Raw genomic sequence first — 50,102 nt, forward strand, 5'->3', positions numbered from 1 at the left:
CCGCCCACCCCTGGCGGCGGACTCGGTCGACCAGCAGACGGCGACCATGAACATTGAGACGAGCGTTAGCGTGGGCCACGAGAACCTCCGGGTCGGGCGGGACTTCGACAATCCACACCTCACTCGGAGGTTCTCCTCCTCGTCAACGCCTACGCGTCACCAACCTCTCGGCCGAGTACATCTAGGAGCGGGCGAAGGGGGATCCCCCCGTCGTCGCTCGGCTCGCCCCCGGGTCGACCCACCGGGACGCCCCCGGGCGGTGCGTGACAGATGACATGGTCGGTGCCGCAGGGGTGCCCCCTAGGCTCGTCAGGGCCACCGAGGAGGGGACCACCCATGACGACCGATGTCGCCGCGAGCACGACCGAGCTGACGAAGACCTACGGCCGGGGAGACGCCACCGTCGTCGCCCTCGACCGCGTGAGCATCGAGGTGACCGCGGGGCAGTTCACCGCGATCATGGGCCCGTCCGGCTCGGGCAAGTCCACCCTCATGCACTGCCTCGCCGGGCTGGACTCGGTGACGTCGGGGCAGGTGCGGATCGGCGACGTCGAGATCACCGGGCTCGGCGACAAGGCCCTCACCCGGCTGCGGCGCGACAGCGTCGGCTTCGTCTTCCAGGCCTTCAACCTCGTGCCGACGCTCTCGGCCCGCGAGAACATCCTGCTGCCGATGACGATCGCCGGGCGCAAGCCCGACCAGGAGTGGTTCGACCACGTCGTGCGCACCGTCGGGCTCGAGGACCGTCTCGGCCACCGCCCCTCCGAGCTGTCCGGCGGTCAGCAGCAGCGCGTCGCGTGCGCGCGTGCGCTCGTCAGCCGGCCGCAGATCATCTTCGCCGACGAGCCGACCGGCAACCTCGACTCGACGAGCTCGGCCGAGGTCCTCGCCTTCCTGCGTCGCAGCGTCGACGACTTCGGGCAGACCATCGTCATGGTCACCCACGACCCCGTCGCCGCGAGCCACACCGACCGGGTGCTCATCCTCAGCGACGGCCGGGTCGTCGACGAGGTGTGGCAGCCGACGCGGGAGTCGGTGCTCGACGCGATGATGGCGCTGTCGGCGCGCACGGGGACCCAGGGATGATCCGCGCGGCCCTGACGTCGCTGCTCGCGCGCAAGCTGCGGCTGCTCCTCTCGGCCGTCGCCGTCGTCCTCGGCGTCGGCTTCGTCGCGGGCTCGCTGATCTTCACCGACACCCTCGGCCGGGCCTTCGAGGGCATCACCGAGGGCACCGTCGGCGACGTCGTCGTCGCCGCGTCCGACTCCGGCGAGGGCTTCTCGACCGCGACGATCAGCGCGGCCGAGGTGGCCCGCTTCGAGGACCTCGACGGGGTCGCCCGCGTCGACGGCAACGTCGAGGCCTTCGGGGTCTTCGTCGTGGGCGAGAACGGCAACGTCGTCGGCGGGCAGGGGGCGCCGGCGCTCGCCTTCAACCACAACGACGCGCCGAACCAGCTGGGTCGGCAGGTCGTCACCTACGACCAGGGCCGCCCGCCGCAGCGCGAGGGCGAGGTCGCCATCGACGCGCAGACCGCCGATCGCGCGGGGCTGAGCCTCGGCGACGACGTCGAGATGGTCACCGCCGGTCAGTACCCGCAGATCGACGCCAGGCTCGTCGGCATCCTCGAGTTCGGCGAAGGGGGAGTCGTCGGTGCCTCGATCTCGGTCTTCGACACCAAGAGCGCCCAGAAGTACTTCCTCGACGGCAAGGACGTCTACAGCTCGGTGTGGCTGACGACGACCGACGACGCCGCTCCCGCCGACGTCGCGAAGGAGGCCGCCGCGATCACCCCGAAGGGGTACACCGCCGAGACCGGCGCCGCCGTCGCCGAGCGGACGGCGACGCAGGTGCAGGAGGCGCTGGGCTTCATCACGACCTTCCTGCTCGTCTTCGCCGGGATCGCCCTGCTCGTCGGCTCCTTCATCATCGTCAACACCTTCTCGATCCTCGTCGCCCAGCGCGGGCGCGAGCTGGCCCTGCTCCGCGCCATCGGGGCGAGCCGCGGCCAGATCACCCGCTCGGTGATGATCGAGGCGCTCGTCGTCGGCCTCGTCGGGTCCACCGTAGGCCTCGTCGTCGGCGTGCTCCTCGCCCTGGGCATCCAGGGGCTCTTCTCGCTCCTCGGCCTCGACCTCAGCGGGTCCGGGCTGATCTTCGCGCCGCGCACGGTCGTCGCGGCCTACGCCGTCGGCGTCCTCGTGACGGTCCTCGCCGCCTACGTCCCGGCCCGCCGGGCGGGCTCGGTCGCGCCCGTCGAGGCGATGCGCGAGCAGACGAGCGAGTCGACCCGTACACGACCCGTGCGTCTGGCCCTCGAGGTCGCGGTGCTCGTGCTCGGTGTCGCCGCCTTCCTCGCCGGGCTCTTCGTCGTCGACACGGACGAGCTCGTCTGGGTGGGTCTGGGCACGGTCGGGATGCTCCTCGGTCTGGCCTTCCTCTCCCCGCTCGTCGGGCGCCCGCTCATCCGCGCGCTCGGCTGGGTCTACCGCCGGGTCTTCGGCCCGATCGGGCACATGGCGGAGCAGAACGCCATCCGCAACCCCGGCCGCACCGCGGCGACGGCCTCGGCCCTGATGATCGGGATGACCCTCGTCGCGCTCATGGGCGTGCTCGCCTCGAGCACGAAGGCCACGGTCGACCAGCAGATCGCCGACAGCTTCCGTGCCGACTACGTGCTCTCCAACGCCGTCAACCAGCCCTTCTCGCACACCCTCACCACCGAGGCGGCGGAGGTGCCGGGCGTCGCCGAGGTCTCGCCGGTGCGCTACGCGCCGCTCGAGGTCGACGGGGAGCGGCGCTTCGTCCAGGCCGTCGACCCGGCCACCGTCGAGCGCATCCAGACCATCGACATCCAGCGCGGCGACGCGGACCTGTCGGGCTCGACCGTGCTGATCTCGGCGACCCGGGCCGGAGACCTGCAGCCCGGCGACCCCGTGACGGTCAGCCTCGGCGGGCAGTCCCGCGAGCTCACGGTGTCGGGCATCTACGCCAACCCGGGCAGCCAGCCCGACGTCCTCGTCAGCCTCGACACCCTCTCCGCCCTCGGGGCGCCCGAGGCGGACAGCTCGACCTTCGTCTTCCTCGAGGACGGGGCCGACCGGGCGCAGGTCGTCAGCGGTCTCGAGCAGATCATCTCGGGCCAGCCCCTCGTCTCGCTCAAGGACCAGGCCGACTACGCCGCGGAGCAACGGGCGAGCATCGACCAGGTGCTCTTCCTCATCTACGGCCTGCTCGCCATGGCGATCGTCATCGCGGTCTTCGGGATCATCAACACGCTGAGCCTGTCGGTGCTCGAGCGCACCCGCGAGATCGGCCTGCTGCGCGCCGTCGGGCTCTCGCGCGGCCAGCTGCGCCGCATGGTGCGCCTCGAGTCGGTCGTCATCGCCCTGCTCGGCGCGATCCTCGGGATCGTGCTCGGCGTCGTCGCCGGGGTCGCGATCCAGCGCTCGCTCGTCGACGACGGCATCACCGAGCTGGCGATCCCGTGGGTGCAGATCGTCGTCTTCCTCGTCCTCGCCGCGATCATCGGCGTCCTCGCCGCCCTGTGGCCGGCGTGGCGCGCCTCGCGGATGGACGTGCTCCGGGCGATCGGCAGCGAGTAGCCGACGACCGGGCGGTCGAGCGCCCGTGAGGCAGCGGCGAAGGGGGACCGGTCCGGTCCCCCTTCGCCCCGGCTCAGCGTCGCCCGAAGGCGGCCTGGACCCCGGCCTCCGCGGCGTCGTAGGCCTCGCCCGCGTCGGCCAGGGCCCGGCCGATCTCCTCGAGGCTCTCCTTGACCTGCCGCTGCGTGGTGCGCCAGTCGGTGACGAGGTCCTGGAAGCGAGAGGACGCGGTGCCCGACCACTCGTCCTGCATCGCGACGAGCGTGCTCATCATCGAGGCGACCGAGCTCTCGACGTCGGCCGAGATCGAGGCGACGGTGCCCGACCCCGCGGCGAGGGTCGCGGTGCTCACGGCGAAGGTGCTGCTCATGGTGGCTCTCCTGTCGGTGTGCTGCGGGGCCGGTGCGACCCCTGCCCTCAGACGGTAGGAGCCGGCGGGCCCTGCGCCGCGGGGTTCTCCACAGCCCCCCGGGCGCGACGCGCCCGCTCCAGCGCGCTGGCGTAGCCGGCACCCATCGCGAGCAGCAGCACCCCGGCGACGATGAAGCTCAGCACGCGCGGCAGGCCGTCGAGCGCGGAGAGGTCGAAGAAGAGGAGCTTGACGACGGCCGTCGCCGCGAGACCGAGACCGGCGAGCACAGAGACGCCGGCGTCCTCGCTGCGGCCGAGGCCGCGCACGAGCAGACCGGCCGCCAGGGCCATCCACACGACGGTCGCCAGGGCGTGCCCGACGAGGAAGCCCGAGGCGGCGGGGTCGTCGCCGAGACCCGCGGCCCGGCCGAGGACGGACCCGCCGAGCACGAGGGGCAGAGGCAGGGCGAGCGCCGCGGCGCACACGGCGACCCGGGAGGCCTCCGGCGAGCCGGGCACGAGGGCGCGCAGGGCCAGGGCGACGAGGGCGAGGAGCACGACGACGCAGACCGCCTCGAGGACGTGCACCGCGTCGACCCGGTCGGCCTGGCTGCGAGAGACGAGCGCCGGCAGGTGCCGGGTCGCGGGGAGCAGGGCGAGCAGGGCGACGGGGAGGGCGACGACTCCGACCGAGGTAGAGCGCAGCCCGGCGGCGGCCGCCACCCAGCCGACGGCGACGACGAGCAGCGCGAGCGGCACGAAGGACTCGCCCGGTCCCCGAGTGGCCAGGAGGAGCAGCGCGAGCGCGGCGACGACGAGGCTCAGCTCGCGCAGCCGGGAGAGGGCCGGCACACCGGCGACGGGGCCGACCCATGCGGCGACGAGGTGGGCCGCGGCGAGCACGAGGAGCACGACGACGGCGACGGGCCGGTCCTCGGTGCCCCCGGCGAGCAGGGCGGGGAGCGCGGCGACGAGCGCGAGGGCGGCCAGAGGGGCGGGCAGGCCCGCTCGGGCGCCTAGACCGCGCACGAGCGGGGCGAGGGTCGTCGCGAGGACGAAGAGCGCGAGGACGAGCGCCATGAGCGTGCCCTCATGGCCGTCGTCCTGGGCGGCGACGGCGACGACCGCGTAGAGCGTCGTGGGGACGACACGCGCCACCTCGAGGACCGGCCAGCTGCGGCCCACCTGGGCCGGGTAGCTGGCGATCGTCAGGGTGAGCAGGAAGGCGCCGACGAGGAGCACCTCGGAGCCGCCGACGACCGGGGCGAGCACCGCGACCCCGACGACGACGAGCACGGCGAGCAGCTGGCTGCGCCAGGCCCGGGCGATGACGAGGCCGCCCGCGGCGAGCAGACCGGCGACGACGAGGCCGAGAGCGGCGGGCACCCAGTCGTAGATCCGCGTGACCGCGAGGACGTCGAGGTAGGCGGCGGCGACACCGGTCGCCGCGAGCCCGAGCGCGCCGACCGGGCTCTCCTGACGACGGCGCACGACCGCCGCGGCCCCGAGGAGAGCCGCCGAGAGGACCGCGCCGGACAGGACGCGGGCGAGCGGGCCGAAGATCCCGGCCTGGATCGCGATCGCGAGCAGGAAGGCGACGCCGATGAGCGTGATGCCCGCGCCGACGACGGCGAGCAGCCGGGCCACGACGCCGTCGCGCTGCCACCAGGGCTCGAGGGGCGCCGGGGCGAAGGGGGAGGCCGGCGGCGCGGGCGGGGCGGTGACCGGGCCGCGAGGGGGCGCGGCGGGCGCGGCTGCGGCGGGCGCCGGCGCGGCCCCTGCGACGGGGGCCCCCACCCGGACGGGCTCGGGGGCCTGCGGCGGCGCGGGGACCGCGCCGGCGGGCGTGGTGCGCGGGGCGGGGGCAGGGCCTGCGGGAGCCGTGGTGACGACCGGTCCGCTCGACGGGACCGGGGCGGCGACGGGGGGCGGGGCGCTCACCCCTTCGGCCCCGGCGTCGCGCTCGAGGGCGACGCGCACGCGGGCGAGGTGGTTGCCGACGCGGTACAGCTGGCTCATCGCCTCGGCGAACTCGTCCTCGAGCGTGCTCAGCTCGTCACGGTAGCCGGAGGTGCGGGGCGGGATGCTCATGCCCCCAGCGTGCCGCCACAACACGCCGGGGGCATGAGTCTGGCTACTCACAGCCTCGACCAGACGCCACACCTGGTCGAGGGGGTAGCACCCCTAGTCAGGAAGCCCGGGGCCGGCTGGCCCGTCGGGGAGGAGACGGTGGGATCCGTTGCCGGCACCCGTGCTTCCTGACTCCTAGTGGACACCCGTGGCCTTGGACGACCCTGCTCTCCACCTGGGAAAAGGCTGATCCTCTCGGGCCACGGGGTCCGGGTCTCAGCCCTCGGTGCGCTCGCCGAGGGTCACGTCGACCTGCGTGCTCTTGCCGTCGCGGATGACGGTCAGCTTCACCGTCGAGCCGACCGCCTCCTCGCGCACGTGGGCGACGAGAGATTCGGCGGAGGTCACCGGCGTGTCGCCGACCGCGACGACGAGGTCGCCGACCTCCAAGCCGGCCTTCGCGGCGCCGGAGCCCTGCGAGACCTGCTCGATCCTCGCGCCCGAGCGGGTCGCCGACCCGCTCTTCGCGGTGCCGTCGCTCGGGGTGACGCCGAGGAAGGCGTGCTGGGCGGAGCCGTCCGTGATGAGCTGGTTGGCGATCATCCGGGCCTGGTCGACGGGGATGGCGAAGCCGATGCCGATCGAGCCGGACTGGCCCCCCGAGCTGCTGCCCGTGCTCGCGATCGAGGAGTTGATGCCGACGAGGCGGCCCGACGCGTCGACGAGAGCGCCGCCGCTGTTGCCGGGGTTGATCGCGGCCGAGGTCTGCACGGCGTTGGTGACGACGGTCTCGCCCTGGCTCTGGCCCTGGGCGAAGGGGTCCTGGCTCGAGGAGTCGCTCGTCGAGACCGGGCGGTCGAGGGCGCTGACGACACCTGTGGTGACCGTGCCGGACAGGCCGAGCGGGTTGCCGATCGCCATGACTGGGTCGCCGACGGCGAGGGAGTCGCTCGCCCCGAAGGTGATGGGGGTCAGCTCCTTCGGCGGGTCGGTGATGGTGAGCACTGCGAGGTCGGTCGAGGGGTCCGTGCCGGCGATCGTCGCGGCGTAGGTGTTGCCGTCCGAGAGGGTGACGGTGATCTGCGAGCCCGCACCCTCCCCGGCTCCGGTCGCGACGTGGTTGTTCGTGAGGACGTGCCCCTTGTCGTCCATGACGACGCCGGAGCCCTGGCCCTCGCCCTGCGCGCTCTTGACGGTGATCGACACGACGCTCGGGCCGACGGCCGAGGCGACGGACTGCCAGTCGGGGGCGGACTTCTGCGCGTCGGTCACCGGGACGACGCTGCTCTGCGGCAGCTGCGAGGAGGCCGAGGTCGTCGTGCCCTCGTCGCCGTCGGCCAGGCTCGTCGCGGCGAAGGTGCCGCCGCTGGCCAGGGCCGCGGCGAGCACGGCCACCGCGGAGAGCTCGCCCACGCGGCGCAGCCCGCCGCGTCGGCGCGGCTGCTGGGGCGGGAGGGTGCCGACGGACGCCGGCGGGGGCGGGGGGTAGCCAGCGCCGCTCCGGGGGGTCTGGTGGGCGCCGAAGGGCTGCGTCTCATCAGGACGGGGGAGGGGGGAGGTGTCGTCGTGCATGGTGCTGCTCCTTCGGGTCGCGCGGTCCGCGTCGCGGATGCCTACGACTCCTATGAGACTCCTACGAGTCGTGACGGCCCTGGTGATGGGCTGTGAGGACTCTGTGCCTCGCGAGCCGGGCGGGCGGGCTACAAGACCCTGCCAGCAGCCCTTCGTCGTACCAGGAGCCTCTCGAGAGGGTCCTGGTACGGCGAAAGGCAGCCAGCAGGGTCTCGTAGCTGGTCGCGAGGTGGGCGAAGGGGGAGTCAGGCGGCCAGCGGGAGGGTGACGCGGAAGGTCGCGCCGCCACCGGGGGTCGGGCCGACCGAGACCTCTCCGTGGTGCTGCTCGACGAGCGCGGCGACGATCGCCAGGCCGAGGCCGGATCCCCCCTTCGCCCGCGACCGCGCCTTGTCCGCCCGGAAGAAGCGCTCGAAGACCCGTGCTGCGGTCTCGTCGTCCATGCCGACGCCGTGGTCGCGGACCTCGACGACCGCCCGGCCGTCCGCGGTGCCGACGGCGACCTCGATGGGCACCCCGGAGCCGGCGTGCATGAGGGCGTTGGAGAGCAGGTTGCCGACGACCTGGCGCAGCCCGGCGTCGTCGCCGCGCACGACGACGGGGGAGAGCTCGCCGGTCAGCCCGACGAGGTGAATCGGGCGCTCGGGGTCGCGGGCGCGGGCGTCGTGCGCGGCCTCGGCGCACAGGACGAGCAGGTCGACCTCCGTGTGCTCGAGGGGGCGCTCGTCGTCGAGCCGCGCGAGGGTCAGCAGGTCGTCGACGAGAACGCTCATCCGAGAGGCCTCGCCCTCGATGCGCTGCATCGACGTGTCCAGGGCGACCTCGTCGGCGATGGCGCCCTGGCGGTAGAGCTCGGCGTACCCGCGGACCGTGGCCAGGGGTGTGCGGAGCTCGTGCGAGGCGTCGGCGACGAACTGGCGCATGCGCGTCTCGGAGGCCTCCTGGGCGGAGAAGCTGCCCTCGATGCGACCGAGCATGACGTTGAGCGAGTCCGAGAGCGAGGCGACCTCGTCATGACTCGTGCGGACGGGGACGCGGCGGCTGAGGTCGCCGGCGGCGATGGCCGCGGCGACGTCCTCGATCTTGCGCAGCGGTCGCAGGGCGCGCTGGGTGGCGAACCAGCCGAGCACGCCGGAGATGATCGACACGACGACGCCGATGACGAAGGTGAGGGAGAGCAGCCGGGCGACGGTGTGCTGCTGCCCGCGAAGGGGGATCCCCACGGCGTAGGTCGTGCCCTGCGTGTCGACGGTGCCGGCGATGAAGCGCCACTCCGTCGTGCCGTCCGTCGAGGGCACGGTGAAGGGGCGGCCGGTGACGACCCGCGAGTCGTCGGGGGCGAGGTAGGGCAGCGCGGGCTGGCTCTGCTCCGCCGTCGGGTTGATCGCCTGGCGACGGTCCTCGTCGACGGGCATGTACGCGAAGGCGTAGGCGTTGGGCAGCGTCCGGTCGTCGTCGTTGTAGTAGATGAGCTGCCGGGCCACCGGGTCCTTGACCGAGCGCAGCTGCTGGTCGGTGCTCGCGAGGAGGTCGCGGCGCATGAGGTACGAGGTCGCGAAGCTCGACAGCGTGAGCGCTGCCATGAGCAGGACGAGGAGGATGACGACGAGCCGGTAGGTGAGCGGGATCGACTCGAGCCCGCGCACCACCCGCTCGCGGGTGCGCTCGCGGCGCGGGCCGACCGAGGCGGGTCGGCGCGGCGTGGGCTCCTCGTCTCCCGACGACGGGGTGAGGGTGTCCCCCTTCGCCGTGTGACGCAGGATCATCAGGCCTCCGGCGGCATCCGCAGGAGGTAGCCGAAGCCGCGCTTGGTGTGGATGAGCGGGGGCAGGCCCTCGGTGTCGATCTTGCGCCGCAGGTAGGAGATGTAGGACTCGACGATGCCCATCTCGCCGCGGAAGTCGTAGTCCCACACGTGGTCGAGGATCTGCGCCTTCGACAGCACGCGGTTGGGGTTGAGCATGAGGTAGCGCAGCAGCTTGAACTCCGTCGGCGAGACGTCGACGACCTTGCCGGCCCGGCGCACCTCGTGCGCGTCCTCGTCGAGCTCGAGGTCGGCGAAGCGCAGGACCGACTCGGCGTCGCCCTCCTCGAGGGTGCGGCGCAGGATGACGCGGATGCGCGCGACGACCTCCTCGAGGCTGAAGGGCTTCGTCACGTAGTCGTCGCCGCCGACGGTCAGGCCCTTGAGCTTGTCGTCGAGGCTGTCGCGCGCGGTGAGGAAGAGGACGGGCACGTGCTGACCACGGCCGCGCAGCCGGTTGGTCACCTCGAAGCCGTCGATGTCGGGGAGCATGACGTCGAGGACGACGAGATCGGGCTGCATCGTCGCGGCGAGGTCGAGCGCCGTGCGGCCGTCACCGGCCACCTCGACCTCGAAGCCGTTGAACTTCAGCGAGGTCGCGAGGAGCTCGCGGATGTTCGGCTCGTCCTCGACGACGAGCAGTCGCGCCTCGACCGGCGCCTGACTTGACGTGGGGCTCGGGACCATGCTCCCAGTGTGGGCGCGGATCCTGGGAGAGGCCTGTGCGCCGGGTGGGTGATCTGCGGGTGCGCCCGGCGCCAGACCTGCGAGGATGAGGTGACTCGCCCGGCCCAGGGGGGCCGGCAGGACGGAGCCAGTCATGGTGTGGATCGCCGGCGGCATCGCCGCAGTCATCGCCGTCATCGCGGTCGCGTACGACCGCACGCACAAGGGGGCGTCGATGCAGTCCGACCCCTCCAACGTCGCCAAGGACGCCGGCACCTCGCTGCGCTACCACAACAACAGCGGCGGCACCTCGCTCTGACGCAGACCTCGACAGCGAAGGGCGAAGGGGGATCCCCCCTTCGCCCTCTCGCATCACCTGGCCTCGTCAGCGGGGTGCGTCGCCCTCGTCGGGGACGTAGTCGGGGTTGGGGTGCTCGTCGGTCTCGTCGACGGTGGCACCCATGCCGCCGCCCTTGTTGACGTCCGGGGTCTCGGGGACGTTGTCGGCACCGCCGACGGAGGTCTCGGCGTTGAGGGCGCTCGAGCCGGCCTCGGAGACGGTGCCGCCCTCCTGGTCGTCGGGGCGGGAGTCGTCGTGTGTGCTCATGTCCTCAACGTAGTCGCAGATCAGGCGTCTGCGGCCGGGCCGAGAGGGTCAGCGCTCGAGCAGGTCCTCGGCGTCGATGATCCGGTAGGCGTAGCCCTGCTCGGCGAGGAAGCGCTGGCGGTGGGCGGCCATCTCGGCGTCGACGGTGTCCCGGGCGACGACGGTGTAGAAGTGCGCGGTGCGGCCGTCCTCCTTCGGGCGCAGGACGCGGCCCAGCCGCTGGGCCTCCTCCTGGCGTGAGCCGAAGGTGCCGCTGATCTGGATCGCGACGGTCGCCTCGGGCAGGTCGACGGAGAAGTTGGCCACCTTGCTCACGACGAGCAGGCGGGTGCGCCCCTCACGGAAGTCGGCGAAGAGCTGCTGGCGCTCCTTGACCGGGGTCTGGCCCGTGATGAGGTCGCAGCCCAGGCGCTCGACGACCTCGTCGAGCTGGTCGAGGTACTGACCGATGACGAGGGTCGGCTCGTCGGTGTGCTTCGCGACGAGTGCCTCGACGACGTCGAGCTTCGCCGGGGTCGTCGAGGCCATCCGGTAGCGGTCCTCGGGCTCCGAGGTCGCGTAGGCCATCCGCATGGACTCCGACATCGACACCCGCACCTCGACGCAGTCGGCGGGGGCGATGTAGCCCTGCGACTCGATGTCCTTCCACGGCGCGTCGAATCGCTTGGGGCCGATGAGGCTGAAGACGTCGCCCTCACGGCCGTCCTCGCGCACGAGCGTCGCCGTGAGACCGAGCCGGCGCCGCGCCTGCAGGTCGGCGGTCATCCGGAAGATCGGGGCCGGCAGCAGGTGCACCTCGTCGTAGACGACGAGGCCCCAGTCGCGGGCGTCGAGCAGCTCGAGGTGGGGGTAGACGCCCTTCCGCTTGAGGGTGAGCACCTGGTAGGTCGCGATGGTGACCGGGCGGATCTCCTTGCGCGCCCCGGAGTACTCGCCGATCTCGTCCTCGGTGAGCGAGGTCCGGGCGATGAGCTCGTCCTTCCACTGCCGGGCCGAGACGGTGTTCGTCACGAGGATGAGGGTCGTCGCGCTCGCCTTGGCCATCGACGCGGCGCCGACGAGCGTCTTGCCCGCCCCGCACGGCAGGACGACGACGCCGGACCCGCCGTCCCAGAAGCCGTCGACCGCCTGCTCCTGGTAGGGCCGCAGCGTCCAGCCGTCCTGCGCGAGCGAGATGGGGTGCGCCTCGCCGTCGACGTAGCCGGCCTCGTCCTCGGCCGGCCAGCCGACCTTGAGCAGCTCCTGCTTGAGCGTCCCCCGCTCGGAGGGGTGGACGAGGACGGTGTCCTCGTCGACGCGGTCGCCGAGGAGGGGCTTGATCTTCTTGTGCCGCAGGACCTCGGTGAGCACGGCGCGATCGGTCGTCACGAGGACGAGCTGTCCCTCGTCGTCCTTGCGCAGGGTGAGGCGCCCGTAGCGGTCCATCGTCTCGGCGATGTCGACGAGCAGGCCCTGCGGCACCGGGTAGCGCGAGTGGGTGACGAGCGCGTGGACGACCTGCTCGGCGTCGTGCCCGGCCGCCCGCGCGTTCCACAGCCCGAGCGGGGTGACCCGGTAGGTGTGGATGTGCTCGGGGCTGCGCTCCAGCTCGGCGAAGGGGGCGATGGCGCGTCGCGCCTGCGCCGCCGCCGGGTGGTCGACCTCGAGCAGGAGGGTCTTGTCGGACTGGACGATGAGCGCGCCGTCAGGCATCGAGCCCCGTTCGGGAGGGTGCGGGTGTGGGTGAGGTCCGGCGGTGCCGGCTCAGTAGGTGTCGTAGTCGTAGCCGCTGCTGCTGTCCTGGCTGATCGCCCAGGCGAAGAAGGAGGCCACGGCGATGATCGCGAGGACGGACAGGACGGCGAAGACGATCCAACCGATCTTCGTCAGCCTCGAGGCGGACGCAGGGTCGGAGGACTGCTTGACCAGACCCATGATGCCGAGGATCAGCGGGGCGATGCCGACGAGCGTGCAGTAGCACGACAGCGTGAGCAGCGCCGACAGGATCGTCAGCACGAGGGCCGAGACGTTGAGGTCGCTGCTGCCCCCGGCGGGCGGCGGGCCGTAGGGGTTCGGGGAGTACGGGGTCTGCCCGTACTGGGGCTGCTGGCCGTAGCCGGGCTGGCTCGCGCCGTACGGGCTCGGCTGCTGGCCCTGCGGGCCACCCGAGCTCTGGCCCCCGGGCTGCTGCGGGTCCTGGCCGGGCTGCTGCTGCGGGTAGGGGTCCATGCTCACGTGCGAGTCCTCGTCTGGCGTCGTCGGGAGGCGCGTCCCCCCGCTGGGTCGCCAGGGTACGCGGGCACGGCCTGCCCCACGACGGGGAGCGGTCCCCGGCCGCTCAGCGCAGGTGCTGCTCGACGAGCGCGAGCGTCGCGTCGTCGAAGGCCACGAGCGTCACCTCGTCGACGTCGGCGGTCGAGGCCGAGATGGTCTCGACCGCGCAGGCGACGGCGTCCCCCTTCGGCCACCCGTAGATCCCCGCGCTGACGAGCGGGAAGGCGAGCGTCCGCGCGCCGATCTCCTCGGCGACCTCGAGGCTGCGGCGGTAGCAGGACGCGAGGAGGTCCCGGTCGCGCTCGCCCGCCGAGTAGTTCGGTCCGACGGTGTGGATGACCCACCGGGCGGGCATCTCCCCCGCGGTGGTCCAGCCGGCGTCGCCGGTCGCGAGCCCGTGCGGGAAGCGCTCGACGCAGTCGCGCAGGACTGCCGGCCCCCCCGCGCGGTGGATCGCGCCGTCGACGCCCCCGCCGCCGCGCATCGCGCGGTTCGCGGCGTTGACGACGGCGTCGACGCGGGTCTGGGTGATGTCGCCGCGGACGGCGTGCGGTGTCGGCATGCCCCCATGCTGCACCGGTGGGAGGATGACCGGGTGAGTGCGACGCTGCCCCAGGTGGTCCCCGGAGCCGACCTGCCCGACGCCGTGACGATCTACGAGGTCGGGCCGCGTGACGGGCTGCAGAACGAGTCGACGGTCGTGCCGACCGCGGTCAAGGCCGACTTCGTGCGGCGGCTCGTCGCCGCGGGGCTCGGCACGGTCGAGACGACCTCCTTCGTCAGCCCCCGGTGGGTGCCCCAGCTCGCCGATGCCGAGGACCTGCTCACCGAGCTCGGCGACGAGGGCCTCGGCCACCGCCGGCCGGTCCTCGTGCCGAACGAGCGCGGGCTCGACCGCGCGATGGAGCACGGGGTCGGCGCGATCGCCATCTTCGGCAGCGCGACGGAGACCTTCGCCCAGCGCAACCTCGGGCGCTCGCTCGCCGAGTCGGTGCAGATGTTCGCCCCCGTGGTGCGCCGCGCGCTCGACAGCGACCTGTGGGTGCGGGCGTACGTGTCGATGTGCTTCGGCGACCCGTGGGAGGGCCCGGTGCCGGTCACGCAGGTGGCCGACGCGTGCGAGTCCCTCATGGAGCTCGGCGCCCACCAGCTCTCGCTCGGCGACACCATCGGCACCGGCACCACCGGGCACGTCGAGGCGCTGCTCCTCGAGCTCGAGCGGCGCGGCATCGGCGCCGACGTCATCGGCGTGCACTTCCACGACACCTACGGGCAGGCGCTGGCCAACACCCTCACCGCCCTGCGGGCCGGCGTGCGGGTCGTCGACGCCTCCACCGGCGGGCTCGGCGGCTGCCCGTACGCGAGGTCGGCGACGGGCAACCTCGCGACCGAGGACCTCGTGTGGGCCCTCGACGGGCTGGGCATCCGCACCGGGGTCGACCTCGGCGCGCTCGTCGAGACGAGCGTGTGGATGGCCGAGCAGCTCGGTCGTCCGGCGCCCTCGCGGGTCGTCAAGGCGCTCTCCGGGGGCTGAGGGACGGGTCCGCGGCGGCGGTCAGGGGCGGTCAGGTGTGACCGCGGGGCGGTCAGGTGTGACCGCGGGGCGGTCAGGTGTGGCCGGGGGCGACCGGTCTGCGGCCGCGTCAGCCGGCGACTGCGACGCCGGTGATCCGGTGGATCGAGTACGTCCGCTGCTCGTCCTCGACACTCCCGCGCACGCGTCCCCCTTCGACCGCCTCGGGCAGCAGGAGCACCCGGCGCACGTCGCCGATCGCGTCGGCGACACCCAGCCACACGTGCACCCGGTCGGCCGCCGCCTCGCGCAGCACGCCGGCGACCCCCGCGGGGTCCATCGGGGGCAGTGGGGGCCCGGTCGGGCTGACGAGCGCGCGGGCCTGGGCGGCCTGCTCGCCGCGGCGCATCGCGGCGACGAGCGCCGGTGGGTCGGCCGCCACCGTCACCGGCGGCGGCACCTCACGGGGCGGGCTGACGCGGCGCACCGCGCCCGCCGCCGTGACGACCCCGCCCGAGCTCTCGCGCACGGGTGACGCACCGACCTCGCGCAGGCTCTCGAGCAGGACCGGGGCGGAGGCGGGGGAGACGAGCACCGTCGGGGCGAGCCGGCGCAGCTGGAGGTGCGAGAGGTCGCGCAGGGCGAGCAGGCGGTCGAGGTGCGCCTCGTCGTCGCTGCGCAGGTAGGAGCCGACGCTGCCGGCGCGCAGCTGCCCGTGCCGGCGGGCGACGTCGCGCACGAGGTACTCCAGCCCCTGCGGCAGGGGTGTACGGCTGATCGCCGCGAGCTCGGCGAGGAGCTGCTCGCCGTCGAGACCGGCGTCGAGGGCCTGGCGCACCGAGGCGTCGCTGAAGCGGTAGATCGAGGCGCCGCCGCGCGACTCCAGGGTGGCGCTGCGGCGCAGGGTGGTCGCGAGGGACGGGCTCGGCGGACCGGGTACGACGGCGGTGAGGTCGGCCTGGACGAGCGCGTGGTCCACCGGCTCGGGCAGGTCGCCCTGGAGGATCTCGACCGCCTGGGGCGAGGCCCCCCGTACGACGGCGGTCGCCGCGGTGCCGATGCGGCCCTGCACGGTGACGCCGAGGCGCTCGGCCTCGGTGAGGACCGAGCCGACGACGCCCTGGGCGTCCTGGGGCATGCGGCGGGGACGGCGCTCGCGCAGCGCCGTCGTGACCTCGGCGGCGGGCACGCCCTGCGCGAGCACGTCGAGGACGTCGGCCCGCAGACCGCGGATCGGTGGCCAGACCATGTCGTCGGACAGGGCCCGCGGTGCGCTCTCGCCGATCTGCAGGGTGGTGCGCAGCGAGGTGGTCCACGGCACGACGAGGTCGACCCAGCGCTGGGCGGTGCTCGCCTCGCGCCAGGTCTCGACAAGGGTCGTGAGGCGCCAGGTCGGCTCGGCCCCCTCGTCGTCGGCGAGGAGCCGGGCGCCCAGGGCGAGGTCGAGCAGGAAGCGCAGGTCGTCGGGGTCGAGCTGGGTCTGGCGGGCCAGCGAGCGCAGGTCGACGACGGCCATGCCGCCGGACCGCAGCACGCGGGGCCGGGCCGACTCGAGGTGCTCGAGGACCTCGTCGAGGAGCGCGACGAGGTCGAGGACGACGGCCGCCGTCTGGGTGTCGACATCGGGGGAGGGGCCGCTCTCGGCCGGGGCCGTGAGGTCCGGGCGACGGCGGGTCGTCCCGCCGCGCAGGTGCAGGGCGACCTCGCGAGGGAGGGTGACGCGCAGACGGGCGGTGTCGTCGGCGTCCTCGCGCACCGCCGCGAGGCCGTGCTCGCCGAGCCACCGCGCTGCCGTCGCCGCCTGGCTGTCGCTGCTCACCGTCGCGACGGGCCCGCCGTCGACGAGCCGGTCGAGGACGGTCCGCGCCGCGGGCGGGGCCTCCTCGCGCAACTGGTCGACGTCGTCGGGGTCGACGACGGGCAGGCGCAGATCGGCGGCCCGGGGGCCGAGACCAGCGGGGGCGGGGCCGAGCACGTCGAGGACGGTGCGGGTGGGGGCCAGCCCGTCGGGTGCGCGCCACAGCAGGGCGGCGTCGCGCAGGGCGAGGACCGGCTCGGCCAGACCGGGCCCGTCGAGACCGGTGAGCTCGGCCAGTCCCTCGGGCACGGGCTCGGCCACCCCGTCGAGCGCTGCGCGCGGCGAGCCGTCGAGCAGCGCGGCGGCCTCGAGGACGGCGAGGTGGGTGGCGTCGAGGTGGTCGACCGCGCGGGTGGTGCTCGCGACGGTGGCGGCCCGGGCGGCGAGCGCGGTGAGGTCGGCGGGGGCGGGCCGGGTGAGGTCCGGACGTCGCCGGAGGAGCTCAGCCAGCTCCTCCTCGGAGCGGGAGCGGATGTCCTCGGCCAGCGAACGCACCAGTGCACGCTACTCCGGGACCCAGCAGCACCTCGACGCACGAGCAGCACGGCGAGATGCGGCTCGCGCTGCGAGGTGCTGCCTGCAGCACCTCGTCTAGGTTCGGGGGATGGCGCACCCGAGCGGAGAGCAGTGGCAGATCGAGCACGGCGACCTCGTCGCGGTGGTCACCGAGGTCGGCGGCGGGCTGCGGTCGTTGCGCCTGGGCGATCTCGACGTCGTCGCCGGCTACGAGGCCGACGAGATGGCCTCGTCGGGCCGCGGCCAGGTCCTCGTGCCGTGGCCGAACAGGCTGCGCGACGGGCGCTACGAGATGGACGGCACGACCCACGAGCTGCCGATCACCGAGCCGGAGACCGGCAACGCCAGCCACGGCCTCGCCCGCTGGGAGGGCTGGCGGCTGCGCGAGCGGCACGACGACGCCGTCGTCGTCAGCCACACGATCCACCCGCGGCCGGGCTGGCCCTTCCACGTCGAGGTCGTCGTCGCCTGGGTGCTCGACGGCTCGGGCCTGACGTGCACGACGCAGGCGACGAACGTCGGTGACGCCGTCGCCCCGTGGGGCTACGGCGCGCACCCCTACCTCGCGCTCGCCGGCACGCCCGCGGCGCAGGCCCGCGTGCGCGTGCCCGCCGCCCAGGTCCTCCTCGTCGACGACCGGATGCTCCCGGCCGACCTCGTCGAGGTGGGCGGGACCCCCTTCGACCTGCGCGACGGCGAGCCGCTCGGCGAGCGGGACGTCGACAACGCCTACACCGACCTCGAGCGGGGCGAGGACCGCTGCTGGCAGGTCGAGGTGGCCACGGACCGGCTCGTCAGCCGGGTGTGGGGCGGGCCGGGCCTGGACTGGGTGCAGGTCTTCACCGGCAAGGCACGCGACGAAGGGGGTGCCCCCGGGGTCGCCGTCGAGCCGCTGTCGTGCCCGGCCGACGCCTACAACACCGGGGTCGGGCTCGTGCGTCTCGAGCCCGGGCAGACGTGGACCGCCCAGTGGGGTCTCGAGGCGCAGCGGGTCTGAGGCTCAGCCGGCGCGCTGCGTGCGCGGCGAGGTCGAGGGGCTCGCGGCGGGCAGGCCGTTGACCTCGGGGCTGACGATGCGCTCGATGCGCAGCAACATCCAGGCGCTGACGACGAGGCCGAGGAGCATGCAGCCGATGAAGACGGCGGCCAGGCCACGCCCGAGCAGGACGCCCGCGAGGACCGGTCCGACGATCGCGCCGAGCATGAAGGCCGTCGAGCTCGCGGCGTTCATCCGGCCGCGCAGGTGGTCGGGGGCCGAGTCGTTGACCATCGCCGGGATCGAGGGCTGGAGCATCGTCTCGCCGAGACCGAAGACCGCGCCGTAGGCGACGACGAGCATCGCGGCGGCGAGGGTGCCCGGCAGCAGGCCGGACAGCCCGAGCAGGCCCCACGAGACGGCCCAGATCGCGAGGAGGGTCATCATGACGCGGGTGCGGCGGTGGCCCTCGATGCGGTGGAGGACGACGAACTGCAGCAGGACGATGACGGCGGTGTTGGCGGCGAAGAGCAGGCCGACCGCCTCGGTGCTCACCTGCGAGACGGTCCGGGCGAAGGCGGGGATGCCGGCCTCCATCTGCCCGTAGCCGACGGTGCTCGTCAGCGCGGTGACCGCGAGGATCCAGCCGAAGCCGGGGCGGCGTAGGACGGCGGCGTAGGACCGCGGCTCGGAGGCGTCCGTGTGCGCGGCCCGCCCGTGGACGTGGCGCAGCGGGCCGAGCAGCCACATGACGGGGATGAGGACGAGCACCGCGTCGAGGAGGAAGAGGGCCTCGAAGGTGATCGGCCGGTCGACGTCGACGACCGCGCCGGCGAGGACCCCGCCGAGGCCGATGCCGAGGTTGAGCAGGGCGAAGTTCACGCCGAAGTAGCGCTGGCGCATCCGGCCCGCGACGATCGCGGAGATGAGGGAGTTCGACGCCGACCAGCCGGTGCCGTGCGCGAGCCCGAGGAAGAGGCAGGCGACGAGCGCGATCGGCAGGGACGAGGAGAAGGCGAGCGCCACGGTCCCGATCGAGGCGAGGACGCTGCCGCTCATGACGACGAGCCGGGCGCCGACCCGGTCGACGAAGGTGCCGGCGATCGGCCCGTAGATGGCGGCGATGACCGCCATGAGACCCATGAGGGTGCCGGACAGCTCGAGGCTGAAGCCGCGGACCTCGTGGAGGTAGATGACGGTGAAGGGCAGGGTCATGCCGCGCCCGAGGTGCTGCAGCGCGACGGTCGAGAGCAGGTAGCGGCCCTCGCGCGGGAGGGCGGCCCAGAAGCCGCGCACCCCGGGGCCGATCTCGTCGGCCGGGACGTCCACCGGGAGGGCGGAGGTCCGATGGGCAGTCACGAGGTGACACTGTGCCCCATCCGCGCACGGCCTGCATCTGGAGGCGCACCGGAGCACCGCCTCGACCAGGCCGGACGCCGGTGGGGCACGGCGAGGTGGGCGCGGGCGTTAGCCTTGAGGGTGGCCCACGGGCCGCACAGACATCGACGGCGACGCGACGCCCACGCGAGCGCGGCCGTGCACACGACAAGACCAAGGGGTTCACCGTGCCGACTGGCAAGGTCAAGTGGTACGACCAGGAGAAGGGCTTCGGCTTCATCTCCGGCGACGACGGCGAGGACGTCTTCCTCCACGCGAACGCCCTCCCGCAGGGCGTGAGCACGCTCGGCGGCGGGACGCGCGTCGAGTTCGGCATCGTCGAGGGGCGCCGTGGCGCCCAGGCGCTCTCCGTCACCGTCCTCGAGCCCGCTCCGAGCGTCGCGGCCAACCGCCGCGAGCGCGACCGCAAGCCGGCCGAGGACATGGAGGTCATCATCGAGGACCTCATCAAGCTGCTCGACGGGGTCGGTGCCGGCCTGCGCCGGGGCCGCTACCCCGAGAAGGGCCAGGGCAAGAAGATCGCCCAGGTCATGCGCCGCGTCGCCGACGACCTCGACGTCTGATGGCGGCGACCAGGACCCGGGCGGTCAAGAGCGACGCCGTCCTCGCGGCCGCGGTGGAGACCGCGCGCGAGGCCGTCGTCGCCGTCGCCGACCCCGGCACCGTCGGCGAGCACGAGGCCTTCGCGATGGACGAGGACCGGCTCGGCACCCACTACTTCACGTGCACCGCGCCGGGCTATCACGGCTGGCGCTGGGCGGTCTCGCTCGCCCGCGTGCCCCGCGCGAAGGTCGCGACGGTGTGCGAGACCCACCTCGTGCCCGGCGCCGAGGCGCTCCTGTCCCCGCAGTGGCTCCCGTGGGCCGAGCGGCTCCAGCCCGGCGACGTCGGCCCCGGCGACGTCACCCCGAAGATCGACGACGACCCCAACCTCGTCGCGGGCTTCGAGGCGACCGGTGACGAGGACGTCGACGAGGTCGGCTTCTTCGAGCTCGGCCTCGGTCGCCCCCGCGTCCTGTCGGCCGAGGGGCGCGACGCCGCGGCCCAGCGCTGGTACGACGGCGAGCACGGCCCGAGCGCCGCGGTCGCCGTCAAGGCGAGCGAGCACTGCTCCTCGTGCGGCTACTTCGTGCCGATGGCCGGCGCGCTGCGCCCCGTCTTCGGGGTGTGCGCCAACGAGTGGTCGCCGAGCGACGGCTCGGTCGTCAGCCTCGACCACGGGTGCGGTGCGCACTCCGAGGTCGACATGGACGCCCCGGAGCCCGAGCGCGTGTCCGCGCCGGTGCTCGACGAGGAGACGCTCGAAGAGCTCTGAGCCGGTGGGCGCCCGGTCAGCGCTCGCCGACGCGTCGCACGGCGTCCGGCACACGGATCGGCGCGTCCGCGTCGGCGGCGTTGCCGCGCCCGCGGCGCAGGTAGACCCAGCCGAGCGCGCCGACGGCGAGGCCGCTGACGCAGGCCCACGGCCACCAGTCGCGATCGCCCGTGCGCAGGGACGGCACGGCGAGGACGACGACGAGGGCGACGGCCCACAGGATCATGCCCGCGGCGGCGACCCGGTCGGCCCGTACGCGCACGAGGTCCGGGGCGTCGGTGCCCTGCTCGCCCTTCGACCCGCTCGTCACGGGGTCAGCGTAGGCGCACTACTCTGCGCGCATGTCCTCCACCCCTGACACGGCGCGCCTGGGCGTCCTCGACGGCTTCTTCCGCATCACCGAGCGGGGCTCGACCCTCGGCCGCGAGATCCGCGGTGGCCTGGCCACCTTCTTCACGATGGCCTACATCGTCGTCCTCAACCCCCTCATCATCGGGACCCAGGCCGACTCGACCGGTGGCTTCCTCGGTGGGGGAGACGTCGAGCAGGCCAAGCTCCTCGTCGCCGCCGGCACCGCCCTCGTCGCCGGACTGCTGACCATCCTCATGGGCGTCGTCGCGAACTTCCCGCTCGCGCTCGCCGCCGGGCTGGGCCTCAACGCCTTCGTCGCCTTCGGCATCGCCAAGCTGCCGGGCATGACGTGGGCCGACGCGATGGGCCTCGTCGTCCTCGAGGGCATCATCATCTTGCTCCTCGTGCTCACCGGCTTCCGCCGGGCCGTGCTCCTCGCGGTGCCCGCCCAGCTGAAGACGGCGATCTCCGTCGGCATCGGCCTCTTCATCACCGTCGTCGGCCTCGTCGACGCGGGCTTCGTGCGCAAGGCGGCCGGCGGCCCCCTCGGCGAGCTCGGCGTCGGCGGCTTCCTCGCCGGCTGGCCCCTGCTCGTCTTCGTCATCGGTCTGCTGACGATCATCGGCCTGTACTCGCGCGGGGTGAACGGCGCGATCCTCTACGGCATCTTCGGCACGACCGTGCTCGCGCTCGTCGTCGAGGCCGTCGCCGACGTCGGCCCGCGCATCGTCGGCCCGGACGGCGTCGTGCAGAACCCCACCGGCTGGGGGCTCAACGTGCCCGCGCTGCCCGACTCGCTCGTCTCCGTGCCCGACCTCGGGCTCATCGGCGACTTCAACCTCCTCGGCTCCTTCGACAAGATCGGCGTCGTCGCGGCCTTCCTGCTGATCTTCACGCTCATGCTCGCCGACTTCTTCGACACGATGGGCACGATGGTCGCCGTCGGCGCGGAGGGCGGTCTGCTCGACGAGGACGGCAACCCGCCCCACAGCCAGCGCATCCTCGTCGTCGACTCGATCGGCGCGATCGCCGGTGGCGCCGCGAGCGTCTCATCGAACACCTCGTACATCGAGTCCGCCACGGGCGTCGGCGAAGGGGCCCGCACGGGTCTGTCGGCGGTCGTCACCGGCGTGCTCTTCCTGCTCGCGACCTTCCTCAGCCCGCTCGTCGCGGTCGTGCCCTACGAGGCGGCCACCCCGGCGCTCGTGCTCGTCGGCTTCCTCATGATGCAGCAGGTCGGTCAGATCAGCTGGGACGACCTCGAGATCGCGATCCCGTCCTTCCTCACCATCGTCCTCATGCCCTTCACCTACTCGATCACCGCGGGCATCGGCGCCGGCTTCGTCACCTACGTCTTCCTCAAGCTCGTCCGGGGCAAGGCGAGCCAGGTGCACCCGCTCATGTGGCTCGTCTCGGTGCTCTTCGTCCTCTACTTCGGCATCGACCCGATCAAGAGCCTCCTCGGCGTCCAGTAGCCGATGAGCGAGGGGCGACTCCCCCCACCCTTCCAAGTGAGCGCGAATCGCCGCTACGCCACTGGCGTAGCGGCGATTCGTGCTCACCCGACCGGGCGAAGGGGGGTGGCCCTTCGTCGGAATGCTTAGCACAGGTAATGAGTTATGCTAAGTACCTGACGAAGGGAGCCCCGTGCCGACGAAGGAAGCAGCCGCCACCCGGCGGCTCTCGGAGGACCTTCGACTGGCCTGCATGAGGATCAGCCGACGCGTCCGCTTCGAGAGCGACCACGAGGTCGCACCCCACCAGTTCTCCGTCCTGTCCCGCATCGAGGACGGACCGCTCACCCCCCGTGCGCTCGCCGACATCGAGAAGGTGTCGGCGCCGAGCATGACTCGCACCGTCGGCTGCCTCGTCGAGGACGGCCTCGCCGAGCGCGCCGCGCACCCCGACGACGGCCGGCAGGTGCTCGTGACGATCACCGCCCAGGGCCGCGAGGTCCTGCGCGCGACCCGCGCCCGCCGTGACGCCTGGATGGTCGCCCGCGTCGCCGAGCTCAGCGCGCAGGAGCGCGCCACCCTCGCCGACGCCGCGAAGATCCTCGCCGAGATCGCGGCGAGGTGAGCCGGTGAGCCCCACCTTCGCCTCCCTGTCGATCCGCAACTACCGCATCTGGGCCGCTGGCGCCCTCGTGTCAAACGTCGGCACATGGATGGGCCGTGTCGCCCAGGACTGGGTCGTGCTCACCGAGCTCACCGACCACTCCGCGACAGCTCTGGGTATCGTCACCGGCCTGCAGTTCGCCCCGATGCTCCTCCTCGCGCCGTGGACCGGTGCGGTTACCGACCGCATGCCCAAGCGCGCCCTCATCCTCGTCGCGCAGGCCACGCTCGGCCTCAGCGCGCTCATCGGCGGTCTGCTCGTCGTGAGCGGGTCCGCCCAGCTGTGGCACTTCTACCTGCTCGCGCTGCTCACCGGGGTCGCGACCGCCTTCGACAACCCGGCGCGGCAGACCTTCGTCGGCGAGATGGTGCCCGCCGAGCGCCTCGCCAACGCCGTCGCGCTCAACAGCGCCTCCTTCAACCTCGGCCGGCTCGTCGGCCCCGGTGTCGCCGGTCTGACGATCGCCGCGATCGGCTCGGGCCCGACGATGCTCGCCAACGCGGTGACCTTCGCCGCCGTCATCGCCTCGCTGCTGCTCATGCGCCCCTCCGAGCTCACCCCCGCCCCGCGCTCGGCCCGCCGCGGGTCGGTCGTCGAGGGCCTGCGCTACGTGCGCAGCCGCCCCGACATCAAGCTCGTCATGGTGCTGATCTTCGTGCTCGGGACCTTCGGGATGAACTTCCAGCTGACGATCGCGCTCATGGCCACGCAGGTCTTCGACAAGGGCTCGCAGGAGTACGGCCTGCTCGGCTCGGTCATGGCGGTGGGCTCGCTGTCGGCCGCGCTGCTCGCCGCTCGCCGCGGCGAGCCCCGCCTGCGGGTGCTGCTCCTCGCGCTCGTCGGCTTCACCGTCGCCTCCGGCGCCGCCGCGGTGGCCCCGAGCTATCTCACCTTCGCCATCGCGCTCGCGGCCTGCGGGCTGAGCGCGCTCACGGCGATGACGACGGCCAACGCGATGGTGCAGATGCGCACCGAGCCCTCGATGCGCGGCCGCGTCATGGCGCTGTACATGGCGATCTTCTTCGGCGGCACCCCGCTCGGCGCCCCGCTCGTCGGCTGGATCGGCGACGTCCTCGGCCCGCGGTGGACGATCGGCATCGGCGCGGCCGCGGTCGGTCTCACCCTCGTCGCGGTGTCGGCCTGGCTCATCAGGCGAGAGGATGTCACCGTGAGCTACGAGTCGCAGCGGCGTCCCCACGTGCGCGTGACCGTCCGTCCGACCCAGATCATGCCGGAGGCAGCCAAGTGAGCCCCAAGGTCCGCCGCACGACGACGATCGTCGTCCTGCTCGCCCTCGTCCTCGCCGTCGCGGCCGGCGCCCTGCTCTGACCCGTGCGGCTCCTCCTCGTCCGCACGGGCGAAGGGAGAGCCGGTCGCGCCGGCGACGGGAGCCACCAGCGCAGGCGACGGGGGAGTCAGCCGCCCTGGCGGGGCAGCGCCTCGCAGCCCTCGGGCAGACCCCCGGACGGGTCGGCCTGCACCGAGTCGTCGCGGACGTACACGACGACCGCGCCGAGCGGCTGCCGGTCGTACTGCGCCGAGCGGCAGCGCTCCCACAGCGCGAGGTCGAGCCCCTTGCGCTGCGCCCACTGCAGGTCGACGACGAGCACCGCGGGGTTGGCGTCGGCGGGCAGCCGGGTGGACAGCTCCTGGGTGGGCAGACCGAGCCGCACCGCCCGCATCTGCGCCCACACCGTCACCGGGGTCTGCTCCGGCACCGAGCGCTCGACGAGCAGCGCGGCCGCCCGGTAGTCGTCGACCTCGAGCGTGAGCACCCCGCGCACGTGCTGGGCGGCGACGCCGGCGACCGGCACGGTAAGGGCGAGCGCGAGGGCCGAGGCGACCCGCGGCGCCCACGGCGCGCGTCGGGGAGCGGTCGCGCTCGGCGCCGGGACCCAGGCCGCGGCCCCGAGGACGAGCAGGGTCGGCCACCACACGTACTGGTAGTGCGGCAGCTGCAGCGGTGACACGGCGAGGGCGAGGGCGCTCGCCGTGAGCGTGGCGACCACCGGGGCGCTGCGCCGCCGGTGACGCACGGCGCCGACGATCGCGAGCGCCCACAGCGCCGTCGTCGCCACCGGCCCGAGGTGCTGCGCCTGGTACCACCACCCCGACCACCACGGCGGGAAGAGCTGGTCTCGCCCGGCGACCGGGTGGGCGTGGCCCTGGGCGGCGTGCTCGGCCTGGAAGGTCACCGACGTGCGCACGGCCTCGAACGCGTCACCGCCGAGCGGCAGGTAGCACGCGGCCCAGGCGGCGAGCGCGCCCACGGCCGCGACGGCGAGCGCGGTCACGGTCCGCCGCACCGGTCTCGTCGCGAGCCGGTCGAGGCGTCGGCGGGCGCGGGGGTCGAGCCTGCTGAGCACGGCCGGGTCGCGCCGGTCGCGGACGCCGAGGAGCAGCACCGGCAGCAGCCCGGCGACGGCGAGCGCGCCCGTGAGCTTCGTCGCGACGGCGAGCCCGACGGCGGCGCCGCCGAGGAGGAACCACCACGACGACCAGCCCACGCGGGCGCGCAGCCAGGCCCAGGTCGCGAGCGCGACGAAGAGGGCGAGCGGCGCCTCGAGGGTCGCCATCCGCGCCGGCTCGAAGGGGAGCAGCCACCACAGCAGGGCCGCCCCGACGCCGGCGAGGACACCCCCCTTCGTCCGGCCGGTGATCTCCCACACGAGGCCCGCGACGACGAAGCCGGTGAGCCAGGCGCACGTCGCCGCCGGCAGCCGGCCGGGGATCGTCCCGTCGCCGAGCACCCCCATGGACAGCGCCATGAGCTCCTTGGCGAGCGGCGGGTGCTGCGCGTTGGCCAGCCAGTCGCCGGCGAGGTGGTCCAGCGCGGCGTCGCGGTAGTAGATCTCGTCGCCGCGGGTCGAGGCGACCCCGAGGCGCCACGTGGCCATGACGACCCCGGCGAGGCTCGCGAGGAGCAGCAGGAGGTGTCGCGGCCGGACGCCCCCGTGACCGCCCGCGTGCGGCAGGCTCACCGACTCAGCGGTCGAGCAGGTGGTCCAGGCACGCGACGAGCGCCGCGACGTCGTCGGGCTCGACGGCGGGGAAGGTCGCGACCCGCAGCTGGTTGCGCCCGAGCTTGCGGTACGGGTCGACGTCGACGACGCCGTGCTCGCGCAGGGTCTTCGCGATCGCGGCCGCGTCGACGTGCTCGGCGAGGTCGAGCGTCGTCACGACCTGCGAGCGGTGCGCCGGGTCGGTGACGAAGGGGGTGACCTCCTCGCGCCGGTCCGCCCACGCGTGGAGCAGCCCGGAGGACTCGCGGGTGCGGGCGTCGGCCCAGGCGAGCCCGCCCTGCTCGAGCAGCCAGCGCAGCTGGGCGTCGAGCATGACGAGGGTCGCGATCGCCGGGGTGTTGTAGGTCTGGTCCTTGCGCGACTGCTCGACCGCCGTGACGAGGTCGAGGCTCGGCGGCACCCAGCGGCCCGATGCGCGGACCTGCTCGGCGCGCTCGAGGGCGGCCGGGCTGAGCACGGCGAGCCACAGCCCGCCGTCGGAGGCGAAGCACTTCTGCGGCGCGAAGTAGTAGACGTCGCTCTGCGCGAGGTCGACGGCGACACCGCCCGCGGCCGAGGTCGCGTCGACGACGACGAGCGCGCCGTCGGTGCCCTCGGGCCGCTCGACGGGGGCCATCGCGCCGGTCGAGGTCTCGTTGTGCGGCCAGGCGTAGACGTCGACGCCGTCCTGCGCGACCGGCCGGGCAATCGACCCGGGCTCGGCGGAGACGACGCTCGGCTCGCCGACGAAGGGGGCGGAGCGCGTCACCTCGGCGAACTTCGAGGAGAACTCGCCGAAGACGCAGTGCTGGGCGCGCTCTTCGACGAGGCCGAAGGCGGCGACCTCCCAGAAGGCGGTGGACCCGCCGTTGCCGAGGACGACCTCGTAACCGTCGGGGGCGCCGAGGAGCTCGGCGACGCCGGCCCGCACGGAGCCGACGAGCTCGCGGACCGGTGCCTGGCGGTGCGAGGTGCCGAGCAGGGCCGGGCCGGGGCCGCCGGTGGCCCCGGCGGCGGCGAGCGCGTCGACCTGGGCCTGGCGGACCTTGCTCGGGCCGGAGCCGAAGCGGCCGTCGCGGGGCAGGAGGTGGGCGGGGATGGTCGTCACTGCTGCACGATCTCCGAGGCGTCGGGGGTCTGGATGTCCACGGGCTCGCCCCAGCGGTCTGCCCGCAGGGTCACCGTGGTGCCGTCGAGGTCGACGACGAGCTTGCGGATGAGGTCGTCCTCGTCGAGCCACACGTCGTAGAGGAGCTGGTCGGAGGTCGTCGGCAGCGGGTCGCCGCCCACGGCGTCGCGGGCGCGCTCGGTGTCGACCACCGTCGTGTACCGGGTCGTCTCCTCGCCGTCGACGTCCTCGCTGCCCTGCTCGCCGACGCTCGTCACCCCGCCGAGGAAGCCGTCGAGCTGGCGCTGCAGCGAGAGCAGCTGGATCTGGTCGAGGGTGGCGCGCACCGTCGAGTCGGCGCTGTCGGGGTCGATCTCTACCCAGCGCGGAGGCTGGGCGAGGAAGTAGCGGTCGTCGACGGCGCGGTAGTCGAAGGTGAGGGTGTCGGCGCTCACCGTCATCTCGAGCGCGTCGGCGTCGAGGTCCTGGGCGCCGGTCGCCTCGACGGTCGTGCCGCCGAGCTCGACCTCGGCCTGCACCTCGGCGCTCGGGCTGTCGCGCAGCCCGCGCCGCACCCGTTCGACGAAGTCGTTGCGGTCGACGCTCTCGCCGGTGCTCGAGGGGGAGGGGAAGGTCGAGCTGCCGGTCCCGCCACGCGAGGTGGGGGTCGCCCCCTTCGTGCTCGTGCGGCTCGACGAGCTGCTCGTGCCGGACGAGCTGCCGCCCGACGAGCTGCTGCCCGACCCGGTGCTCGTCTCCCAGGGCACGGGGTCGGTCGGCGTCGAGCTGTCGCCCGCGGTGGGGGCGGGGTCGGTCGGCAGGGCGCAGCCGCCGAGCAGGCCGAGGACCGCCGCCCCGGCGAGGGCCGGGAGGGCGCGCCGGGCGGCGCGCCGGTGCCGGTGCGCGTGCTCTCGGGTCATCTCGCCTCCATCGGTGGTCGGCCCCACTGTGCCCGAGCGGGCGGGGGCGGGTCGATCTCGTCCCACATCATGCCGGGGGTGCGCTCAGCGCTCGCCGGCCGCCTCGACGACGGCCGGGGCGAGCCAGGACCACACGGCGTGCGCACCCTCGGGGGTGAAGTGCACGCCCTCCTCGTACAGCAGCGCCCCGCCGACGACCCGCTGGTGGCGCCCGCCGGGGCACAGCTGGGCGTCGAGGTCGAGCACGGTGACCCGCGGGCCGTCATCGCCCTGCCGCGCCGCCCAGTCGTCGATGACGCCGTTGACCCACGTCGGGTCGAGGACGAGCTCGCCGTCGGTGATGCCGAGCTGCGTGCGGATCTGCTCGAGCTGCTGACGCGGCTGGCTCGAGCCGTCGAGGACCCGGCAGGGGACGTTGAGGATGTCGAGCTGCGCGGCCCCGGAGCGCTCCGTCTGCTCTCGCATCGCGTTGAGATCGGCCTCGACGAACCCGCGCAGCTGCTCCGAGCGCGGGGGCACGACCTCGCCGTCGACGACGGTCGGCAGGACGAAGCGCAGCCCGGCGGGGGCGAGGACGACGTCCGCGCCCTTCTCGCGGACCTCGCGCGGCCACAGCTGGCGCCACGACGGGCAGACCGGCGACTCGGGCACCTGCCGGTCGAGCACCTGCATCGTCACCGGGGTCGCGCTGCACCCGCCGTACTCGGCGTAGCGCAGCACCTCAAGCCCGCGGTAGCGACCGGGGTCCCACCCCGAGAGCAGGCTCGCCGGCACCGAGTCGCCGACGACGGCGACGCGCAACGGCTCGGCCGGCTCTCGCCAGGTGAGGGCGGCGTCGATCGGGCGGCCGTCCCACGGCTGGTCCTCCAGGGCCGGGGTGCGGGCGGCCATGACGAGGGCGACGGCGGTGACCGCCGCGACGGCGCCGGTCGTCACGGCGGTCGCGGAGAGCCCGCGTCGGCGCAGGACCCGGCGCAGCCCGCCGGTGAGCACCGGCATCTCGACGAGGCGGTACGAGGCGACGGCGAGCACCCAGCTGAGGGCGAAGGCGGTCACGCCCGAGACGACCGGGTGGAGGTCGAGGCGCTGCCACCACAGCCCGATCGGCCAGTGGAAGAGGTAGAGCCCGTAGGACACCTGCCCGAGGTCAACGAGGGGCGGCACGGAGATGACCCGGTTGAGCAGCATCGGGCGGGGGTCGAGCGCCGAGACGCCCATGAGGGCCGCGGCGACGGCGAAGACGAGCATCCCGCCGCCGGCGAAGACCCCGATCGAGGTCTCGTCGAGCACGAAGAAGGCGGCGAGCGAGACGGCCGTGCCGATCCACCCGATGGCGTGCGAGACGGCCAGCGGCAGCTCGGGCCGCCGCCCCCGCCGGTCCGGCGCGAAGTAGAAGGCGGCGGCGATGCCGATGACGAAGGCCTGCGCCCGCACGTCGGTGCCGTAGTAGAGCCGCGCGGCGTTGACGTCGGTGCCGACGAGGTGATGGCTCCACCCGGCGAGGGCGACGGCGAGCGCCACCATGAGCCCGACCCGCTGGGCCCGGGTGCGCAGCACCCTCAGCGCGAGGAGGACGACGAAGGGGGCGAGGAGGTAGAACTGCTCCTCCACCCCGAGGGTCCACGCGTGGCGAAGGGGGGAGGGCTCGGCGAAGAGGTCGAAGTACTGGTCGTCGCGGGCCACGAGCCGCCAGTTGATCCACAGCGTCGCCGTCGCGGCCGCGTCGCCGGCGGTCTGGCGCCGGTCGCCCCAGCCGGTCGCCGCCGTCACCGCGAGCACGCCGACGACGAGCAGGAGCATCGCCGGCAGGACCCGTCGGGCGCGACGGGCGTAGAAGCGCAGCACGTCGATGTCGCCGTAGCGCTGGTGCTCGCGCAGGAGGATCCCGGCGATGAGGAAGCCGGAGAAGACGAAGAAGTGGTTGATGCCGATCCAGCCGCCGCCGAGCTGGCGCACGCCGAGGTGGTAGGCGACGACGAGGAGGACGAAGAGCCCGCGGTAGCCGTCGACGGGCGCGCTGTACGCCGAGCCGTGACGGTGCCGGTCGGTGCTCACCGCCGCCCTGATGACCCCCATCGCCCGCGACATGGAGGACAGACTAAGCAGCGCCTGACCCGCGGGTAGCATCGCTGCGATGTCCGGCCCGAGGAGCCCGCGGCGGTACCGGTCCGCCTACGGCCACACCCCAGCCCTCGACGGGTTCCGAGGGCTCTTCATGGCCCTCTTCCTCGTCGGGCACTTCGGGCTGCCGCACGCCGACGGGCTGTGGCTGGCGATCAACACCTTCTTCGTCCTCTCGGGCTTCTTCATCACCCGTCTGCTCGTCGAGGAGCGGGCGGTCACCGGCCGGGTCGACGCGTGGCGCTTCTACCAGCGCCGGGCCCGCCGGCTGCTGCCCGGGCTGCTCCTCGTCGTCTCCGCGATCACCGTGTGGGCCCTGGCCCTCGCGCCCGCCGGGCAGGCCCGGCGCATCGGCGGCGACGTCCTGGCCACCCTCGGCTTCGCGATGAACTGGCGTCTCGTCGTCCAGGGCGACCAGTACTTCGGCGACCAGGCCAACCCCTCACCCCTTCGCCACGCGTGGACCCTCGCGATCGAGGAGCAGTACTACCTGCTCATCCCGCTCGTGCTCCTGCTCCTCATGACCGTCCTGCGCTCGCGCAAGCGGCTCGGCATCGCCTTCGCCGTGCTGTCGCTGGTCGCGAGCGTGCACCTCGTGGTCGTCGCGTCGAGCGGCGCGAGCTTCCCCCGGCTGTACTACAGCACCGACACGCGGGTCTCGGCCCTGCTCATGGGCTCGGCGCTCGGCGCCTTCTTCTCCGCCGGGCGGGACGGGGTCGTGCCCCGCGTCCCGCGCCGCTGGGTCTCGCCGCTCGCGTGGGTCGGCGTGCTGAGCCTCGTCGCCGCCTTCTTCTCCATCGGGCCCTACTCGTCGTGGGTGTGGGAGCGCGGCGGGATGCTCCTGGCCAACCTCGGCACGGTGGCGATCATCATCGGGATCGCCGACCCGGCGCGGCCGCGGGCGATCGCCGCGGTCTTCGAGTGGCGGCCCGTGCGCGAGGTCGGCCGGCTGACCTACTCGCTGTACCTGTGGCACTGGCCGGTGCACGTCGCCCTGCTCGCATCGCCCATCGGCGACCAGGTGCTGCTCAGCGCGGTCGTCGGCCTGAGCCTGACCGCCCTGCTCGCCCACCTCAGCGACCGCTACGTCGAGGCACCGGTGCTGCGCGGTGGCGTGCGCGCCCTGCTGCCGCGCGCCCGTCGGCCGGTGCTGCTCACCGTCGCGGCCGTCGCCGTGCCCGCGCTCGTCGTCGGCGCGACCCTCATGCGGGCCCCGACCCAGGAGGCGCTCGCCGCCGAGCCGACGACGATGGACGCCGCGCCGCAGGTCGTGCAGGGCCAGCCCGAGTACGTGCCCGGCTCGCCGACCCGGATCGGCATGGTCGGCGACTCCGTGCCGTGGTACCTCGTCGAGCGCTTCCCGGAGCAGCTCTTCCCCGACGCGCAGCCGGTCAACCTCGCCCACGAGGGCTGCGACCTGCTCGACGCGCCGCTCGTCAACGCCTTCGAGACCAAGGCGACGACGCCGCAGTGCCAGGAGGCGAAGGACTCGTGGCCGAGGCGGGCGAAGGAGGCCGGCGTCGAGGCGGTCGCGGTGTGGGGGAGCACGCTGCTCTCGCTGCCCCACGAGCAGCCCGACGGCACCGTCGTGCGTCTCGGCGACCCGGGGCACACCCAGATGGTCTTCAGCCAGCTCGACCGGATGCACGAGCGGGCGGGCGAGGCCGGCATCCGGGACTTCTACGTCGTCACCGTCACCTGCCGCAGCTTCCCCAAGGGGCCCGGCAACGACGAGTTCGACGCGATCCGCGAGGCCACCCCGGAGTACCTCGACGAGTACTCGGACCCGGTGCGCACCAACGCGCTGCTGCGCGACTGGGTCGAGGCGCACCCCGACACCCGTCTGCTCGACCTGCACGGGGCCGTGTGCGCCGACGGGTACACCGAGCAGGTGCAGGGCTTGCCCCTCTACGACGACGCCGTGCACTTCTCGCCCGAGGCCTCGCCGATGATCTGGCGCTGGCTGCTCGGTCAGGTCAGCCAGGCCTGGCGGACCCGGGGCTGACCCCCTTCGCCCGTCGTCACCACAGGTGGAGCGAGGCCGCGAAGACCCCGCGCAGGTGCTCCCCGGTGACCTCGAGCGGCGCCGTGGCGAGCAGGCGCTGCTGCTGCAGGGCGCCCTCGACGAGCCCGTCGAGATCGCCCTCGCCGTACCCGACCTCGGCCAGGCCGGACGGCATGCCGATGTCACGCATGAGCGCGGTGAGCACCGCGGGCAGCCGGGCGGAGGGCTCGTCGGCGGTGACCTCGCCGGTCGGGTCGAGCCAGTCGGCCGCGGCGAGATGGCGCTGCGGGTCGGCGTCGAAGGTCAGCGCGAAGGCCGCCGGCGCCGTGAGCGCGACCGCCATGCCGTGGGGGACCATCGCCTCGTCGACGTCGTAGCCCGCGGGCCGGAAGTCCGAGCCGATGTCGTGGACCCGGCCGGCGACCGGGTAGGCGTCGGCGTGGGGCACGTGCACTCCCGCGTTGCCGAAGCCCAGCCCGGCGAAGGTCGCCGCGAGTGCCATCTGGCCCCGGGCCTCGCGGTCCGAGCCGTCGGCGACGGCCCGGCGGAAGGACCCGGCGAGCAGCCGCAGCGAGCGCTCCGACCACATGTCGGCGATCGGGTTGGCGCCGCAGTACGGCACCCGCTCGTGGGGCTGCTTCGCCGCGAAGCCCGTGTACGGCCGCGCCGTCCAGCTCTCGAGGGCGTGGCACAGGATGTCCATGCCCGCGGCGGCGGTGACGCCGGCGGGCTGGCTCAGGGTGAGGTCGGGGTCGACGACGGCGAGCACGGGGCGCAGCCGGGCGTGGCTGATGCCGGTCTTCACCTGCGCCTGGAGCACGTCGAGCACGCAGATCGTCGTCGACTCGCTGCCCGTGCCGGTCGTCGTCGGCACGGCGACGACCGGCAGGACGGGCCGGCTCGGTGCCTGCCCGCCGCCGACCGGACGGTTGACGTAGTCCATGAGCTCGCCGGGGTTGGTGAGCATGAGCGAGACCGCCTTCGCGGTGTCGATGCTCGACCCGCCGCCGACGGCGACCACCGCGTCGACGGTGCCCTCGGCGCGGGCCCGCTCGACCGCGGCGAGGAGGGAGGCGTCGGTCGGCTCGACCCGGGCGCTGTCGTGGACGACCGCCTCGACGCCTGCGGCCCGCAACGACTGCGCCGCCCGCTCGGGATGACCGGTGGCGAGCACCCCGGCGTCGGTGACGACGAGCGCCCGGGTCGCGCCGAGACCTGCGACGTCGTGCCCGAGCTCGTCGAGCGCGCCGGGGCCGTACTTGAGGGCGGGCGCGGCGTAGGTGAAGACGGTCTCGCTCATCGCGCGTCTCCCGCCGCCGGGGCCGTCCCAGGGATCCGTCGCCGCCCGACGTCGACCCAGGTCGCCGCCGCGCTCGCGAGCACGCGGTCGCCGTCGAGCAGGGCCGTGCCGCAGTGGCGACGGCGCCCCTCGCGCCCCTCGTCCCACGACATGACGACGAGCTCGCGGCCGACCGGCACGGGCGAGCGCACCTCGGCGACGAAGGTCCCCAGCAGGAGCGCGTCGACCCCGAAGCCGACGGCGAAGGCGCCCGGGCAGTCCAGCGCGGCGAAGACGGTCGGCAGCTCGGCGTCGGGCAGGGTCACCGGCGCCGCGTGCACGCCCTCACGTCCGGCGACTGCGCCGGCGTAGACGTGCAGCCCGGCGCTCGCGTCCGGCCCGCACACGTAGCACCCGGGGTAGGGGTGCCCGGTGAGGTCGTAGCCGTCGGCCGCGGTGCGGGCCTCGTCGAGCGAGACCGGGTCAGGGACGTCGAGCGACGGGGAGGGTGCCGGCCGGGCGACGCCGAGGACCGTGTGGGCGTCGAGGAGCCGCACCGCGACATCGCGGTCACCGGCCCGTCCCTCGACCTCCCAGCGCAGCGGCCGGCCGACCGGCGTGGGCGCGACGAGTCGCACCTCGGTGGCGGGCAGCTCGCCCGACCCCGGTGCGAGGGCCTCGAGGCGGTCGGCGAGCAGACCGCAGACCCACCCCCCGTTGCCGCACCCGGGCGGACCCTGGTGATCGGCGTCGACGACGGTGGGCGACGGGGGAGCCAGGGCGGACGACGGCGTCATGGGCACCGACCCTAGCGACGGACGACGACGGCCCGCAGACCCCCGACCTGAGACGATGCCGGTGATGACCTCGACCCCCTTCGCCTGGCGCCGGATCGCGCTGCCGGCCTACGGCCCGACCCTCGCCACCGGGGCGGCCACGGGCGCCCTGCTCCCGGTCGCGGCGCTGCGGGCCCACGACGACCTCGGGGCCTCGCTCGCGACCGCCGGGCTCGTCGTCGCGCTCATCGGGGTCGGACAGCTCGTCGGCGCCCTGCCCGGCGGTGCGCTCGTCGCCCGGCTCGGCGAGCGGCGCGCCCTCGTCCTCGCCGGTGTGGTCGACGTCGTCGCCATCGCGGTCGCGGGCTTCGCGCCGACGCTGTGGCTCATGGCGGTCGGGATGTTCGTCACCGGGCTGGCGAGCAGCGTCTTCTTCCTCGCCCGTCAGGGCTTCATGATCGACGTCCTGCCGCCGGACCGGCTCGCCCGGGGGATGTCGCTCCTCGGCGGCTCGCTGCGTGTCGGCATGCTCCTCGGCCCGGCGGTCGGCGGCGCGGTCGTCGCCGCGACGGGGCTGCAGGGCGCCTTCGGCGTGGCCGTCGCCTTCGCCGCGCTGTCGCTGGCGATCGTCGTGTCGACCCCCGACATCACCGGCTCGCACGAGCGCGCGATGGCCGCCCGCGAGCAGGCGGAGGGCACGCCGACGATGCTTCGGGTGCTGCGCGAGCACTCCCGCGTCCTGCTCACCCTCGGCCTCGGCGTGCTCGTCATCAGCGGGCTGCGCCAGGCGCGGCTGGTCATCCTGCCGTTGTGGGCGACGCAGATCGGGCTCGACGGCGCCCAGAGCTCGGCGGTCTTCGCCGTCGCCGGGGTCGTCGAGCTCTTCCTCGTCTACCCCGCCGGATGGGCGATGGACCGCTTCGGCCGCGCCGCGATCGCCGGCCCGATGAGCTTCTTGCTCGGCGCGACGATGATCGCGCTGCCGCTCGCCACCGACCTCGTCGGGCTCGTCGTCGTCGCGTGCGGCATGGCCGCGGCCAACGGTCTGGGCGCCGGCATCGTCATGACGATCGGCGCCGACAACGCCCCGGCTCTCGGCCGCGCGCAGTTCCTCGGCGGGTGGCGCTTCTGCGGCGAGATCGGCAACGCCGGCGGTGCGCTCGCCGTCGCCGCGCTCACCGGCCTCTTCTCGCTCACCGCCGCCGCCCTCACGCTCGGCCTCGCCGGTCTCGTCGGCTCCGGCTGGGTGACGTACTGGGTGCTGCGGGCGGACCGGCGCCGGCTGCGCGATAGGTCCAGAGCCGATGAGCGGGCACAATCGGTCTCGTGAAGGACCTGGTCGACACCACCGAGATGTACCTCCGCACGATCTTCGAGCTCGAGGAGGAGGGCATCCCTCCGATGCGCGCCCGGATCGCCGAGCGTCTGGGCCACTCCGGCCCGACGGTCTCGCAGACCGTCGCGCGGATGGAGCGCGACGACCTCGTGCACGTCGGGACCGACCGCCGCCTGGTCCTCACCGACCACGGCCGCGTCCTCGCGACCCGGGTCATGCGCAAGCACCGCCTCGCCGAGCTGCTGCTCACCGAGGTCGTCGGCCTCGAGTGGGAGTTCGTCCACGAGGAGGCCTGCCGCTGGGAGCACGTCATGTCCGACCGGGTCGAGCGCAAGATCGTCGGCCTCCTCGGCGAGCACCGCGAGTCGCCCTACGGCAACCCGATCCCCGGGCTCGACGAGCTCCTCGGCGAGACCGAGGTCGACGAGTTCCGCGAGGGTCTGAGCAGCCTCACCGAGGTCGTCGACGGGTCGATGGCCGGCCCCTTCGTCGTGCGCCGTCTCGGCGAGCCGGTCCAGGTCGACGAGGCCGCGCTGCCGCTGCTCACGCTGGCCAAGGTCCGCCCCGGCGCCCGGGTCGTCGTGCGCGACGACGAGGACGACCGTGTCGTCGTCGTCCTCGAGGGCGCCCAGGAGAGCGAAGGGGTGTCGCTGCCCCGCGACGTCGCGAGCCACGTCTTCGTCCAGCCGGCGGAGCCGCTGACCATCTCGTGACACTGCCGTGACCCGAACGTGACTTTCGCTCACGTCGTGTGTACGGTGCTGGAGTCCGTCCACCCCCTGAGGACGGACCGTCGACACGGACCGCCGAGTCCTGCCCCCGTTCCGACGTCCGGTTCCACCACCGGGCAGGAGCGGGGGACCCACCATCGGGGCGAGCGTGCTCGCCCCTCGGGGTGAAGTCCTCCAGGTCGTCGCTCGCGCGGCGTCCTGCTGGGCCGGGTGTCCTCCACCCGAACCCGACAGCTCACCTCGTAGGCATCGAGAGGCACCACTGTGACCGAGCGCAGCCACGGGCGCCACCGCGCCGCCGGACGGTACAACCCCGTCACCGAGCTGACCACCATCGTCTCCGACGCGACGACCCCCCTCGTCAAGGGTGCGGCCGTCGTCGCCGCGTCCGGCGGGCTCATCGCCGCCGTCGCCGTCCCGGCCTCGGCCGCTGACGCCCCCGTCGACCAGGGCCGTCAGGAGGTCGCCGCCGCCGACGTCAGCACCGTCGCGGCCGCGCCCGCCGTCGCCGCCCCCGAGACGACGACCCCCAGCGCCGGTCAGCAGACCTTCGGCGCCCTGACCGTCGGCGCCGTCGAGAAGCCCCAGGGCCCGCCGCCGTGGATGGTCCGCCTCGTGCAGGAGCGCCGCGCCGAGATCGCCGCGGAGCAGCAGGCCGCCCGCGAGCAGGCCGAGCGCGAGCGCGAGCAGGCGGCTGCCGCCGCCGAGCAGGAGCGCCAGGAGGACGAGAGCGCCAGCCGCTCGCAGGAGCGCACCCCCGCCCCGACGCAGACCCCGACCGAGTCGGCCCCAACGCAGCAGACCGAGACCACGCAGGCCCCGGCCGCGTCGGGCGACGTCATCTCGATCGCGAAGCAGTACATCGGCGTCCCGTACGTCTACGGCGGCACCACCCCGTCCGGCTTCGACTGCTCGGGCTTCACCCAGTACGTCTTCGCCAAGGCCGGCAAGTCGCTGCCGCGCACGACGACCGAGCAGCAGGCCGCCACCACCCCGGTGAGCAACCCGCAGCCCGGTGACCTCGTCTTCTTCGGCTCCCCGGCGTACCACATGGGCATCTACGTCGGCGACGGCATGATGATCGACGCCCCGCGCACCGGGTCCTCGGTCTCGGTCCGCCCGGTCTTCGACGGGGTCTCCGGCTACGGCCGGGTGAGCTGACACCCCGTCGCTCGACGCCAGCGCGCTCGACACGCTCGAAGGCCCTCGCCACCGGCGGGGGCCTTCGGCGTGTCCTGGCACCATGGGCCGGTGCCCAGCCGTCGCAGCCTCCTCGCAGGGGGCGGCGGTCTGCTCGCGCTCGGGCTGACCGCCGCGGGCAACGACCACCGCGACGGGCAGCGACGCGCGCGCGAGCTGTCCTTCGGCGCGACCGTGGCCACGACGGGGGAGCAGCCGTGGCGCGCGTCGCGGCGCAACGTCTCGGTCGGCGAGCTCGGTCTGCTCGTCCGGGGCCGACGCACGGTCGACGGCCCGCTCGCCACGGAGGCGGTCGACGCCCAGGACGCGCTGCTCGCCGGGGTCCCGCTCGACCTCGACGGCCCGCACGGCGGGCTGCTCACCGAGGCCGCGCTCGACCTGTGGGTGCTCTCGTGGGGGCTGCCCGTCGCCGTCGCCGGCTGGGAGGGCCGCTGGCGATACGCCTGGCCCCGCGACACCGCTCACGTCGCGGTCGCGCTCCAGGCGCTCGGCGACGCCCCAGGGGCCGTCCGGCAGATGCACGCCCTCTCTCGGCTCGTCGTCGGCGACCACGTCGAGGCCCGGTACCTCCCCGACGGCGGCACCCCCGACGGCCGTCACCCGCAGTCCGACGGCATGGGCTGGGTCCTGTGGTCGGCCGGCCGCACCGTGGACGACTGGCTCGGGTCCTCGGCCCGCGACGACGTCGCCGCGCTCGTGCGCCGGTGCGCCCGGCTCGCCCTGGGCCAGGTCCGCGCGTCCGGCCTGCCCCGGCCGAGCCCGGACTACTGGGAGGTCGACGCCCCCCGCCTCACCTTGGGCACCGCCGCCCCGATCCTCGTCGGTCTCGAGCACGCCGAGCTCGTCCTCGCCCGTCTCGGCGGAGAGGGCGACCTCGATCTCGCCGACCGGTGCGGTCAGGTCGCGCGGCGTCTCGAGACCGCGATGATCGAGGTCTTCGGTACCGCCGGGTGGCCGCGGCAGCGGGGCCGCCTCTCGCGGGACGCGTCGATCGCCTTCATGCTCCCGCCCTACCGGGCCGCGGGCCGGGCCGAGGAGAGCCTGCGCTCGGCGCTCGAGTCGGCCAGCCGCCGCATGGCCCGCAGCAACGGCGGCTACGCCCCGGGCGAGGACTGGCGCGGCGACGGCGTCGCCTGGACCCCGGAGGTCGCCCTGCTCGCCGGCGCCTGGGCGAGCTCCGCGGACTCGCACGACCAGGCCCGCGACGCGCTCGGCTGGCTCGCCGTGCACCGCACCCGGGGCGGCTCCCTGCCCGAGAAGGTCCTCCACGACGGCGCCTCCGCCGGCCCCGCACCTCTTGCCTGGACCGCCGCCGTCTCCGTGCTCGCGGTCGAGACCCTCGCCGCCACCACCCCCCAGGGCCAGCCCGGTGCCGGGCCGGCCCCGAGCTCGCCCCCCGCTCAGCCCGGTCCCGCGCCCGTCCCGGGCTCGCCCCCCGCCCAGCCCGGTTCTGCGCCCGTCCCGGGCTCCGCGGCCTCGCCCCCTGCCCGGCCGGCACCTCCCGCCCAGCCGGCACCTCCCGCCCAGCCGGCATCCCCCTTCGGGCCCGCCTGATCCCTGCCGCGCCATCGCTCTACGTCCGTCGGTAGAAGCGGATCGAGACGGACCTGTCCTGTCTTCGGGTGGTGGTGTGCTGCCAGTCGGGTCCGTGGAGCATGCGGTGGTGTCGTCCGCACAGTGGTGCTGCGTCGTCGAGGTCGGTGCTCCCGCCCTGTGCCCAGGGGTCGAGGTGGTGGATCTCGCACCAGGCGAAGGGTCGGTCGCACCCGTCGGCGGCGCACTGGTCGTAGCGGGTGGTGAGGGCGAGGCGTTGTGCTTCGGTGTAGAGCCGGCGTTGGCGGCCGAGATCGAGGGGCTGGGAGGCGCCGTCGAGGACGAGGGGGATGATGCCGGCGGCGCAGGCCATGCGGCGGGTGGTGCCGGCGTCGAGGTGGTCGCCGGCGTCGGTGCGTCCGGCTCGGGTCAGCTGGCCGCGCAGGTCCTCGAGTCGGGTGGTGACCAGCAGGGTGGCGGCGATCTTGGTGGAGAGGTGGTCGGTGGGGATGCGGGCGAGGAGGTCGGCCAGGGCGAGGCCGCGGCGGTGCTGCCAGTCGAGCTGGTCGACCCGGGTGTCGCCGGTGAGGGCGGCGAGGTCGCTGGGGGCGGTGCCGACGGCGCCACCGCTCGTTGCCCTGCGGCGCGGGGCGGTCATGGCGTCGATGACCTTCTTGAGGATGATGCCGCTGGCCCAGGGGACGGTGAAGTGACCGGTCATGGTGCCGTCGGAGTTGTCCTTGATCCAGAAGGCTGCCGCATCGACCGCGCGGGCCTCCTCGTCGGCGAGCACGGACTCCTCGTGGGCGTCGACGACGTCCTGGTCGGGCTCGACGGTCTCGAGGACGCGTCTGGCGGCGATCCGCAGCTTGGCCGGTGCCCGGTTGACCGCGAGCAGGAGGAGCTCGGCTTCGCAGGTGCGGCGCTGTTCGGGGGTGAGGGTGTCGGGCAGCTCGGCCATCGCGCCGGTGATGACGCGGGCGTGCTCGGCGCTGATCCGCCCGTCGTCCAGAGCGGCCGCGGTCTGCGCGAGGTCTGGCTCGGGCGGGGGAGCGACGAGGCTCAGCACCCCGTCGCCCGCGGCGGCGGCGGTCGGGTCGTCCGCGCTGGGAGCCGTCGGCGCGCTGAGGGCGGCGGCCAGGCGGACGTCGCGCGAGGCGGGCCGCCTGTCGCCGTTCGTCGTCTGCGCGAGCCACGCCCCGGTGTCGGTGTGCCCGGTGCGCTCGGCCACGCGCACGGAGTCCGCGCGGGCGACGAGGCGCAGCCGCGCGGAGTCGACGCGCCGCGCCAGCCGCTCGACCTCGGCCACGTCTGCTCGCAGTACCCGACCTGCCGTGCGATCGTCACGAGCGATCGCCTCAAGAAGCCGGTCGACTCCTGCGTGGACCTCGTCGAGGAGTGCCGGCACACCCCCTTCGCCCGGGTGGGACCCGGGATCTGGGAGCTGCGGCATCGTCGCCATGGCTCCACAATATCGAACAGGTGTTCGAACAGGCCAGGCCCTGTCGACGAACGGTCGACGGCCCTAGCCTGGGCGCACCCGACCCAGGAGGACCGATGAGCCCGAGCCCCGACCCCGGCCGTGAGCGGCAGAGCCAGATCTACCGCGACGGGGTGGTCGGCGACCGGCCGGCGGTGCCGACCCACGCCGCCGGGCTCGAGGAGGCGGCCGAGTCGGCGATGAGCCGCCGCGCCTGGGCCTACGTCGCGGGCGGTGCGGGTGAGGGGCGCACGATGCGCAACAACCGCGAGGCCTTCGACCGGTGGGCGATCGTCCCCCGGATGCTCGCCGGTGCGGCCGACCGTGACCTCTCCCGCACCGTCCTCGGGACGCGGCTGCCCGCCCCCTTCGCCCTCGCGCCCGTGGGTGCCGGTCAGCTCGTCCACCGCGACGCCGATCTCGTCACCGCACGCGCGGCGGCCGCGACCGGCATCCCCTACGTCTTCACCAACCAGGGCGGGACACCGCTGGAGGAGACGGCGGCGGCGATGGGCGCGACGCCGCACTGGATGCAGCTCTACTGGAGCACCGACGAAGGTCTCGTCGACAGCCTCATCGGCCGCGCGGAGGCGGCAGGCGCGGAGGCGCTCGTCGTCACGCTCGACACGACCGTGCTCGGCTGGCGACCGCAGGACCTCGACCTCGGCTCGCTCCCCTTCGCCCGAGGTCAGGGGATCGGGCAGTACACGAGCGACGAGCACTTCATGGGTCTCGTCGACCAGCGGGTGGACACGGCGGCGAAGGGGGAGCCCGCCGAGCGCCCGAAGGTCACCCCGTCGGCCATCCGGTCGTTGCTGTCGATCACGCGGCACCACCCGGGACGGCTCCGCGACAACCTGCGCTCACCGCGGCCGCGTGCGGCGGTCGAGACCTTCCTCGAGACCTACTCGAACCCGCGGCTGTCGTGGGACCACATCGCCACCCTGCGAGACCGGACCACGCTGCCGGTCGTGCTCAAGGGGATCCTGCACCCCGACGACGCGCGCCGCGCCCTCGACCTCGGCGTCGACGGCATCGTCGTCTCCAACCACGGCGGGCGGCAGGTGGACAGCTCCATCGCGTCGCTGGACGCACTCGTGCGGGTGCGCGACGCCGTCGGGCCGGACGCGACGGTGCTCATGGACAGCGGGATCCGCACGGGCGCGGACGTCTTCGTCGCGCTCGCCCTCGGGGCCGACGCCGTGCTGCTCGGGCGGCCGTACATGTACGGGATGGCGGTCGCGGGTCAGCGTGGCGTCGAGGAGGTCATCGCCAACGTCGTCGCCGAGCTCGACCTGACGATGGCGCTCGCCGGTGTGCCAGACCTGGCGTCGATCACGCGAGACGTGCTCGTCGAGCGATGAGCAGGCTCCGCGCGGTCGCCGTGGTGGTCACGTGCGCGGGTGCCGCCGTGGCGTGCGGCGGGCCGCCGGCGCTCGACGTCGGGCAGGACGGCGGCGAGTCGACGCTGTGCACGATCGCCTCGCGCCCCGGCGACTGGACGGTCGCGAGCCACACGGCCGACGCGAGCACCGACCTCGAGCTCGAGGAGCTCGAGCTGGTGGGCGCCGACGGGGTGCGGCTCGAGGAGTCGTCGCTGTCGACGCTGGACGGGCCGACGACGATCCCCGGGACCTCGCCGGGGTGGCCCGGTGAGCTCGTCGACGTGGACGGCCCGATCTGGCGGGACCGCCGGCAGGCGGAGGGGGAGACGATGGCGAAGGGGGAGAGCCGGGTCCTCGTCCTCCGGGTGGTCGTCGAGGAGGTCCCGGCGACGCTCGAGGGCATCCGCGTGCACTACCGGTCCGGCTGGCGGGGACGCGCCGCGGACACGTCGATGAGGGTCGAGTGGCGGGAGGCCTGCGGACCGTGAGCCGTCGTCTCACCTCTCGCGCTGGGTCCAGCGGAACCAGGAGAAGAGGGTGATCGCCCCGACGAGGAGCATGAGGGGTGCGATGACGATCATCGCGATGTCGGCGGCGCTTCCGTCGAGGGTGAGCCGAGCCGTCCAGTAGACGGCGATGATGGCGAACATCGCGATGGACCACTTGCGGTAGGTCGGCATGGGCGCAGTCTGCCGGGTGGGTCGTGGGGCTTCAGTCGTGGGTGCGTCGTGGGCTTCAGCAACGGGTGCGTCCACAATGCGGCCTCGGCGGCCCCGCGCGCGGTCGAGGGAGGCCGGGAAGCCCGGTAAATGGCGGTGCCCCCGGCAAGATTCGAACTTGCGACACCTTCTTTAGGAGAGTCGCGAGAGCGTGATTCGCACGTCTGGCAACCGTGTGAACCGCGGAAACTCGGGCCATTCGGTCTCGGTCGGAGCCATCGAGTCGACTGTCGTACGTCCAAAATGCGGCCTCGAGGCGACGTGCAACCTTGGACTCGCAGGTGGCCAACGTCGCAGCCGCGAGTCCCGATGCCCCAGGTCGCGGGACCTCGTGGAGTCCCTACCTGGAGCGGTCTCCTGTGATCAGATGAGTGGTGGATGAATCAACCGGTGTTGTTCTCGACAAGCTGAAGGTGGCATTCCCGCAGGGGCCGCCGACCGCTGAGCAGGTGCGCGGTCAGGAATTCGTATGGGGCCGCTCGCAGTGGGAGAAGCGCTGGCCGGATGGGATGCACCGACCAGCGGCTCTGGACTCGCAGGAGGCAGTCGCGGTGTCACGACGCGCCGTGCATCGCCGGGCTGAGCGGGTGGATACGGAGGCTGACGCGCTCGAGCTCTACCTTCTGATGGCGGCCTGGGGTACTGGCACCAAGGCTCGGGCGATTGCTCGGGCTGCCCGTCCTCTGCGAGAGGAGGGGTTCGCCGCGACGTTGCTACGAGCTCATTCCGCAGCACGTTCCGAGGAACCCGCCGACTGCTACGCGCAGATGCTTCGAGGCGGCTCACTGCGCATCAAGCACCTGGGGCCTGCGTTCTTCACCAAGTGGATGTACTTCGCCGGGTTCGAGGCTGGTTCGTCGGGCCGCTCTCGGCCCCTCATCCTCGACGCACGTGTGGCTCGGACTCTCGGGTGGGCGACGTGGGGATGGTCGGCATCGAGCTATGCGAGATACATAGCTATGAGTGAGGCGCTCAGGGACGCGTGGTGTCCGGAAGCGCCTACGGACGTCATTGAGTACGCGCTCTTCACCGCCAACGGCGGATAACGACCATCCGGCGTCTCGACCCGTAGGCACGGGATGCCATCGATTCGACAGCGGAGCAATCCGGCCGTAGGGCTTACGGGTCAAGCGGCCGGGCTTCCACGGACTGAGCGACCGCAGGTGCGGAGCACCTTCCTGTCTCGACCGCCGAGTGCCGCTTGAGGCGGGAGGCTGCAGGCCGGACGGTGGAGATGTTCACAAATGGCGGCTGGCAGCCAGGGTTTCCTGGCTGGGCTACGGCTTCGAGAACGACCTCGGGTGCAGCCTGGACCTCGTCGTACCCATAGGGGCCCTTCACCGTCGCGACCACGAGGACGCACGAGGGGCGCTTCAGGTTCGCTAGTAGGGCCGTGAGGGCGTCTCGTGCCAGCTGCTCGCCGGCGTACCGGTGGTGGTGGAAGACCATCTCTGCGTCCCTCGGGTAGTCGTGAGGCCAGGCTGCCGGTTTGCTAGCGGCATCCTGTCCGATCGTCGGACTCGACAACCCGGCCGCCGCTCGACGGGTGTTCGGTGACGATCTCTTCGAACGGCTGCATGAAGACAACCGGGACACCGTGAAGCAGCGCGGTCTATGTGGTCATTGTGGTGTTTGAGGTTAATTTGGTGAGTGCAGAGACGCCTGAGATCGATGGGGGCGTGAGACCACCGTGCGGCGGATCCATCGATGCCTTTCCTCTGTCGGAGACCGCTTGGGTGCGACGATCACGGGTGTAGGCGGGCCCGCGGTCTTCCCCTGCCCGCGGGTCCGTCTACCTCGCTGCATCTGTCGGCAGCTCCGTACCGAGAGCGGCTGGGCTAGCCCCCAGCGGGGGAGGCGACGACGTTCGTAGGCGGGGCCGGTCGGCTCCAGCCGAGGACGACCGCTGCGTTCGTGCGTCGGAAGAGGTCGCGGTCGGCGGCCTTGCGCAGGTCCAGGGTGCGAGCGAGGCGGATGCTGTAGAAGCGGTAGTCGGTGGTGGCACCACCGCCCGAGGCGCCGGCTCGGATGCCGTAGTCGGCCGCGGAGCGGCTCGACACCGTCGTCGTCGCGATGATCGGACCGGACGTGCCTTCGGCTGCCACCACTCGCAAGGTCCCTGAGGGGCCTACTGAAACGGACGCCGCGCCGGTGCAGCTGCTCGTGGACGTCGAGGTGACCGACGGGTGCGCACCGGTGCCGCCGAACCGGATCTCGCACCCGGTCTGGCGCACGCCGCCCGCGGGTGCCGAGCCGTGGACGAACTGGCCGTACTTGTCCAGGGCGGGGGTCGTCGTCGCGTTGGCCAGACCGGGTCGTGTGGTGGTCTTGGTCCAGGCAACCCAGATGTTCGCGAAGGCGCCGGCCATGACCTTGCGGTCGGCCAGGCGCCGGAGGTCGACCCGCTTCTTCGAGCGCGCGTCGAAGAGGTCGACGTGCAGCTCAGCGGGAGAGGAGCTGATGCCGGTGATGATGCCCCGTCGCACCAGGGTCTCGTCCGGGTCGGCCGACACGTTGATGGTGCTGCCTCGCTGCTCGTCCGAGTACACGATCCGCATACGCCCCAGGGTGCTGATGCCGACGCTGCGCACCCCGGTGCAGTGATGGGTGCTGTTGGCGTGAATCTTCGGTCCCGTGGAGCTGAACCGGATGACGCACCCGCCGGCCACCGTCTGGTCGTCCGTCGCGAGCCGGTCGTGAAATCGCCCATAGGCGTCGACACCGGGGTCGAGCTGCGTCGTGTTGACGGCGCTGCGGCCCAGCCACCCAACGGACGCGCCGCCGCGCGCGACCCGGGCGCGCTGCGCCGTGCTGCGCATGTCGACCCGCTTGCCGCTCCTGGAGTCGAAGAAGCGCAGCGCAATCGAGCGGGGGCTGCGAGAGGCACCGACGGTGATCCCTCGTGAGGCCAGGGTCGTGTCGGCGCTGACCAGGAGCCGGGTCTGGGGGTACCGCGCGCCCGGGGCGAGATGGATCTCGAGATCCCCCAGACCGGTCCGAGTGATCGAGACCGCACCAATGCACGGCCTGCCCAACGACGGCGACAGGTACGGCTGACCGGCCCCGTCGAAGCGCAGGAGACAGCCCCCGATGACGTTGCGGTCAGGGCTCGGCACGACGTCTGCGGACGCGGGCGCGGCGGCGCTCCCGGCACCGGCGGACATGACAACAAGAGCGAGCAGCACAGCTGCCGCCCGACGAACGAGCGAACACATCGAATTCCCCAACCCCTGCGATTGGCATCGAGCGACGCCTGGGCGAGGATCCTGGATCGCTGTGCCCGGTGTCCATCTGATGAAGCGAATCGCTTGTTCTTGTTGCACGGCCACGCTCAGTTACCGCGGTGTCGGCGTGAGGCCGAGGTGACGAGTGATTCCTCTGGGCGTTCGGCGTACGGGAGCACCGTGGGGAAGAGCCGGGCGAGGTCTTCGTCGAGGTGCTCGAGGTGGTAGGCGTCGGTGGGGTTCTGCACGGGTTCTGCGGCGAGGTCGCGGTCCTGCTGGTCGTGGAGCAGACGCAGGTAGGCGACCTCGCGGGAGTCGACGGCCACGGGCATCTCGCGGTGCGCGCGCACGTGGCTGACGAGCGGGGGGAAGGTCGGGCTGCCGGACCGGTCGACCGTGCCGACGAAGGTCTGCCCCATCGAGGCCATCGTGCGGTTGGTCAGCCCGAAGCGGTGCAGCCGACCGTCCTCGTACTCGGCCGTCAGACCCTTGCCGAAGGAGACCGACCACCCGTCGTGGGCGGCCGTCACCAGCGGGACCAGCCGGTCGAGGAAGGTCGTCGCGAGCAGGTCGTCGTCGTCGACGCGCAGCCAGGCCACCGGGCCGGGCCCGGCGTCGCGGGCGCGCAGGTCGTCGCGGATCGCCCCGACCCGGTCCTGCCAGCGGTGCGAGGGCACGGGCAGCAGCACAGGGTAGGTCGCCGCGGCGTCGAGCAGGGCGTCGCGCCACCGCGCCGGCATCTCGGCGCTGTACTGCACGACATGGCGGTACCCGTACGCGTCGTGGAAGCCCTGGTAGATCGGCGTCGCCCACTCGAGGAAGACCTGCTGGCGCGGGCCCATCCGCTCTGCCGACCACAGCCGCTCCCGGTAGGCCTGCTCGTCCTCGCCCGTCGAGGACAGCTGCCACTCCAGGCTCCCGGGGACGAAGACGCTGTAGCGCGTCGCACCGTAGATCGGGGGCACCCGGTCCGTCCTGACCGCTGACTGCGCCCGATCCAGCGCTGCCTCGAGCTCGACGATCCGCGCGGCCCGCTGCCTCGACCGTGCGGCGTGGTACTGCGCCTTCTTGCGCATCGCGGCATACCGCTCATCCATGCTGTCTCCCCTGCTACGTCCGAGCACCCCACCCGGACCGAACCGCGACCGTACCCAGCAAGAGGCGGGCTGACCTGCGCGAACGACCGACCGAGTGCTTTTGTTACCGATTGGTTGTCTACTGGGACGGCACGAGGTGCGCGCCGGTTCCACGGCCGGGGACACCCGTCGTCGACGCATCGCGAGGCGCCGTCCTCAGCCCGTCGAGGCGTGGATACCTAGCCCCCCTGCGGGAGTGACTCGCCGTCGCACCGACCCCGAAGAGTGGACAACGTGTTGCCGGTCTCGGAGACGACCAACTTGTGTTCGCTCATGACCTTCGGACTGTGGATCTCGGTGCTGCCGCTGCTCGTCGTCGCGGCGGCCTGCGTGTCCCTCCTCGTGGCCAAGCCCCGCTGACGCATCGGGACGCCCAGCAAGATCGCCACCGCAGTCCTTGGGTCGTCCACTCCGAACGCAAGCCTGATGACGCGTCGACCAAGGGTCGTCGTCGGCGCGAATAGCGGGGGGCGATTTCCCGAGGATCCTGCTGAGCTGCACGCTCCTCCCTCCGCCCGGGCACACCGACCGGCAGGTGATTCGCGGACGAATCGCTCTCAGTCGCAGTCGCACTGGACGATGGTCGCCGCACACCCCGCCGACGCCACATCTGCGGACAGATGCGCCTGGTCCCGATCATCGCCTGGGGGCGTGAGAGGTGCGGCTCGCTGGAGTGCTTGCGGCGCGGGGTCGTGAAGATGAGGTGCGACGCCGTCATGCTGCTACCAGCTGGCGGAGGCGCGCGGTCACGGAAGTGGGGCACCGCGCGCCTCCTCTGGTCCCTCAAGAGGTCCTGAGGTCACCCGGAGCTCGGGCGCTGGTTCGTGGGGGAGCTAGAAGGCCGCGCCCTGCGCCTTCAACCGCTCGCGTGAGGCCGGGACGAGCTCGTCGAGGCGGAGGACCGAGTGGACGGGGTTGGCCACGAGCAGCGTGGCGCCGATCTGCTCGGCGAGCTCGATCGAAGCCCCTGGGCCGCCGACGGCGACGTGGGTGCTCTGGGCCAGCTGGCGCGCCGCCGGCACGGCGGCCTCGAGGATCTCGGGTCGCGTGACCGCCAAGACGACGAGGTCGGCGCGGGTGCGCGCTGCTGTGGAGGTGATCGCCTCCAGCGGGGTGTCCCCGCCGAGGTAGCGCACCGACCAGCCCCGGCGGGTGAGCAGGGTGGCGATCATCAGCAGCGCGATGTCGTGACGCTCTCCGGCGGGGCAGGCGACCACGGCTGTGCGACGCCCGCCCGGATGGGGGTCTTGGGCCAGTGTCCCGATGTGCTTGCGGATGATGTGGCTGACGAAGTGCTCGTGAGCGACCGTGACCGCCCCGTCCAGCCACTGCTGCCCCAGCAGGCGAAGGTAGGGCAAGTACACCGCGACCATGGCGGCCTCGACCCCCAGAGCCTCGCTCGAGGCTCGAACCGCTCTCCTGGCGGCATCGGGATCGAGGCCTCGCACCGCCTGATCGATCCGGGCGATCAGCACCTGCGCGGTCGGCGCCTGCACGGGGGTGTCTCGAGCCAGCGCGACAGCCTTGGCCAACGGCACCCCTTGCGCCTTCAGGGCGACGACGTCGTGGGCGATGCGCTCATCACGCCCGGAGTACAACCGGTACCCAGAGGCACTGCGCTGCGGCTCGAACAGGCCGAACCGCCTCTCCCACGCACGCAGCACATCCACGCTCAGACCAGTACGACGGGACAGCTCCCCAATTCGTATACCTCCCACGACCACAATCGTAGCCTTACGCCGTAAGTTGGACTTGTCGAGAAGGAGCCGACGACGCAGGACGTTCGAGCACGTACGATACGAAGCGTCATTCCTGAGCGACGGAACACTCAACAGGGGAAGGTGCCAATGGTCTCGGAGTCAGGGACGCCGAGCCGGGCGCGGCTGAGCAGAGATCTCATCGTGCGTTCGGCCCTGGCCTACATCGACGCGCAGGGCGCCCAGAAGCTGACGATGCGCTCCTTGGGCAGCGCCCTGGGTGTGGAGGCGATGTCGCTCTACCGGCACGTCTCTGGGCGTGAGGATCTTCTTGAGGCTGTCGTGGCGCAGATGCTGCGGGGTCTGGAGGAAGATCTCGACGCCGAGCTCTCCGAGACCTGGCAGGGCTATCTGCAGACCTTCGCCCACCAGGTCCGGGCGGTGGCCGTGGCCCACCCCCACGCCTTCCCGCTGGTGGCCACCCGTCACCCGGCAGCGCCGTGGCTGCGCCCGCCTCTTCGCAGCCTGAGCCTGGTCGAGGACTTCCTCAGCACGCTGATCGGGCACGGCTTCACCGAGGACGGTGCCGTGCACGTGTACCGCTCCTTCAGCGGGTTCCTCCTGGGGCACCTGCTGCTGGAGTCGGTCGTGCACGGCGCGCAGACCTCACCGGTCGAGGTCGCCCTCGACGAAGGGGAGGCCAGTATCCCCGAGGGTGATGCAGAGCTCGACCTCGACGACTTCCCCACGATCAAACGGCTGCGGCCAGCGCTGAGCCAGGACCACTCCAAGGCCGAGTTCGAGATCGGTCTGGAAGCCCTCATCGAGCGCATCGAGCTGCACATCTCCCAGTAGCGCCCTCGCCTCGCCCCGGCAGGGTCGGCCAGGAGTCGCCACGCGAGAACACGTGCGGGACAGGATTTCTCACCTGCTTACATCGTAAGACTGGGTGCTAGATTTCGGACGGTGCACACACATCGCGCGGAGCTGCAGCTCGAGGCGCTCGGCGACGCCAACCGACGGGCGGTGGTCGAGCTGCTCGCCTCTGGCGGCCCGCAGCCGGTGGGAGTGCTCGCCGCCCAGCTGCCGATCAAGCGGCCCGGGGTCTCGCAGCACCTGCGGGTGCTCAAGCAGGCGGGGCTGGTGACCGATCTGGCCGAGGGGACCCGTCGGATCTACGCGCTGGACCACGACGGCATCGCCGATCTGCGGGCCTACCTCGACCGGGTGTGGCCGCCGCAGGGGTCCGCGGCGCCCCACAAGCGCGCAGCCCGCGAGGAGGCCCCGGGCTGCTAGATGTACTCGGCCGAGAGGTTGGTGACGCGTAGGCGTTGACGAGGAGGAGAACCTCCGGGTGAGGTGTGGATTGTCGAAGTCCCGCCCGACCCGGAGGTTCTCGTGGCCCACGCTAACGCTCGTCTCAATGTTCATGGTCGCCGTCTGCTGGTCGACCGAGTCCGCCGCCAGGGGTGGGCGG

The 50,102-nt window shown here is 73.2% G+C and carries 46 protein-coding genes and 1 riboswitch; of the genes, 22 read left to right on the forward strand and 24 right to left on the reverse strand.

Annotated features, from left to right (window positions below):
- On the reverse strand, positions 1-118 hold a 118-nt coding region (locus L6241_RS15935; protein ID WP_368247077.1), incomplete at its 3' end, for a leucine zipper domain-containing protein.
- A 218-nt stretch (positions 119-336) separates the two neighbouring features.
- Here L6241_RS15935 and L6241_RS15940 point away from each other — a divergent pair.
- Positions 337-1,086: an ABC transporter ATP-binding protein gene (locus L6241_RS15940; RefSeq protein ID WP_198150271.1), complete on the forward strand. Its 750-nt coding sequence runs from the start codon at positions 337-339 to the stop codon at positions 1,084-1,086.
- Positions 1,083-3,605 carry an ABC transporter permease gene (locus L6241_RS15945; protein ID WP_368247041.1) on the forward strand — a complete coding sequence of 841 codons (2,523 nt, stop codon included), beginning with the start codon at positions 1,083-1,085 and terminating at the stop codon, positions 3,603-3,605. The genes L6241_RS15940 and L6241_RS15945 overlap by 4 nt, the downstream gene beginning before the upstream one ends.
- A gap of 73 nt (positions 3,606-3,678) precedes the next feature.
- Here L6241_RS15945 and L6241_RS15950 read toward each other — a convergent pair whose 3' ends face one another.
- The 5 genes from L6241_RS15950 to L6241_RS15970 all read right to left on the reverse strand — a co-directional run bounded on the left by L6241_RS15950 (position 3,679) and on the right by L6241_RS15970 (position 10,089).
- Positions 3,679-3,975: a WXG100 family type VII secretion target gene (locus tag L6241_RS15950; RefSeq protein ID WP_068269721.1), complete on the reverse strand. Its 297-nt coding sequence runs from the start codon at positions 3,973-3,975 to the stop codon at positions 3,679-3,681.
- Between the two features lie 47 nt (positions 3,976-4,022).
- The gene (locus L6241_RS15955) at positions 4,023-6,047 is read right to left on the reverse strand and encodes a DUF2339 domain-containing protein (protein ID WP_368247042.1); all 2,025 of its coding nucleotides are present in this window, start codon (positions 6,045-6,047) and stop codon (positions 4,023-4,025) included.
- A 255-nt stretch (positions 6,048-6,302) separates the two neighbouring features.
- On the reverse strand, positions 6,303-7,598 hold the full coding sequence (locus L6241_RS15960) for a S1C family serine protease (RefSeq protein ID WP_368247043.1): 1,296 nt from the start codon (positions 7,596-7,598) through the stop codon (positions 6,303-6,305).
- 245 nt (positions 7,599-7,843) lie between these two features.
- Entirely contained in the window at positions 7,844-9,364 is a 1,521-nt protein-coding gene (locus L6241_RS15965) for a sensor histidine kinase (protein ID WP_368247044.1), read from the reverse strand.
- Positions 9,364-10,089, reverse strand: coding sequence for a response regulator transcription factor (locus L6241_RS15970; RefSeq protein ID WP_368247045.1), 726 nt, complete (start codon positions 10,087-10,089; stop codon positions 9,364-9,366). The genes L6241_RS15965 and L6241_RS15970 overlap by 1 nt, the downstream gene beginning before the upstream one ends.
- Before the next feature lie 133 nt (positions 10,090-10,222).
- On the opposite strand from L6241_RS15970, the gene L6241_RS15975 reads away from it, so the two are divergent.
- The gene (locus L6241_RS15975) at positions 10,223-10,387 is read left to right on the forward strand and encodes a hypothetical protein (RefSeq protein WP_368247046.1); all 165 of its coding nucleotides are present in this window, start codon (positions 10,223-10,225) and stop codon (positions 10,385-10,387) included.
- 66 nt (positions 10,388-10,453) lie between these two features.
- Here the strand turns inward: L6241_RS15975 and L6241_RS15980 are convergent, their stop codons facing one another.
- The 4 genes from L6241_RS15980 to L6241_RS15995 all read right to left on the reverse strand — a co-directional run bounded on the left by L6241_RS15980 (position 10,454) and on the right by L6241_RS15995 (position 13,490).
- On the reverse strand, positions 10,454-10,675 hold the full coding sequence (locus L6241_RS15980) for a hypothetical protein (protein WP_068269701.1): 222 nt from the start codon (positions 10,673-10,675) through the stop codon (positions 10,454-10,456).
- Positions 10,676-10,723: 48 nt separating this feature from the next.
- Positions 10,724-12,367, reverse strand: a complete 1,644-nt coding sequence (locus L6241_RS15985) for a DNA repair helicase XPB (protein WP_368247047.1) — start codon at positions 12,365-12,367, stop codon at positions 10,724-10,726.
- Positions 12,368-12,418: 51 nt separating this feature from the next.
- Positions 12,419-12,889 (reverse strand): hypothetical protein, encoded by a 471-nt coding sequence (locus L6241_RS15990; RefSeq protein WP_368247048.1) that lies wholly within the window; start codon positions 12,887-12,889, stop codon positions 12,419-12,421.
- A 103-nt stretch (positions 12,890-12,992) separates the two neighbouring features.
- Positions 12,993-13,490 carry an O-acetyl-ADP-ribose deacetylase gene (locus L6241_RS15995; protein WP_368247049.1) on the reverse strand — a complete coding sequence of 166 codons (498 nt, stop codon included), beginning with the start codon at positions 13,488-13,490 and terminating at the stop codon, positions 12,993-12,995.
- A 33-nt stretch (positions 13,491-13,523) separates the two neighbouring features.
- Between L6241_RS15995 and L6241_RS16000 the strand changes: the two genes are divergently transcribed.
- Positions 13,524-14,462: a hydroxymethylglutaryl-CoA lyase gene (locus L6241_RS16000; RefSeq protein WP_229299946.1), complete on the forward strand. Its 939-nt coding sequence runs from the start codon at positions 13,524-13,526 to the stop codon at positions 14,460-14,462.
- 109 nt (positions 14,463-14,571) lie between these two features.
- On the opposite strand, the gene L6241_RS16005 is transcribed toward L6241_RS16000, so the two are convergent.
- The gene (locus L6241_RS16005; RefSeq protein ID WP_368247050.1) at positions 14,572-16,794 is read right to left on the reverse strand and encodes a helicase-associated domain-containing protein; all 2,223 of its coding nucleotides are present in this window, start codon (positions 16,792-16,794) and stop codon (positions 14,572-14,574) included.
- A 109-nt stretch (positions 16,795-16,903) separates the two neighbouring features.
- Here L6241_RS16005 and L6241_RS16010 point away from each other — a divergent pair, with 109 nt between their 5' ends.
- Positions 16,904-17,812 (forward strand): aldose 1-epimerase family protein, encoded by a 909-nt coding sequence (locus L6241_RS16010; protein ID WP_368247051.1) that lies wholly within the window; start codon positions 16,904-16,906, stop codon positions 17,810-17,812.
- Between the two features lie 3 nt (positions 17,813-17,815).
- Here the strand turns inward: L6241_RS16010 and L6241_RS16015 are convergent, their stop codons facing one another.
- Complete coding sequence (locus L6241_RS16015; RefSeq protein WP_368247052.1) at positions 17,816-19,150, reverse strand: MFS transporter; 1,335 nt, start codon at positions 19,148-19,150, stop codon at positions 17,816-17,818.
- Between the two features lie 206 nt (positions 19,151-19,356).
- Between L6241_RS16015 and L6241_RS16020 the strand changes: the two genes are divergently transcribed.
- The gene (locus L6241_RS16020) at positions 19,357-19,752 is read left to right on the forward strand and encodes a cold-shock protein (protein WP_068269679.1); all 396 of its coding nucleotides are present in this window, start codon (positions 19,357-19,359) and stop codon (positions 19,750-19,752) included.
- The gene (locus L6241_RS16025) at positions 19,752-20,504 is read left to right on the forward strand and encodes a DUF3027 domain-containing protein (RefSeq protein WP_368247053.1); all 753 of its coding nucleotides are present in this window, start codon (positions 19,752-19,754) and stop codon (positions 20,502-20,504) included. Before L6241_RS16020 ends, L6241_RS16025 begins: the two co-directional genes overlap by 1 nt.
- Before the next feature lie 16 nt (positions 20,505-20,520).
- On the opposite strand, the gene L6241_RS16030 is transcribed toward L6241_RS16025, so the two are convergent.
- Positions 20,521-20,814: a DUF2530 domain-containing protein gene (locus L6241_RS16030; protein ID WP_083968158.1), complete on the reverse strand. Its 294-nt coding sequence runs from the start codon at positions 20,812-20,814 to the stop codon at positions 20,521-20,523.
- 31 nt (positions 20,815-20,845) lie between these two features.
- On the opposite strand from L6241_RS16030, the gene L6241_RS16035 reads away from it, so the two are divergent.
- From L6241_RS16035 to L6241_RS16045, 3 genes are all read left to right on the forward strand, one after another.
- A complete protein-coding gene (locus L6241_RS16035; RefSeq protein ID WP_368247054.1) occupies positions 20,846-22,330 on the forward strand; it encodes an NCS2 family permease in 1,485 nt (494 codons plus the stop codon).
- A 232-nt stretch (positions 22,331-22,562) separates the two neighbouring features.
- Positions 22,563-22,934: a MarR family winged helix-turn-helix transcriptional regulator gene (locus L6241_RS16040; RefSeq protein WP_083968156.1), complete on the forward strand. Its 372-nt coding sequence runs from the start codon at positions 22,563-22,565 to the stop codon at positions 22,932-22,934.
- A 4-nt stretch (positions 22,935-22,938) separates the two neighbouring features.
- Entirely contained in the window at positions 22,939-24,222 is a 1,284-nt protein-coding gene (locus L6241_RS16045) for an MFS transporter (RefSeq protein WP_368247055.1), read from the forward strand.
- A 166-nt stretch (positions 24,223-24,388) separates the two neighbouring features.
- Here L6241_RS16045 and L6241_RS16050 read toward each other — a convergent pair whose 3' ends face one another.
- The 4 genes from L6241_RS16050 to L6241_RS16065 all read right to left on the reverse strand — a co-directional run bounded on the left by L6241_RS16050 (position 24,389) and on the right by L6241_RS16065 (position 30,091).
- A complete protein-coding gene (locus L6241_RS16050; RefSeq protein WP_368247056.1) occupies positions 24,389-25,954 on the reverse strand; it encodes a glycosyltransferase family 39 protein in 1,566 nt (521 codons plus the stop codon).
- 4 nt (positions 25,955-25,958) lie between these two features.
- Positions 25,959-27,083 (reverse strand): phosphoserine transaminase, encoded by a 1,125-nt coding sequence (serC, locus tag L6241_RS16055; protein ID WP_368247057.1) that lies wholly within the window; start codon positions 27,081-27,083, stop codon positions 25,959-25,961.
- Positions 27,080-28,003 carry an LppX_LprAFG lipoprotein gene (locus tag L6241_RS16060; RefSeq protein WP_368247058.1) on the reverse strand — a complete coding sequence of 308 codons (924 nt, stop codon included), beginning with the start codon at positions 28,001-28,003 and terminating at the stop codon, positions 27,080-27,082. The genes serC and L6241_RS16060 overlap by 4 nt, the downstream gene beginning before the upstream one ends.
- 84 nt (positions 28,004-28,087) lie before the next feature.
- Entirely contained in the window at positions 28,088-30,091 is a 2,004-nt protein-coding gene (locus tag L6241_RS16065; protein WP_368247059.1) for an acyltransferase family protein, read from the reverse strand.
- 46 nt (positions 30,092-30,137) lie between these two features.
- Here L6241_RS16065 and L6241_RS16070 point away from each other — a divergent pair, with 46 nt between their 5' ends.
- Positions 30,138-32,129: an acyltransferase family protein gene (locus tag L6241_RS16070; RefSeq protein WP_368247060.1), complete on the forward strand. Its 1,992-nt coding sequence runs from the start codon at positions 30,138-30,140 to the stop codon at positions 32,127-32,129.
- Positions 32,130-32,145: 16 nt separating this feature from the next.
- Here the strand turns inward: L6241_RS16070 and L6241_RS16075 are convergent, their stop codons facing one another.
- Together L6241_RS16075 and L6241_RS16080 are read right to left on the reverse strand one after the other, a co-directional pair.
- Entirely contained in the window at positions 32,146-33,429 is a 1,284-nt protein-coding gene (locus tag L6241_RS16075) for a hydroxyacid-oxoacid transhydrogenase (RefSeq protein ID WP_368247061.1), read from the reverse strand.
- Positions 33,426-34,205: a hypothetical protein gene (locus L6241_RS16080; RefSeq protein ID WP_123093703.1), complete on the reverse strand. Its 780-nt coding sequence runs from the start codon at positions 34,203-34,205 to the stop codon at positions 33,426-33,428. Before L6241_RS16080 ends, L6241_RS16075 begins: the two co-directional genes overlap by 4 nt.
- Before the next feature lie 64 nt (positions 34,206-34,269).
- Here L6241_RS16080 and L6241_RS16085 point away from each other — a divergent pair, with 64 nt between their 5' ends.
- The 4 genes from L6241_RS16085 to L6241_RS16100 all read left to right on the forward strand — a co-directional run bounded on the left by L6241_RS16085 (position 34,270) and on the right by L6241_RS16100 (position 39,005).
- A complete protein-coding gene (locus L6241_RS16085) occupies positions 34,270-35,514 on the forward strand; it encodes an MFS transporter (RefSeq protein WP_368247062.1) in 1,245 nt (414 codons plus the stop codon).
- Positions 35,511-36,233 (forward strand): metal-dependent transcriptional regulator, encoded by a 723-nt coding sequence (locus tag L6241_RS16090; protein ID WP_123093701.1) that lies wholly within the window; start codon positions 35,511-35,513, stop codon positions 36,231-36,233. The genes L6241_RS16085 and L6241_RS16090 overlap by 4 nt, the downstream gene beginning before the upstream one ends.
- Positions 36,234-36,341: 108 nt before the next feature.
- Positions 36,342-36,512, forward strand: a riboswitch (cyclic di-AMP (ydaO/yuaA leader).
- 3 nt (positions 36,513-36,515) lie between these two features.
- Entirely contained in the window at positions 36,516-37,412 is an 897-nt protein-coding gene (locus L6241_RS16095; RefSeq protein WP_368247064.1) for a C40 family peptidase, read from the forward strand.
- Positions 37,413-37,502: 90 nt separating this feature from the next.
- Positions 37,503-39,005 (forward strand): hypothetical protein, encoded by a 1,503-nt coding sequence (locus L6241_RS16100; RefSeq protein ID WP_368247065.1) that lies wholly within the window; start codon positions 37,503-37,505, stop codon positions 39,003-39,005.
- 19 nt (positions 39,006-39,024) lie between these two features.
- Here the strand turns inward: L6241_RS16100 and L6241_RS16105 are convergent, their stop codons facing one another.
- Positions 39,025-40,293: a DUF222 domain-containing protein gene (locus tag L6241_RS16105; RefSeq protein WP_368247066.1), complete on the reverse strand. Its 1,269-nt coding sequence runs from the start codon at positions 40,291-40,293 to the stop codon at positions 39,025-39,027.
- A 248-nt stretch (positions 40,294-40,541) separates the two neighbouring features.
- Between L6241_RS16105 and L6241_RS16110 the strand changes: the two genes are divergently transcribed.
- Together L6241_RS16110 and L6241_RS16115 are read left to right on the forward strand one after the other, a co-directional pair.
- A complete protein-coding gene (locus L6241_RS16110) occupies positions 40,542-41,828 on the forward strand; it encodes an alpha-hydroxy-acid oxidizing protein (protein WP_368247067.1) in 1,287 nt (428 codons plus the stop codon).
- On the forward strand, positions 41,825-42,337 hold the full coding sequence (locus L6241_RS16115; protein WP_368247068.1) for a hypothetical protein: 513 nt from the start codon (positions 41,825-41,827) through the stop codon (positions 42,335-42,337). Before L6241_RS16110 ends, L6241_RS16115 begins: the two co-directional genes overlap by 4 nt.
- Before the next feature lie 9 nt (positions 42,338-42,346).
- Here L6241_RS16115 and L6241_RS16120 read toward each other — a convergent pair whose 3' ends face one another.
- Positions 42,347-42,529 (reverse strand): hypothetical protein, encoded by a 183-nt coding sequence (locus tag L6241_RS16120; protein WP_368247070.1) that lies wholly within the window; start codon positions 42,527-42,529, stop codon positions 42,347-42,349.
- Positions 42,530-43,017: 488 nt separating this feature from the next.
- On the opposite strand from L6241_RS16120, the gene L6241_RS16125 reads away from it, so the two are divergent.
- A complete protein-coding gene (locus L6241_RS16125) occupies positions 43,018-43,614 on the forward strand; it encodes a hypothetical protein (RefSeq protein ID WP_368247078.1) in 597 nt (198 codons plus the stop codon).
- 792 nt (positions 43,615-44,406) lie between these two features.
- Here the strand turns inward: L6241_RS16125 and L6241_RS16130 are convergent.
- Together L6241_RS16130 and L6241_RS16135 are read right to left on the reverse strand one after the other, a co-directional pair.
- Complete coding sequence (locus L6241_RS16130; RefSeq protein ID WP_368247071.1) at positions 44,407-45,732, reverse strand: hypothetical protein; 1,326 nt, start codon at positions 45,730-45,732, stop codon at positions 44,407-44,409.
- Positions 45,733-45,899: 167 nt separating this feature from the next.
- Positions 45,900-46,889, reverse strand: coding sequence for a glycosyltransferase (locus tag L6241_RS16135; RefSeq protein ID WP_368247072.1), 990 nt, complete (start codon positions 46,887-46,889; stop codon positions 45,900-45,902).
- A 273-nt stretch (positions 46,890-47,162) separates the two neighbouring features.
- On the opposite strand from L6241_RS16135, the gene L6241_RS16140 reads away from it, so the two are divergent.
- The gene (locus L6241_RS16140; protein ID WP_368247073.1) at positions 47,163-47,288 is read left to right on the forward strand and encodes a hypothetical protein; all 126 of its coding nucleotides are present in this window, start codon (positions 47,163-47,165) and stop codon (positions 47,286-47,288) included.
- A gap of 473 nt (positions 47,289-47,761) precedes the next feature.
- Here L6241_RS16140 and L6241_RS16145 read toward each other — a convergent pair whose 3' ends face one another.
- On the reverse strand, positions 47,762-48,652 hold the full coding sequence (locus L6241_RS16145) for a cobalamin-dependent protein (protein ID WP_368247074.1): 891 nt from the start codon (positions 48,650-48,652) through the stop codon (positions 47,762-47,764).
- Between the two features lie 123 nt (positions 48,653-48,775).
- Here L6241_RS16145 and L6241_RS16150 point away from each other — a divergent pair, with 123 nt between their 5' ends.
- The 3 genes from L6241_RS16150 to L6241_RS16160 all read left to right on the forward strand — a co-directional run.
- Positions 48,776-49,480, forward strand: a complete 705-nt coding sequence (locus L6241_RS16150; protein ID WP_368247075.1) for a TetR/AcrR family transcriptional regulator — start codon at positions 48,776-48,778, stop codon at positions 49,478-49,480.
- A gap of 111 nt (positions 49,481-49,591) precedes the next feature.
- The gene (locus tag L6241_RS16155; protein ID WP_368247076.1) at positions 49,592-49,921 is read left to right on the forward strand and encodes an ArsR/SmtB family transcription factor; all 330 of its coding nucleotides are present in this window, start codon (positions 49,592-49,594) and stop codon (positions 49,919-49,921) included.
- A 102-nt stretch (positions 49,922-50,023) separates the two neighbouring features.
- Positions 50,024-50,102 (forward strand): leucine zipper domain-containing protein (locus L6241_RS16160; protein ID WP_368247079.1); only part of this gene is annotated, 79 nt, incomplete at its 3' end.

The organism is Janibacter sp. Y6 (assembly GCF_040900765.1).
Taxonomy (GTDB): domain Bacteria; phylum Actinomycetota; class Actinomycetes; order Actinomycetales; family Dermatophilaceae; genus Marihabitans; species Marihabitans melonis.

Bases quoted from the DNA above. Each gene is read 5' to 3' on its own strand.
- L6241_RS15940 (WP_198150271.1), top strand. From the start codon at position 337: ATGACGACCGATGTCGCCGCGAGCACGACCGAGCTGACGAAGACCTAC.
- L6241_RS15945 (WP_368247041.1), top strand. From the start codon at position 1,083: ATGATCCGCGCGGCCCTGACGTCGCTGCTCGCGCGCAAGCTGCGGCTG.
- L6241_RS15950 (WP_068269721.1), bottom strand. From the start codon at position 3,975: ATGAGCAGCACCTTCGCCGTGAGCACCGCGACCCTCGCCGCGGGGTCG.
- L6241_RS15955 (WP_368247042.1), bottom strand. From the start codon at position 6,047: ATGAGCATCCCGCCCCGCACCTCCGGCTACCGTGACGAGCTGAGCACG.
- L6241_RS15960 (WP_368247043.1), bottom strand. From the start codon at position 7,598: ATGCACGACGACACCTCCCCCCTCCCCCGTCCTGATGAGACGCAGCCC.
- L6241_RS15965 (WP_368247044.1), bottom strand. From the start codon at position 9,364: ATGATCCTGCGTCACACGGCGAAGGGGGACACCCTCACCCCGTCGTCG.
- L6241_RS15970 (WP_368247045.1), bottom strand. From the start codon at position 10,089: ATGGTCCCGAGCCCCACGTCAAGTCAGGCGCCGGTCGAGGCGCGACTG.
- L6241_RS15975 (WP_368247046.1), top strand. From the start codon at position 10,223: ATGGTGTGGATCGCCGGCGGCATCGCCGCAGTCATCGCCGTCATCGCG.
- L6241_RS15980 (WP_068269701.1), bottom strand. From the start codon at position 10,675: ATGAGCACACACGACGACTCCCGCCCCGACGACCAGGAGGGCGGCACC.
- L6241_RS15985 (WP_368247047.1), bottom strand. From the start codon at position 12,367: ATGCCTGACGGCGCGCTCATCGTCCAGTCCGACAAGACCCTCCTGCTC.
- L6241_RS15995 (WP_368247049.1), bottom strand. From the start codon at position 13,490: ATGCCGACACCGCACGCCGTCCGCGGCGACATCACCCAGACCCGCGTC.
- L6241_RS16010 (WP_368247051.1), top strand. From the start codon at position 16,904: ATGGCGCACCCGAGCGGAGAGCAGTGGCAGATCGAGCACGGCGACCTC.
- L6241_RS16025 (WP_368247053.1), top strand. From the start codon at position 19,752: ATGGCGGCGACCAGGACCCGGGCGGTCAAGAGCGACGCCGTCCTCGCG.
- L6241_RS16035 (WP_368247054.1), top strand. From the start codon at position 20,846: ATGTCCTCCACCCCTGACACGGCGCGCCTGGGCGTCCTCGACGGCTTC.
- L6241_RS16040 (WP_083968156.1), top strand. From the start codon at position 22,563: ATGAGGATCAGCCGACGCGTCCGCTTCGAGAGCGACCACGAGGTCGCA.
- L6241_RS16060 (WP_368247058.1), bottom strand. From the start codon at position 28,003: ATGACCCGAGAGCACGCGCACCGGCACCGGCGCGCCGCCCGGCGCGCC.
- L6241_RS16065 (WP_368247059.1), bottom strand. From the start codon at position 30,091: ATGTCGCGGGCGATGGGGGTCATCAGGGCGGCGGTGAGCACCGACCGG.
- L6241_RS16070 (WP_368247060.1), top strand. From the start codon at position 30,138: ATGTCCGGCCCGAGGAGCCCGCGGCGGTACCGGTCCGCCTACGGCCAC.
- L6241_RS16075 (WP_368247061.1), bottom strand. From the start codon at position 33,429: ATGAGCGAGACCGTCTTCACCTACGCCGCGCCCGCCCTCAAGTACGGC.
- L6241_RS16080 (WP_123093703.1), bottom strand. From the start codon at position 34,205: ATGACGCCGTCGTCCGCCCTGGCTCCCCCGTCGCCCACCGTCGTCGAC.
- L6241_RS16085 (WP_368247062.1), top strand. From the start codon at position 34,270: ATGACCTCGACCCCCTTCGCCTGGCGCCGGATCGCGCTGCCGGCCTAC.
- L6241_RS16110 (WP_368247067.1), top strand. From the start codon at position 40,542: ATGAGCCCGAGCCCCGACCCCGGCCGTGAGCGGCAGAGCCAGATCTAC.
- L6241_RS16115 (WP_368247068.1), top strand. From the start codon at position 41,825: ATGAGCAGGCTCCGCGCGGTCGCCGTGGTGGTCACGTGCGCGGGTGCC.
- L6241_RS16120 (WP_368247070.1), bottom strand. From the start codon at position 42,529: ATGCCGACCTACCGCAAGTGGTCCATCGCGATGTTCGCCATCATCGCC.
- L6241_RS16130 (WP_368247071.1), bottom strand. From the start codon at position 45,732: ATGTCCGCCGGTGCCGGGAGCGCCGCCGCGCCCGCGTCCGCAGACGTC.
- L6241_RS16135 (WP_368247072.1), bottom strand. From the start codon at position 46,889: ATGGATGAGCGGTATGCCGCGATGCGCAAGAAGGCGCAGTACCACGCC.
- L6241_RS16150 (WP_368247075.1), top strand. From the start codon at position 48,776: ATGGTCTCGGAGTCAGGGACGCCGAGCCGGGCGCGGCTGAGCAGAGAT.